The sequence below is a fragment of the Bradyrhizobium sp. USDA 4538 genome (assembly GCF_024171045.1).
Taxonomy (GTDB): domain Bacteria; phylum Pseudomonadota; class Alphaproteobacteria; order Rhizobiales; family Xanthobacteraceae; genus Bradyrhizobium; species Bradyrhizobium australafricanum.
Genome location: NZ_JALJZE010000001.1, coordinates 5,979,510 through 6,036,513, shown reverse-complemented (window position 1 = coordinate 6,036,513; position 57,004 = coordinate 5,979,510). Strand labels below are relative to the sequence as shown.

Sequence of the window (57,004 nt, the reverse complement as noted above, 5' to 3'; positions counted from 1 at the left end):
TGGTGTTGCCCCAGGTCACGCGGTCATGCAGCCGCGAGATGTGCAGATCGGTGCGGTCGTTGAGCACCTCGTTGATGACGGCGAGCCCCACCGCGCCGCCGAGGTTGCGCATCAGGTTGAACAGGCCGGAAGCGTTCTTGACGCGATCCTGCGGCAATGTCGCGAGCGCGATGTTGTTGGTCGGCACCATGGCGCACATCATGCCGATGCCGCGCAGGATCTGCGGCAGCAGCAGCTCGTAGAAATCATAGTCGCGGGTGATCCAGGTCATCTGCCAGGAGCCGAGCGCGAAGGTCACGAGGCCGAAGGCGATGATGTAGCGCAAATCGACCTTCTGCATCAGCCGCCCGACCACCGGGGCCATCAAGAACATGGTGACGCCGGAGACGAACATGGTCTCGCCGATCATCAGCGCGCTGTAGCCGCGAACCTCCGCGAGATAGCGCGGATAGACGTAAGTCAGGCCATAGAGCCCGATGCCGATGCAGAACTGCAGCACGCAGCCGACCGCGAAGTTGCGGTTACTGAAGGCGTAGAGATCGACGATCGGCTCCTCCGCGGTCAAGACGCGCCAGAAGAACGCGACCGCCGAGACGAAGCCGATCGCGGCGCAGACCGCGACCGAGGTGTCCTGCAGCCACTCGTACTGCGGACCCTCTTCCAGCACATATTCGAGCGAGCCGAGGAAGCCGCCCATGAAGATCAGGCCCCACCAGTCGAAGCGCTCGAGCAGCGCGAAGTTTGGTTGGTCGAAATCAACCAGCGCCAGCACGCCTGCCGTGATGATGACGCCAGGCACGATGTTGATGAAAAACAGCCAGTGCCAGGACATCAGATCGGTGATGTAGCCGCCGACGGTCGGGCCAACGGTCGGCGCCAGCGTCGCGACGAGGCCGATGATCGGCGCCACGATGTGGAACTTGGTGCGCGGGAAGATCGTGTAGGCCGAGGCGAACACCGTCGGGATCATGCCGGCGCCGAGAAAGCCCTGCAGCGCGCGCCACAGGATCATCTGCTCGATCGAGGAGGCGAAGCCGCACAGCAGGCTCGAGGCGGTGAAGCCGAACGCCGAGATCGCGAACAACAGCCGCGTGCCGAGCGCGCGCGACAGGAATCCGGACAAGGGAATCGCGATCACTTCGGCGATCAGATAGGCGGTCTGCACCCACGACACTTCGGTCGAGGATGCCGACAGGCCGGCCTGGATCTCGGACAGCGAGGCCGAGACGATCTGGATGTCGAGGATCGACATGAACATGCCGAACACCATGATGATGAAGGCAACCAGCCGCTTCGGCTGGATGCGCTCGGACTCCGGGGCGCCGGTCATCATCGAGGGTGAAGCAGTGGTCGTATCAGCCATGGGCTCATCGGCTCCGAGCCTCGGACTCTGTCCGAAGCTTCAAGACATCACTGCGGATGGATCATCATCGGCGCGTCGAGATCGGTTTCGGCGTCGGCATCGGCCGCGCCCTCGCGGGTGTCGACGGTGGTGTAGACCGACATGCCGGCGCGCAAGAGGCCCTGCTTGGCGACGCTGGCAGGCACGCGGATGCGGACCGGCAGGCGCTGCACGATCTTGGTGAAGTTGCCGGTGGCGTTGTCGGGCGGCAGCAAGGTGAACACCGAGCCTGCCGCCGGCGAAATGCTGTCGACGAGGCCGGTGAACTTGCGGAAGCCGTAGGCGTCGACCTTGATCGTCACGCGCTGCCCGGTGCGGATGCGCTTGAGCTGGGTCTCTTTATAGTTGGCGTCGATGTAGACGCCGTCGAGCGGCACCACATTGCCGAGCCGCTGACCGACATTGATGTAGTCGCCGGTGTTGACCAGGCGGTTGGAGAAGGTGCCGTCGACCGGCGCGCGGACGTTGGTGAATTCGAGATCGCGCTCGGCCTTGGCGAGCTGGGTCTGCAATTCGGCGAGCTGGGCGCGGGCCTCGGCCTGCTGCGCCTTGGTCACCTCGACATTGTCCTTGGCGGCATCATAGGCCGCCTGCGCGGATCGCACGCTGGCCGCGCCCTGATCGCGGCCGGCCTCCGAGACTTCAAAGGTGGCACGCGAGGCAAAACCCTTGGTGCTGAGCGCCTGCTGACGATCGAAATCGAGATCGGCGCGCTTCAGGCCGGCCTGCGCGGACACGAGCTGGGCCTGCGCCTGCTCGACCGAACTCGCCGCCGCCGCAACCTGGCGGCCGATGCGCTCGATCGTCGCCTGCTGGGTCGCGATCCTGGTGCGCGCGGCGTCGGCCGCGATACGGTAGTCGCCATCATCGATCCGGAAGATCACGTCGCCTGCGCGCACCAGCGCGTTGTCGCCGGGCAGGATCGCCGCGATATGGCCCGCGACGCGCGCGCCGAGCATGGAGTTGTTGGCGCGGACATAGGCATCGTCGGTCGAAACGTAGAAGCGCCCGACCATCAGGTAATAGGCGGCATAGCTTGCGGCAGCGAGCGCGAGCAGGCCGACCACGCCCATCATCACGAATTTGCGCTTGCCGGATTTCGGCGCCGGCGCCGCAGTGGACGAAGCCGCCGGCTGCTCGTGCGCAGACGCGGGCGGCGCCTCCGCGGGACGCTTGGCTTCGTCAGCACGGCCCTGCTCGCCGAGATCGGCGGATGCATCGCGCGCGATCGCGTCCTCGGCCATCTCAGGCTCGGAACGAACAATGCGTGCAGCCTGATCCCGTGCTGCGGCCATGGCCGAGGCTCCCCACAAAAATCTTGACACGCGCGATGGCGGAATAAGGGCCGTGCGGCGCATCGTCACTCCCAAGATACCATTGACCGAACGGTTCGGTCAATATACATTCCCGCCCGCTAGATTATAAAGCTTCGATTCTTCCCTTTCCTACTTTGGGTTGAGTTCTTTCCCGAGAAGCTAAATCAATGGTTGCAGCGCCCCGAACCTCCCTCCAGTCCGTCGGCGAGGAGGAATCGTCGAAACGCCGCCAGATCCTGGACGGCGCCCGCAAGGTATTCCTGGAGCTCGGCTTTGACGGCGCGAGCATGGGCGAGATCGCGCGCGCTGCCGGCGTCTCCAAGGGCACGCTCTACGTCTATTTCCCCGACAAGGCCGGGCTGTTCGCGGCGATCGTCGAGGAGGAAAAGCTCGAGCAGGGCAAGGTCGCCTTCAATTTCGATCCGGCGCGCGACGTCGACACCACCCTCCCCGAATTCGGCCGCGCCTATGTCGCGGTGTTGTGCCGGCCCGGCGGCGGCTCGGCGATCCGCACCGTGATGGCGATCGCCGAGCGGATGCCCGAGCTCGGCAGCCGGTTCTACACCCACGTCATCGCCCACACCGTCGACCGCTTCGCCGCCTATCTCGAGGCGCGCGCCGCGCTCGGCGAGCTCGTGATCGACGACTACCAGCTCGCGGCCTGGCAATTCATGCAGATGTGCCAGGCGACGCTGTTCCAGGCGTTCATCTTCCAGGCCAAGCCGTCGCCCTCGCCGGAGCGGATCGCAACCGTCGTCGACAGCGCGACGCGCGTGTTCTTCGCGGCGTACCGGCCGAAGGCCGGGTGAGATCGACGTCTTATCGCGGACCAGCGCGCTCTTCGTCCCGTCATGCTGAGGTGCTCGCGTAGCGAGCCTCGAAGCATGCGCGGCCCGGCTGGTGGCCGTCGTGCTTGAGACGGCCGCGGAGTTTATCATCGGGCCGCGCTTTGTGCGGACTCGTTGGCAGCCTCATCAACATGACGGACGTACGTTCTTTAGATCGTCACGGGGGGTATTGTTCTCCAGCCGTCGATGTGCACGATCAATAACTCCAGCACGACGAGGCGATCGACCATGAACGACCTCACCATCCGACAGATGCAGCCGGACGAGATCGCGCTCGCGGTGGACTGGGCCGCGGCGGAGGGATGGAATCCTGGTCTCGCAGATGCGCCCTGCTTTGCCGCCGAGGACCCGCAGGGCTTCTTCATCGGCCAGCTCGATGGCGAGCCGGCCGCGGTGATCTCCTGCGTCAATTACGGCGCGCAATTTGCCTTCCTCGGCTTCTACATCGTGCGTCCGGATCTGCGCGGCCGCGGCCATGGCCTGAAGATCTGGAATGCGGCCATCGCGCATGCGCGCCCGCGCGTGATCGGGCTCGATGGCGTGGTGGCGCAGCAGGCGAACTACCAGAAGTCCGGCTTCGCGCTCGCTTACGCCAATGTGCGCTACGGCGGCACTGTCGCCGCACCATCCGCGCCGAGCGACGGCACCGTCGCGCTGATCGATCTGCCGATGGCGCTGATCGAGGCCGATGACGCCACTGTGTTTCCCGCACCGCGGCCGGCATTCCTGCGCGCCTGGATCAACACGTCAGGACATGTCGGGCGCGCGCTGATGCGCGACGGCAGGCTGGCCGGCTGGGGCGTGATCCGCCCGTGCCGGACCGGCCGCAAGATCGGTCCGCTGGTTGCCGATGACCGTGCCGGCGCCGAGGCCGTTGTCGCGGCATTGCTCGCGAGCGCGGGCAGCGGCGAGGTCTTCCTCGATGTCCCCGCGGTCAACCGCGACGCCGTCGCGCTGGCGCAAGGCCTCGGGCTGTCGCCGGTGTTCGAGACCGCGCGGATGTATACCGGCGCGATCCCGCCACTCCGGATCGATCGCGTGTTCGGCGTCACGACGTTCGAGCTCGGTTAGAGCGAGAGATTTCGGAATATTAGAAATATATCCGTGAGTTGCCCGACGTGTCAAGTGGCTAGGTCGAACGCCTGCCACCGCCGGCTCCTTTGCATGGGGTTGTTTTCGATATTTTCGCAACGCGCCTCCCCCGCAAGTGCCCGCAAGCGGGAGAGGGAGCGCGGCTGCAATTCAAACCCGAGCTAGTTCGCCGCCGCGTTGACCTCCGGCGTAGCGACGTTGTCCTGCTCGACCTCCTCGGGCAGGCCGGCGAAGCGCCGCAGCGCCTTCGCCATCTTCACGCGGCCGGCAACGCCGGTGATGATGACGTCGACCATCACGAACGACGAGTGGAAGTGGCCCTGCGCCTTGAGCTGCTCGACCTTGACGCCGGCCTTGGCGAGCGCGTCGCCATAGGCGATGCCCTCGTCGCGCAACGGATCGAACTCGCTGGTCGCGATGAACGTCGGCGGCAGGCCTTCGAGCTTGCCGCGCAGCGGCGCGACGCGCGGGTCGGTGCGGTCGGCCGGCGAGCAGTACAGGTCCCAGAACCAGTACATCAGCCCGCGGGTCAGGAAATAGCCGGTCGCGTTGTCGACATAGGACGGCCGGTCGAATGTGGAATCGGTGACCGGACAGATCAGGAGCTGGCCCGCGATCTCGGGCCCGCCGCGATCGCGCGCGAGCTGGCAGGTGACGGCCGCAAGGTTGCCGCCGGCGCTCCAGCCCGCGACCAGCAGCGGCCCTGCCCTGCCGCCGAGCTCGGCGCTATGGGCCGCGATCCAGCGCATCGCCGCAAAACCGTCCTCGGCCGCGGCCGGGAAGCGATGCTCGGGCGCATGGCGATAGCCGACGCTGACGACGATCATGCCGGTGCGCCGGCACAGGTCGCGGCAGAACGGATCATCCGACATCTCGTCGCCGAGCACCCAGCCGCCGCCGTGGAAATACACCACGATCGGATGCGGCCCAGACGTCGTCGGCCGGTAGAGCTTGTACGGCAACGGACCGTCCGCGCCCTGCAGCATGCCGCCGCCTACCTCGCCGACCGGGCGGCCAAAGGGGCGGCCCTTGTTGAACTCGGTGAGGAAGTCGCGCGCGCCCTGCGCCCCCATCGTCTCGAGCGGCGGCAGGTTCATCTCGCCGAGCAGGTTCAGCACCAGCCGCACATCCGGCTGCAAGCGCACGATCTCGCCGTCATTGCATTGCTCGGCAACGCCGGGACCCGAGAGCTTGAAGCCGAGCATGCCGCGGCCGACCACCTCGTTGCAGATGCTGCGATACGGACCGACGCCGCCCGTATAGGGCATCACGCCCTGCGGCTTGCCGGGCACGTTGGCGCCCGTGTACCAGGTGTTGGCGAGCCGGTGCAGCGTCAGCGTCGCGCAATCGGCCATGTGCCGTTCCCAGCCGGCCTGCGCGGTCTCGGTCGCTTCCATCGTGGTGAAGCCGGCGTCGCGCAGCGCGGCGATCCGCTCGACCACCCAATCGACATGCTGCTCGATCGAGACAGCCATGTTCGACAGCACCGACGGGCTGCCGGGGCCGGTGATCATGAACAGATTGGGGAAGCCCGCGACGGTGACGCCGAGATAGGTCTGCGGTCCGTGCGCCCAGACATCCGACAGCGACTTGCCGCCGCGGCCGGAGATCGGATGCACCGCCATGATCGCGCCGGTCATCGCGTCGAAGCCGGTGGCGAACACGATGACGTCGACGTCGAACTTGCGTCCGTTGGTGAAGATGCCGCTGGTGGTGATCCCCTTGATCGGCTCCTGCCGCAGATTCACCAGCGTCACGTTCGGACGGTTGTAGGTCGCGTAGTAGTTGGTATCGAGGCAGGGACGCTTGGCGCCGAACGGATGATCGTGCGGGGCGAGCGCCGCCGCCGTCTCCGGATCCTTGACCACGGCGCCGATCTTCTCGCGGATCAGGTCGGCGACCAGTCTGTTGCCGTCGACATCGACCGCCTGGTCGGCCCAGAGCTGGGTCAGGATGTGGACGAGGTCGCCCGCCGCCCACGCCTTCTCGAACCGCTCGCGGCGCTCGGCGTCGCTCAATTGCCAGCTCACCACGGTCTGCTGCGGATAGGGCACGCCGGCCATCGACCAGCGCGCCTGGTCGCGATAGGCAGCACGGTCGCTCTCGAAATAGGTCTTGCGATCCTCGGGCGCCGGGCCGTTGCCCGCGGGCAGCGCGAAGTTCGGGGTGCGCTGGAACACGGTGAGCTGCGCGGCCTGCTCGGCGATCAAAGGAATCGACTGAATGCCCGACGATCCGGTGCCGATCACGGCAACGCGCTTGCCCTTGAGATCGACGCCCTGATGCGGCCAGCGGCCGGTGAAATAGATCTCGCCCTTGAAGTCCTTGACGCCGTCGATCTCCGGCGGCTTTGGCGACGACAGGCAGCCGGTCGCCATGATGTAGTAGCGGCACGAGACGTTGGCGCCGTTGTTGGTCGAGATCTGCCAGCGCGAGGTCGCATCATTCCAGGTCGCCTGCGTAACCTTGGTGCCGAACCTGATGTCGCGACGCAGATCGTAACGGTCGGCGACGAAACCGAGATAGCGCAGGATTTCCGGCTGGGTCGCGTATTTCTCCGACCAGGTCCAGGCCTGATCGAGCTCGGGATCGAAAGTGTAACTGTAGTCGATGGTCTGGATGTCGCAGCGCGCGCCGGGATAACGATTCCAGTACCAGGTGCCGCCGACGTCGGCACCCTCTTCGAGCGCGATCGCCGAGAAGCCCGCCTTGCGCAACCGATGCAGCAGGTAAAGTCCGGCGAAGCCGGCGCCGACCACCGCAACGTCGACCTGCTGCGTGGTTCCGCTCTGCGTGGAGTCTGAAGCGCGTGCTGCAACTGCTGCGTCTGGCATGCCATTCCTCCGGTATGTTTTGATTTGACGGAAGGCTAGCCCTGCGCCTTCAGTTTGTCATCACGACAAACGCAATCAGAGGTCGCCGCAATTGTGACGCCCGCGGCCTGGAGCGCGCCGCGCAGCGCGTAGACGCAACTGGTGACGTAAGTTGTGGCGACGCAACGGGTACGAACGGCGCCGCACACTTTGATGTCGTCCCGGCGAAAGCCGGGACCCATACTCCGCGGCGGATGTTGTGGACGGGACTCGTCATTTCACCGATCCGCAACGATAACCGTCGGTGGTTATGGGTCCCGGCTTTCGCCGGGACGACGGCGAACATTTGGAGCCGCTTGTGAAGCTCGAGCTCACTTGCTCCTCAGAGTCTGACTATGAGTCAGACCCTGAGGATGACGGGTTAGCAGTTGCCTCAAATCGACCGCATCAGGCCGCCGTCGACGCGGATGCTCTGGCCGGTGATGTAGCCCGCGCCGTCGGAGACGAGGAAGCTGATGGTTGCGGCGATCTCCTCCGCCTTGCCGTAGCGCTTCATCGGCACGCTGTCGCGGCGCTCGTCGGTTGCCGGGAGGCTGTCGATCCAGCCCGGCAGCACGTTGTTCATGCGCACATTGCTGGCGGCGTAACTGTCGGTGAACAGTTTGGTGAACGCGGCGAGCCCGGCGCGGAACACCGCCGAGGTCGGAAACATCGCGCTCGGCTCGAACGCCCAGGCGGTGGAGATGTTGACGATCGCGCCCGACTTCTGCGCCTGCATGCGAGGCGCGACGAGACGCGTCGGGCGGATCACGTTCATCAGGTAGACGTCGAGACCGGTGTGCCACTGCTCGTCGGTCAGTTCGAGCACACCCGCGCGCGGGCCGTGGCCGGCGCTGTTGACCAGCGCATCGATGCGGCCCCAACGCTCCACCACGCCGTCGACGGCGCGTTTCAGATCATCGTTGGAACGGTTCGAGCCGGTGAAGCCGAGGCCGCCGAGCTCCTTTGCCAGCGCCTCGCCCTTGCCCGACGACGACAGGATCGCAACGCGGAAACCATCGGCCGCGAGGCGCCGCGCCGCCGCCGCTCCCATGCCGCTGCCGCCTGCGGTAACGAGCGCGACCTTCTCCAAAGCCATGACCTGATATCCCTTCTTATTGCTTCGTTCGAGGCGACCCTATCACCGCCGATCGCAGCGCGCGACATCGCTCCTGCTTTGCGTCACCGGACGAAATGCGGCATGGTGACCGACATCGTTCTCCGGTACGCAGTATTCACATGACATCCCTCCTTCGACACCTTGTCATCGCCGCCGCACTGCTGTTCGCCGGTCCCGCACTCGCGCAGACCCGGTCCATCACCGTCGCCTCGACGACATCGACCGAACAGTCCGGCCTGTTCGGCTATCTGCTGCCGCGGTTCTCGGAGACCTCGGGCATTGCCGTGAAGGTGGTCGCGGTCGGCACCGGACAGGCGCTCGACATCGGACGGCGCGGCGATGCCGATGTGGTGTTCGTGCATGATCGCGTGGCCGAAGAGAAATTCCTGGCCGAGGGCTTTGCGACCAGGCGATATGACGTGATGTACAACGATTTCGTCATCGTCGGCCCGAAGGCCGATCCGGCGCATATCGCCGGCGAAAAGGATGTCGCGGATGCCCTGCGCAAGATCGCTGCGACCAGTTCGGCCTTCATCTCGCGCGGCGACCACTCCGGCACGCACGAGGCCGAGCTGCGGCTCTGGAAAGCGGCCGGCGTCGATCTCGGCTCAGCGAAGGGCCAGTGGTATCGCGAGATCGGCCAGGGCATGGGTCCGGCGCTCAACATGGCATCCGCGTCGAATGCCTATGTGCTGTCCGACCGCGGCACCTGGCTGTCGTTCAAGAACCGCGGCGAGCTCGCCGTGCTGACCGAAGGCGACCGGCGGCTGTTCAACCAGTACGGCGTGATGCTGGTCAATCCGGCCAAGCACCCGACGGTGAAGGCCGCGGACGGCGAGGCCTTCATCGACTGGCTGGTCTCGCAGGCCGGGCAGTCGGCCATTGCCGGCTACAAGGTCGGCGGCGAGCAGCTATTTTTCCCCAACGCCGCGCACTAGCAGAAACGCGATCGTGCTGACGCTGACGCTCAGCGCAAGCAGGATGACGCCGAGCCCGAGGCCGAGCGCCAGCTCGCCCTTGCTGGTCTCGAGCGCAATCGCGGTCGTCATCGTTCGCGTATAGCCGCTGATATTGCCGCCCACGATGATGATGGCGCCGACCTCCGCGATGGCGCGGCCGAAGGCGGCGAGGAACGCGGTGAGCAGCGAGGCGCGGCCGAGCGAGAACACCAGCGCAAGGCTGCGCAGGCGGGACAGGCCGTCGGTGCGGATCAAATCGGCATATTCCGCCCACAGCAGCGCGACCGGACGATGCACCAGCGCAACCACGATCGGCGTCGCCAGGATGACCTGCGCCACCACCATCGCCGTCGGCGTGAACAGCAGCCCGGCGAAGCCCAGCGGTCCGGATCGCGACAGCAGCAGATAAAGCCCGAGGCCGACCACGACCGGCGGCAGGCCGAGACAGGCATTGGCGAGCACGATCACCACCTGCCGTCCGCGAAACCTCGATATCGCAAGCCAGCCGCCGATCGGCGCGCCGATCAGAAGCGCGAGCAGGCTCGCCAGCAGGCTGACGCGCAACGACAATGCGACGATCCCAAGCAGGACCGGATCGCGACCGGCTATCAGCGATGCCGCCGCCGTGATCGACTGTGCGAAATCATTCATGCCGGCACGTTTTGCCCGCACAACGTGCGCATCGTCAAATCGCAGGAACGATCAGTCGCTCAGGCCGGCGCGCCGTTCTTGAGCAGCTTGGCCACGGCCGCGACCAGTTCGTCGGGCGAGAACGGCTTGTTCAGCAGCACGCTGTCCGGCACGCCCCGGGTCGGCCACTCGTCGCCGCCGCCGCCGGTGATGTAGAGCACCGGGAATGACGGGTCGATCTCGCGGGCGCCGCGCGCCACGCGCCAGCCGTCGAGCCGGCCGAGCAGGCGGATGTCGGTGACCAGTGCTGAGTATTTGGTGCGGAACGCCTTCAGCAGCGTCAACGCTTCCTCGCCCGAGCCCGCGATCGCCGGCTCATAGCCGCCGTCCCTCAGGGCGTCCTCTACCATCATCTGAAGATCACGATCGTCTTCGATGACGAGAATGATCGGCGCGTCTTGCAAAGCTATCCCCCAGAAATCAGCCGGGTGCGCCCGGCTCCGAAGCATATGCAGCATAAAAGTGGCTACCGTTTGCACGGTGTCACCCAGTAAAAATACGGGTATCAGACGCGTCCCTATTCGTCGGCGAATTCGTCTTCTTCGTTGACCCCCGCCTTACCCCGCGGGGCCGGCTTTCTGCCGCCGAGCGATCCTGTGACATAAGGTTCGCGCGTTGCATAGGGGTTACGGCCGCCGGCACGCGCCGCGACCTCCTCGCCCGAGACGGCGGCGGGCTGGCAGATCAGACGCCGGCTGGCCCGGCGCATCAGATCCACATGGATGTGGTCGTAGTGATAGACGTTGGACCCCGGCGCCAGCACCGTGGTGAATTGCTGGCAGGCGGCGGCCTGGACATCGCGCAGAAAGCCCTGCTCCTCCGGCAGGCCCCTCCAGCCATCCTTCACGGTGATGCGGCGACCGTCAGCCAGCGTGAAGGCTGCGATGTCGAGCGCATTGCCGAAGGCGTGCTCGGAAATATGCGCGTGCGAATTGCCGTTCATGCCGCGGCAGGAATAGGCCGAAATCTGCTTGATCTCGACGACGCGCGCGCCGAACCAGCGCTGCGCCGCCGGCTGTACGGAATCGGCGAGCCAGCGCTCGAGCACCGAGACGATCGGGCACGCCAGCGTTGCCGCCGGCTTCACTGCGACCGGGCCGACCGTCACCACCGGATTGCCGCTCGAGGGACCGAGCCGCGGCGGCGGTGGCGCGCCGGGCGGCTGCTGGGAATACGGTGCCGGTGAATAGGGCGCGGCCGCGCTGTCGCGCTGCGGATTGGATGGCAGGCCGGGATAATAAGGTCGCTCGCCCCTGGCGTCGGGCGAGCCTTCCGGCGGCAAATCGATCTCGTCCTGCTGCGGCGGAACGCCGGGCGCCGACAGCGAGACCGGCCCATTCTGACGGCTGCCATAGCCCGGCTCGTTGCCATAGCTCGGCTGGCCGACGGCCTGATTGGAATACGGCGCCTGCGCGGGCGGCGGAGGCAGCTGGCGGTTGATCGGCCAGCGCGGCTGGTTGCCGACTGATGCCGGCGGGCGCAGGCTGTCGTCGGCAAATCCGTAAGCCGAACTGGCTTCACCGAGCGCGGCGACCTTGAGCGGGAACTCGGCGCCGCAGACGCCGGGACCGGAGATCGGATCGATGCGGACGAGGTCGGCGCTCTCCTTGACCGCGCCCGACTTCAGGCATGCGGCCTCGGCCTCGGCCCGCCACGGTTCGCGCTCGGCGGTCTGAAACAGACCGCGACCGCAACCAGCAAGCGACACAAGGACAAGGGAGCCGACGAGATACAAACGAACTCCACGCGTCATGGCGCGGAGGTTCTGCGAATTTGATTAAAGACTCTTCAACGCATTTCGATGCGTTGTTTTCAGCTGTCCTTAACCATGCAGCGGAACCCGGCAGGGCAACACGCGCCCTGCCGAGAATGATCTCCATCACCACGTGTAGCGAACGACACCCTTGCCGCCATAGGACAACGTGACGTCGGAGAACTCGCCTTCGAAGGTGAGCGCCGCCGACCAGCCGCTGGTCCAGTTCATCGCCGCGCTCGCGGTGGTGAGCACCGCGTCGCTCGCAGGCGCCGCACCGTTGACCACGAAGGACGCGCCCGGCAGCGTCTGGAATGTCGCGGCAACGCTGCGATCGGTGTTGTAGTCGTGCGCCCAGGCGAGCCGGCCGCGCAGGCTAAGAATGCCATCCTGCAACGCGATCGAGCGATCGCTGCGGAGGCCGAGTTCGCTGCGCGTGGCGGTGACGGTCTTGGCGCCATAGGCCACCGCGAACGCGCTCGATCCCGACAGCACCTGCTCGGCATAGGACGGCAGATCGTAGGTCGTGAACTGTCCGGCGGCATAGGGCGTCAGCGCCAGCGACCACGGCGTGATGAAGCGATAGCCGCCTTCGATCCGGCCCGACAGCGCATTGGCGTTGAATTGCGCGCGCAGCCGGTCGATGCCGGCGATCGTCACCGTGCGATCAGTGGTGACGTCCTGCCAGCCATAGGCCAGCGCGCCCAGCAGATAGGCCGGCCCGAATCCATGACGGATGAAGGCGCCGGCCTGGAACAGGTCGGAGCGTCCGCCGCCGAGTGCGTTGGCCACGGTGAAATTGGTGCCGCCGCCGGCGAGCGCAAAGCCGGCAATCGTGTCGGGCGAGATCCGGTAGTCGGCGCCGACGGCGACACCGAAAATGCGGCTCGTCGTCGAATTCGATCCGGCGGCAGTGCCGCCATCGGTGCTCTGCCCGCCGCCGAAGCCCGCCGCCCAGACGCTCCAGCGCTGCTCGAACGTCTGCGGCGGGGGCGGCGGCGCCTTGCGATAGATCGCGGCATAGGCATCGCGCGCGCCATTCGCTCGCGACATGCCGGTCGACGCGTAGCTCATGGTGTCATCAGCGAATTGCGACGCGCCGCTATTTGCAGGCACGCCGCCGCGCCCTTCGGTGAAAGGATCCGTCATGACGCCGAGGAACATGTTCATGGCGTCGAACGTGGTCTGCTGCGAGCCGGTGCCGAGTTCGCCCGACGCCTGCGTCAGCCCCGCCGGCGTCAGCGCGCCGAACGCGGCGGAAATGCTGCCCGTGCTGTTGAAGGCGTTGCTGATCGCATGGCCGACCGCGGCCTGATTGCCGTTGAGCTTCGAGGCTGCGGCAAAATTCAGCGCCAGATTGAGATAGACGCTGTTGGCGTCATAGCTCAGGCTGGAGATGAAGTTCGATGGCAAATTGCTGCTGACCGGCCCGGCAAAGCTGCCGCTGACACCGCCGGACGCGTTGAGGATGGTGTACTGCTTCTGGAACGTGGTGCCGGTGAAGGACGCGTTGACCATGGCGCCGCCGAGCGTCGCCGCACCAGTCACGTTGGTGCGATCGGACGCTGCGGCCGTCACTTCGACCAGATAGGTCGATGCGGCGGTGAAGGTCAGGCTGCCCTGCACCGTGAGCGTGCCGATCGAATTGCCCGGCGACAGCGTGCCGCCATTGACCAGGACATTGCCGACGCTGCCATTGCCGCCGAGCGTGCCGCCCGCATTGACGGTCACGGCATTGCCAAGCGAGCCATTGACCAGCAGCGTCGCACCGGCGCCGATGGTGGCGCCGGCCTGGTAGCTCTGCGCGTCGGTCACGGTCCAGACGCCGCCCTGCACGTTGAGCACCTCGAAATTGATCACGTTCGAGAGCGTGCCCGAGCCTGGCCCGAACAGGTTGAGCGTGTCGGTGCCGACGCCGCCATCGATCCGGCCGGTGATGGTCGAGCCGCCATAGAGATTGAGCGTGTCGTCGCCGCCTTCCATGCTGATCGCGCGGCCGGTATTGCCGATGATGGTGCCATAGTTCGACAGCACGTCGGCGCCCTCGCCGGTCTGGATCGCTGCGCCGTCGCCGCGGATGAAGCGGGTCGAGCCGGTACCGGTATAGGTCACGCCGTTCAGCGTACCGACCGAGCCGGTATCGGGCGTGCCGCTCTGCAGCAGCGTAACGCCGTTGGGATCGGGAATCGTGCCGTTGCCGATGATGGTGCCGTAGTTGACGATCCTGTCGTTGTCGACGGCAGCATTGCCGGTCTTGTTCTCGGAGCGGATCGCATAGCTGTTGTTGCCGACGATGGTGGCGCCGGCATAGTTGATCAGGTCGAGCGCCGCCGATCCGCTGCGCGAATGGTCCGGATTTGAATCGTTGTTGACGACGATGCCCGCCGCGCCACCGCTGATGGTGCCGTAGTTGCGGATGGTGCCGCCGCCGATCGCAAGGCCTTCGCTGTTGTTGAAGCGGCCGCCGTCGTCGGCGCCGGTTGCGCCGGTGCCCTGGACGATGCCGTAATTGGTCAGCGTCAGGACATTGTCGATATCGATGCCGTCGCCATCGCTGCGCGTCGAGACGCCATCGATCGCCCCGGTGATGGTGCCGTAGTTGGTGACGATGGCGTTGCCGCCGCCGACGCCCGCACCGTTGCGGCCGATGATGGTTGCGCCGGCAAAATTGTTGACCGTGATGGTGCCGGCGTCGCCCGCGGTACCGTTCTTGGCACCCGAGATCAGGCCGCCGGCATAGTTGTTGACGGTGCCGTTGTGGCGGCCCTGAAGATCGATCGCATCGGCGCTGGGCCGGCCGGTTGCGGGATCGATCGTGCCATTGGCGATGATCTGGCCGTAATTGTCGATCGTGAAGTTTTCGCCCGGACGGATCGCGTCCGCATTGGCTGCGGTGATCAGGCCGATCGCGCGGTTGGTGATGTGAACGCTCGCGGCGGTCGAGGTGAGATTGTCGAAGTCGATCGCCTGCCCGGTCGCCGATTTGATGGTGCCGGCATTGTCGACCGAGAACCTGGCCGCGGTCGTGCTGTTGCTGCCCGACGCGCCGTTGATCTGGATGGCGTCGTCCGCCGACTGGATCGTCGCGCCCGCATTGTTGACGACCGACAGCGAGATCACGTTGTTGAGATTGGTGGTGGCGCGGATCGCGCGAGACCCTGCCGTATTGGTCGCGTCGATCAGGCCGGAATTTGTGATCGTGGTGGTTCCGCCGCCGATCCGCATCACGTCGCTGCCTGATGACTTGATGGTGCCGCCGCTCTGGTTGGTGATCGCGAACACGGTGGTGTTCGACGTCGCGTTGACGAAGTCGAAGACGCGGCCGTTGCCCGTCGACTGGATGGTGCCGGCATTGTCGACGGTGACCGACCCGCTGCTCAGGCCGCCGTTGATCCGGAATGCATCGTTGGACGCCGTGAAGAGCGCGCCGGCATTGTTGATCAGCGTGAGATTGCCGCTGATGGCGCTGCTCGAGGTGTCGATGCCGCGCGACGTCGCCGAGATGGTGCCGTTGTTGGTGATGACGACGCCGGGCGACGACAGGCCGGTGATCCAGGTGATCGCGGTGCCCGTCACCGACAGGCTGCTGCCGGCGGCGACCGAGCCGGTATCATTGTTGGAGACGGTCTGCGCCGTCGTGCTGTTGGGAGGAGTGCTGAAGCTTGCGGCCAGTGCCGGACAGGAGAACCCCAACGAAGTCGCAGAAATAGCCAGCGCAAGCCGGCTTGCGCGGCTCAGAAACTCAGATTTCACGTAACGCCCCCAAGTACTTATTACCGGGGTAGAGCCCCGGTCATTGCGGGCGGCAATCTGGGTATGGTTTGTGACAGGCGCACAACAAATGACGATGCTGCCTTGCGGCGCAACGACACAGGGGCGAGAGCAACCGACGGACATCCAAGCGGGTACTGCTATCGGCGCCTGGAACCGGCGCCGCCGCTGAATATATTTGCGGCGCGTCAACGCCTTGATTCGGCGGCTATTTGAGCCGTGCATCGCAATGCGGCATTGCCGCGAATTGCGAGCCTGACAACAAGACTGCCTTTTTCGGCCTGGAACCCCTTGCTAGCTTTGACGTTAATGCGGGCAGCGTTGTGTGAACCGAGGGAGTTTCCCCAATGGATTTCGCGAGTCCTCTGCTGAGCAAGCTGAGCATTGTGGCCGCGTACATCGCGTTAGCCTTCGTCGGCGCCATTATTCTCGGCGTGTTCTAGGACATTCGACAGGCATGAGTTCAGCGCCCGGCGGCCGCCCCCGCCGGCGCTTTGCTGTTTTGCGTTCACTCCCCCACAACTACAGCTCGATGATCGCGATGAGGGGCTCGAATGCGATGCGCGTGCAGCGCTGCGCCGTGCAACGGCGGGGCGAGTCTTGCGAGTCGCCCTTCAGGTAACGGCTTGTATCTGCCCGGCGGTCGCTTCATGTGCGTCGCCGGACCCGCTATAAGAGCCGCATTGTCGAAAATGAATTGAACCTGCGGGCGACCGGCGACCAATGAAGCATTTCCTCACCGCGGCCAGGCTGTTGGCCCTCGATCTCGCCTCGACGCTTGTCTTTCTTGTTCTGTTCCTGCTGACGCACAACACCGCGCTCGCGGTCGGCCTCGGCATCGCGTTCGGCGTCGTGCAGATCGGCGTCCAGATGGTGCGCGGCAAGCGGATCGACACCATGGAATGGCTCAGCCTGTTCCTGGTCGTCGCCGCCGGCTCCGCCACGCTGCTGACCCACGACCCGCGCTTCGTGCTGTTCAAGCCGAGCGTGATCTACGCCATCGTCGGCGTCGTGATGCTGAAGCCCGGCTGGCTCAACCGCTACCTGCCCGAGATCGCACAGAAGGTCGTGCCCGATGTCGCCGTCAAGGTCGGCTATGCCTGGGCCGCCCTGATGTTCATCTCCGCCGCGGTGAACGCCGTCGTCGCGCTGACCTGCGAGATCACGACATGGGCCGTCGTGATGCCGATCTTCGGCATCGTGAGCAAGATCGTGGTGTTCCTCGGCGGCTTTGCCGCGCTCCGCCTCACCGCGAGGCGCCGCATCCGCGCCATGCCGGAGGCCCAGCGCGAGGCCGTGCTCGCGCTCGAAGGAGCACCGGCGCCCGCGGCGCCGTAACCCCCGACCGGGGTGTTGTTGACGAAACAAACGGCCCGCGCGACGAAACCATTTTGCCATGACGACGAAGAATTGCTGAAACCAAGCCTGCCTAGTGATCGGTTCGATAACGCGCTGCTTCGGCGCGATCACAAGGGGGACATGATGGCTTTCACCGCTTCCGCGCTTCGTCACGGCAAACTGCTGGCGGCAACCGCGTTCACGCTCGGTCTGCTGACCTCGGCGTCCTATGCCTACACCGACGAGCAGCAGCAGATGTGCACCAGCGACGCCATGCGGCTGTGCAGCTCGGAAATTCCCGACGTCGATCGCGTCACCGCCTGCATGATCCGTCAGCGCGCGCTGCTCAGCGACGGCTGCAAGGCGGTGTTCCACTACGTGCCGCCGGCGGTTGCGCAACCCGCGAATTATGCGCCCGCGGCCAAGCCGGCGAAACCGCTCAATATCACTCCTCACAAGCGCGGCTAAGCAAAACCCCAACAGCGACCAAGCACCGCGCTTCCGGCAACGGAGCGCGGTGCTTGATCGTTTCGGTCCGCCATGACAACAAGGCACGACCGTTCATCCGGCATTCAGCCTGACGCGGCTCAATTGCCGTCCCCACTGCCTCCCCCGGGAATCGATGGCGATGCGCCGCAGCTTTCTCTTTGCGCTTCTGCTTGGCGCCGGCGTCACGATCGGTTGGCAATCGGCCAATGCCGCGCCGGACTTGACGCGGCTTGCACAGGCGCAGCCTGCACAGGCACCCGCCCCGGCGCCGAGTGCGACGCCGGCTACGCCCGCTCCTGCAACACCCGCGCCTGCAACGCCGGCGCCGGCCGCGAGCGCGCAGCCCGCGGCGCCCGAGCCGATCGGCAATGTGGCAACACTGACAGGAACCGCGACCGTCACGCGCAACAGCACCGCGACGCCGCTGCAGATCCGCGACGACATCTTTGCCAATGACGAGGTCGCGACATCAGGGACCTCCTCGCTCGGCATCACCTTCATCGACGGCACCACCTTCAACCTGCGCGCCAATGCCAGGATCACGATCGACAATTACGTTTATGAGGACGGCGGCCAACAGAACAGCGCGCTGTTCAACGTCACCAAGGGAACGGCGGCCTTCGTCGCCGCCGCGGTCGCCAAAACCGGCGACATGAAGATCTCGACCCCGACCGCGACGCTCGGCATCCGCGGCACCACCGGTCTCGTCGAGGTGCCCGAAGGCGCCACCGCGACCAGCAGGAATGTCGGCATCAAGCTCTATCCCGACGCCGACGGACATGTCGGCCGCATCGAGGTCAACGACCGCAGCGGTGCCTCGCTCGGCGTGCTGACGCGCGGCGCCAGCGGCTTTGCGATTCGTCCGGGCACCGGCGGTGCCCGCTTCGCCGCGGTGCCGCTGACGATCTCGCCGCAACAGATCACGCGCGACCAGGGCTTTGTGCGCCAGGTCCATAGCGCGCAGACGCTGGGCCGCCAGGTCGTGACCGAGCAGCGCGACTTCCGCCGCGCCAATCCCGATTTCCGCAGGGCCAATCCGGCCGCGCCCTATCCGAACCGCGGCCAGCCCGTGCAGCCGAACCCGCAGCGGCAGAACGGCCTGCCGGGCCAGAACCGCAACACGCCGCAGCAGCCGGGTCAGCAAAACCGTCCGGGCCAGATGCAGCAGCCCGGTCAGCCGAACCGTCCCGGCCAGCAACCGGGCACGCCTGGCCGGCAAGGTTCGCAGCAGCGGCCCGGCACGCAGCAGCAAGGCGGCGCACAGCATGCGCTGCCCGGCCAACCCGGCGGCGCGACGCTGCCGCACGCGCCCGGCGTCCAGACGCCAGCCGGACAACAGCCGGCGGGACAACAGCCAACGCGCCAAGCCCCCACGCAAGAGCCCGCGCGCCAAGGCGGCACGACGCAACCCGGCGGACAACAATCGCCGGCACGTCAAGGCGGTCTGCAGCCCGGCCGCACCCAGGCACCGGGCGGCGTGCGCCAGCCAGGACCACCAGCGGCCCAGCCGGGTCAATCGGGCGCGCCGCGACAAGGCACAGCGCAGCCCGTGCCGCAGGCGCCCGGCCAGATCCGACCCGGCATCCAGCAAGCCGCACCGGGCGTACGTCCGGGCATACAACGGCCCGCGGTGCAGGCGCGGCCAGGCTTCCAGCAACGGCGCGCGCCGCCTCCGCCGCGCGGCGCGAAGCCTCCACCCAGGGACAAGCGCCAGTAACTGAGATCACAGCAATGTCGATCAAACGAGCGAATGGCGCCGGCGAGTTACGCCGGCGCCATGCACAGATCGACCAATGCCGAGCGGCAGGTCAGCCGCGCCTGGTGATCACGGCCTCCAGATATTCGCTCGGGATCACCAGCGTGCCGTCCCTGGCGATATTGAACTGGTCCATCAGGCTGAACATGTCGGCGGCGAGCAATTGCTGCTTGACCGGATCGATCGCCCCGAACGCCTTCAGCACGGGCCCGTAATAGGTGCGGAAGATCTCGAGGAAATGCTCGCGCGACCTGTAACGGAAATTGAAGTGCCTGCGCCTGGCATCGAGCGTCGCCTGCGGGCCGAACAAGGCGCCGAGATGCGCCTCGGTGCCCCACAGCGCGGGAGACTTCACGCCCGGCGCCGGCGGCACATACTTCCCGATGGTCTTGAACAGCTGGCCGATGAAACCTTCCGGCGTCCAGCTTGCGAGGCCGATCTTGCCGCCGATGCGGCAGACGCGGCGCAGTTCATTCGCCGCCTGCTGCTGGTCGGCGGTGAACATGACCCCGAAGGTCGACAGCACGACATCGAAGCTGGCATCGGCAAACGGCAGCTTCTCCGCGTCCGCTTCCTGGAACGTGATGGGCAGACGCTCCGCCGCCGCCCGCTCGCGGCCGCGCTCGAGCAACGCCGCGACGTAGTCGGTCGAGACCACGTCGGCAAAGCGCCGCGCCGCAGCCAGCGTCGCATTGCCGTTGCCGGCGGCGACGTCGAGCACCATCTGATTGCTGCGCAGGTCGACTGCCTCGCAGAGCATATCGCCGACGATCTGGAGCGTGGTGCCGACGATCGCGTAGTCGCCCGAGCTCCAGGTGGCTTGCTGGCGCGCCTTGACGGCGGCGAGATCGACAGTCGGCATTTCGGTCTGAACGTTCATGTGCATCTCCTTTGAAAATGTGGTGCGGCTCGCGGCGAGGCCGCCGGCTTCGCCGAAAGTCCGCGGGTTGCGCCAAAAAACGGCGTCGAGCAGTGCAATGACTTCAAATGTGCTGCGCGCTATGTGCGGCGGTCGAGCAGGACCGGGATGGTCGATGCGGCAACTATGCTCCAGTCCGAGCGATGCCTGCAGCCGTGGCTGCTACGCTGCGTCGAGGCGGCCTGCTGCGCCGGAGCTGCACGATGCTCCAGAACGACAGGTTCCTCCGCTCGGGTGAACACGGGCGAGGACAAACCCGCGATCACCAGCCCGAGCAGCGCGCTTCGCCCGATCGGCCGTGAGCAGCGGTTCCCGGCGCCCTTCGACTGGCCGCAGGCCTCGCGCGGCATCAGGCGACTGGCCTGCCGCTCGCGATGGGCGAGCATGCCTGCGACCGATTGATTGACGATCCGGCGGATCCGCAAAAGCAGGAAGGAAAAATGCCTTCGTACCGAACTTGAAATGGATTCCATGAATGAAATCGACATAATTGTTTCCTTGATCGAAGTGTGATGGCGCTCCGGATCAGGTTTGGTCGGGATACGCCATGCGACGCCGCGCAGGCGTCATTCGGCTGCAATGGGCGGTTGGACCGGATCACCACGCACCACCACGGTTGCCGCGACCTTGTAGAATTCCTCGCCCGGCATGCCGACGCAGCGCGCATGCTCCCGGATCGAGTCACCGTCACGCGCCTCGTATATGCAGAATGTGCCGATGCGACCATCCGCCTCGTGCACCACATAGCTGCGGATCCAGCGGACACGGTCCGGCATCTGCTCGTCGCCGACCCTTGCGGACGTTGCGCCGGCGAGTTCCAGCTCGCTCATGTTCGCCCAGGCGCTCGGACGGCGAATGACATAGAGTTCCATCGAAATCTCCTCGGTTGCAATTATTGAACGGCAGGCGCTCATGGCGAGCCATGATCAGCTATAGGCGCTGTCGATGCCGACTGTCCTTACCGCGGACTGATCATTGCCTGATCTTTGTCTGATCCTTGCCTGAACCTTTTCCGCCGAGCCCGCACTCACACACATGGCATTCTCATTTGGACTGTTCGAGCTTGATGAAGCTGGACGCGTGTTGCTGTGCGCGCGCCAAGAGGTCCCATTGCAGCCACGTGTGTTCGATCTGCTGATTTATCTGGTTCGACACCGCGACCGGGTCATCCCCAAGGAAGAACTCCTCGAAGCCGTCTGGCCGGATGTGACGGTCACAGACAACTCGCTGCAGCGGGCGGTGAGTGCGTTGCGCGCCGCGCTGCGCAACGGCGGCATGGACGGCGCGATCCGAAATCTGCCGGGCAAAGGCTATCGCTTCTTCCTCGAGTCAGAGATCCGGCAGCCGGAACGGATCGACCCCAAGCAAGTCGATGGCACCGTCGGTGCAATCGGTCTCGCCCGACGCGCAGCGGCCGGACAATTGTGGTTGCAGGCAGCGACCCTGTTCGCGAGCGCGGATGAAAGCGGCCAGCTCAACGCTGAAGATCTGCACGATTGGGCGCTCGCCCTGCAGTGCCTCGGCAGGGCCACGGCAGCGATTCCGATTCTGGTTCGCGCGGTCGGCGCCCGCAGCCAGGCCGGTGACGCCGCAGGCGCCACGGTCGACGCGATAGCACTCTCGGCCTTGCATTTCGAAAGCGGCCAGGCCGCGATCGGAAAGGGCTGGCTCGCTCGGGCGGAAGATTGGGCTTCAACGCTCGACGATCCTCCGACGACGGCCCTGGTGTTATGGATGAAGTCGAAACTGGCTGCTTTCGATGGCGAACCGGAACAGGCACTCGCGTTGGCCGATGCTGCCTACACCGCCGTCCGATACAAGGATGCGATCAATATCGAAGCGCTGAGCCTGGCCTATCGCGGCTTCTATCGGCTGTGCCTCGGCGACACACACGGAGGACTGTCCGATCAAGACCATGCCGCCGCAGTTGCCCTGTCCAGCAACAATCTGGACCCGATCATGGGCGGCAACCTCTATTGCAACATCCTCTGGGCGGCCCGGATGTTCGGAGATTGGGCACGCGCCGACCAGTGGACGCGGAGCTACCAGAACTTTTGCTCGGGCAGCGGCATGGAATTGACGGGCTCGTGCCAGCTGCACCGCTCCGAGGTGCTCGGCATCCGAGGCTCGCTCGACGAAGCGCTGGCGCGCATTCAGGACGCGCTCGCGCGCCTCACCAGCGATGCGCCCTGGTCGCTTGGCGATGCCAACCGGGTGCTGGGCGATATTCAGGCGGCGATCGGCAATGACGACGCAGCGCTCGAAGCCTATGACAGGGCTTACACGCTGGGCTGGTGCCCGGAACCGGGCCGCGCCATGCTGCTGCTCGCAAGAGGGGAAGCGGAAGCCGCCTATGCAAGCCTCGAGCGAAGCCTGATCGGCAAGACCTGGTGGACGCTGCAGCGGCGCGGAATCCTGCTCGCGCATCTGGCGCTGGTTGCCGCGCACACGCATCGGACCGTTCGAGCGAAGGCATTGATCTGCGAACTGTCGGGAAGTCCGGATCGCTGGCCGATGCCCTCGATCCGCGCACTCACCAACGAAGCACAGGCGATCCTCGCGCTTTCCCGGCAGGACCATGAAACAGCCATGCGGCATCTCCATCTCGCCCGCCAGCTGTGGTCCAGCATCGAAGGGCGGGTCCAGATCGTGCGGCTGCGGCTTCAGATCTCCAGCCTCCAGTTGGAGCATGGAGATGTTCGCGGCGCCATGGCCGAAGTTCATGCGGCACAGCTTCTGGCCCGTGACCTGGGCTCGCCCAAGCGTCTTGCCGAGTGTCTTGCCTTGCAGCGTGACATTGACGCCTGGCAGCCAACGGCACGACGTCAGATGTGCGGGTGATCACGCCGCGCGGCGCAGCCAGTCGCGCACGCGTTCGATCAGATTCTTGCGCGGCGTGGCCTGAGGTGCCGCGCCGGCCGGCACGACCTCGTGCACGAATGGCGGCGCTTGTTCAGGGACGACCGTCTCGGCGCCCCGCTCGGTCTCGGCAGCTGCATCGGGTGCGTCCGCCGGAACGTCCTGCGGCGCCATGATCAGCGGATCGGGTTTGCTTTGCACCAGCGGCGGCTGATCGATGGCCGGCGTCTCCGCCGGCGTAGCCGCATCGGCAACATCAGGCGCGTCGGCGACCTCCTGCTCGTCGATGACCTGTGGCACAGCGACTTCGCGAATCCGCCGGCGCTCTGCGGCCACGGCTCTCGCCCGCGCGCGCCGCTCGCGCTCGGCGAGCGCCGCGGCCTGCAACGCGATCGGTCCGACATTTTCCAGGAACGCGCGCTCATAGCCGCGTGACAGACGCTCGAGTGCCGCATCGAGCGGCAGCCAGTCCACCTCGCGGATGTCGCTCATCAGCGCCCGCACCGGCTTGCCGCCGGCATCCATGCGCCAGTAATGCACCACCTTGGATCGGCCGCCTGAATCATAGACCAGCGTGCCGAGGAATTCGTGCACGTCGACGTCGTGGCCGGTTTCCTCGAGCACCTCGCGTTCGGCAGCGGCGCGCGGCGTCTCGCCGTCGTCGAGCTTGCCTTTCGGCAACACCCATTCATTGCGCTTGCGCAGCCGCACTACGGCGAAGCGCTGCGGTGCGTCCCGCCGCAGCACAATGCCTCCCGCCGCCAGAACAGGCGTCCGCGCCATCTCGTGTCCATCAGGTTTGCGATTTAGGATCGTCGCACGACGATCCCGACCATTCTATGCATGATCGCGAAAAGTGGAAGCCGGTTTTCATGCTCAAACGATGAGCGCGATGGAAACAAGGCTATAAAGGCCTCCGCAGCAGCGGCTCGCCGCATTTGATCCGCGTTCCCTCCGCGACGTTGTCAGGGAATTCGAAATTGCCGGGCGCCAGCACGATGATCGTCGAGCCGTGTTCGAACCAGCCGAGTTCATCGCCCTTCTTCACATGCGCGTTACAGGAAAAATCCACCGGACCCCGCGACTGCGCGTTCAGCGTAATGTCGAGGAAATGCAGGCGGAGGCTCGCGACAAGGATCGCCGCGACCGGAACCAGCGTCAGTGCCTCGCCGGTTGGAAGCTTGGCGCGCAGCACCGCGCGCTCGTTCTTGCAGAACAGCCGCTCGATCCGCTTCAGCGCGATCGGATTGACGTTCCAGACGTCGCCATGAATGAACGTCACCTTGTCGATGGCAAGATCATAGGGCGCGTGGAAGCGGTGATACATGCTCGAGGTCAGCCGCAGTGTGACGAAGCGGCCGTTCCGGTGCTGCTCCACCAACGCGGGATCGCCGACCAGATCGAGCAGCGAATAGGGCGCGCCCTTGACCTGGAACAATTGCCCGTCCTCGATCCGCCCATGCGCGCCGATGATCGCGTCCGACGGGCTCGCGATAATGGCGGGATCGGCCGCTGCCGGACGCAGGCCGGGCTTGAGCTCGCGGGTGAAGCAGTCATGCAGGCTCCTGAACTCGGTCTTCTTGGCCTCCGACAGATCGAGGTCGGAGAACAGCTTCCAGCAGGCGATCGAGGCGTCGCGCACCAGGGGGTTCTCGACCTTGGAGAACCAGCCCATGAATCGGGTCAGCGCGGCCCGCGGAATCCGGTTGGTGAGCAGGAAATTGAGGTCTTCCTGCTGGGTGAATGCCGAGATCAGGCCCTTGACTGTCATGAATCTGTTAGGTGCTGAGGCTAGCGCTTCTGTCATGGAAACATCCCTTCCGATTCTCTCGCTGTCCGCCGCCGCGCTTGCCGGCGCCGCCGCAGCTTTCCCCAAAATTCAGGCCCGCATCGCGCTCTCGCGTGCTAAGCACCGCTCGCTGACCGGACATTCCAAGATGTCCAAGATGGTCGCGCGGATGGTCCCGCACTACGAATTCGACATCGACGATTTCTTCCGCTCCGACGGCGCGCCGAAGGACGTCGCGATGCAGCGCCAGGACGGCTTCTTCCGCCTCGCCGGCCTCTACGGGGATCGCTACCCCAAGGGCCGCGCGCTGACCGCCGAGGTCACGGAGCGCATCTCCGACCTGCAGTTCACCGAAACCTACCGCGTGCCGTTCCAGTACAGCCGCCTGGTGCGCGAGCATCTCGGCACCTCGGCCTTCGTCGAGGCCTCCAGCGGCGTCACCGTCACCGACGTCGACGGCAATGTCTTCTACGACCTGACCGGCTCCTACGGCGTCAACATCTTCGGCAACGACTTCTACAAGGAGTGCATCGCCGAAGGTGAGAAGCGCGCCCACGCGCTCGGCCCCGTGCTGGGCCCCTATCACCCGGTCATTGCCGACAACGTCAAGCGGCTCTGCGAGCTGTCCGGCCTCGACGAGGTCTCGTTCCATATGTCCGGCACCGAGGCCGTGATGCAGGCGGTGCGGCTCGCGCGCTACCACACCAAGCGGAAGCGCCTCGTGCGCTTCGCCGGCGCCTATCACGGCTGGTGGGGCGACGTGCAGCCCGGCGTCGGCAACCCGGTGTCGCCGCACGAGACCTTCACGCTCGCCGACATGTCGGAGAAGACACTGCACGTGCTGCGGACGCGCAGCGACATCGCCTGTGTGCTGGTCAACCCGCTGCAGGCGCTGCATCCCAATTCCAACGCGCCCGGCGATTCCGCGCTGGTCGACTCCTCGCGTTCCTCCAAATACGACCGCGCCGCCTACACCGAATGGCTGAAGAAGCTGCGCGAGGTGTGCACCGAACGCGGCATCGTCCTGATCTTCGACGAGGTGTTCGTCGGCTTCCGCCTCGCCGCCGGCGGCGCCCAGGAATATTTCGGCGTCAAGGCCGACATGGCGACCTACGGCAAGAGCCTGGCCGGCGGGCTTCCGGTCGGCATGGTGTGCGGCCGCAAGGATTTGATGCGGCGCTTCCGCGACGACCGCCCGGCCGACATCTGCTTCGCCCGCGGTACCTTCAACTCGCATCCCTATGTGATGACGGCGATGGACGAGTTCCTGAGCCGGCTCGCCAGCCCGAACTTCCGCTCGATCTACAACGGGCTGGACGAGACCTGGAACGGCCGTGCCAAGGCGCTCAACGACCGCCTCGCCGCGCAAGGCCTTCCAGTTCGGGTCGGCAACATCTCGTCGATCTGGACCGTCTATTACACCGAGCCGTCCCGCTACAACTGGATGCTGCAATACTATCTGCGGGCCGAGGGACTGGCGCTGAGCTGGGTCGGCACCGGCCGTCTGATCTTCACCCTGAACTACACCGACGCCGACTTCGCCGAGGTCAGCGACCGCTTCGTTGCGGCAGCCGAGAAGATGAAGCGCGACGGCTGGTGGTGGCACAAGGCCGGCCTTACCAACAAGAACATCAAGCGGCAGATCCTGAAGGAGATGGTCGCCGTGAGGTTCGGCCGCTGAGCACACCGTCATTCCGGGGCGATGCACAGCATCGAACCCGGAATCTCGAGATTCCGGGTTCGCTCGCTGGCGCGATCGCCCCGGAATGACGGCGTTTGGGTCGTCACCGTGAAGTTCAGGCGCTGAGGCAACGCGCGGCCCGCCTACTCCCTCGCCCCGCTCTTGCGGGGAGAGGGCTGGGGTGAGGGGCTGCATCCACAAAATCGGTGACAGACGGACTCGTGGTGAGCCCCCCTCACCCGGATCGCTGACGCGATCCGACCTCTCCCCGCAAGCGGGGCGAGGTGACGTGTGCGCGCGGTCGAAGGCGCTCAAGTGATGATCCGCCGTAATCCTAAGACGTAGATGCCCGGGACAAGCCCGGGCATGACGCAGTTTGAAGACGCTGGGAGCAACGATCAGGCGTGCTTGACGTGCTTCTCGAGACCCGGATCGATCAGTTCGCCCTTCATCAGGAACAGCGGCGCCTTGTGATAGAGCTTCAGATCGTTGAACGGGTCGGTGACGATCTTGGTCATCCAGACGAGGCCGGTTTCGACGTCGCGGATGAAGAACAAATGGATGGTGCGGAACAGCAGGCCGCCGACGCCGACCACGAGCCAGATCTTGGCCACCTGGCGGGTGAAGTCGCCCATCGTGACCCAGGGCTTGAACAGGCCGAACAGCGTCGGATCGAAGTACAGCACCATCGGCGACAGCGCCCAGATCGCCATCAGCACGACCTTGCGCTGCAGATTGTAGCCGACCTTGATGTCTTCCTTGTGCTCGTGGGTCGCCTGGTTGACGTGGTCGTAGCCCTTCGGCTCGAAGAAGAAGTGACCGGCCTGGCGCGAGGTCATCGAGACCAGCCAGCCGACCAGCGCCGACACGACCGGATCGAAAAACAGCATCACATAGGCGAACAGGAAGCTCAGCGCGCTGACGAAGTGCAGGCTCTGGTTGATCCGGCTGTGATGGTAGAAGCGATGGTCATCCCAACGCTGGGTACGCAGCTCTTGCAGGAAATTCTTGATCATTGGTTCCCCCAACATCTTTCGGGACAGGATTTACAGGGATTCGATGTATCGCGTGTGACATCATCATAATGACATATGACAATGCGGAGCGACGCCTTGACGCAACCGGAGCAGGGTCTCGCCTCATCCCGACAAAATCTGCGGGGATCAGGCGAAGGAGATCGTAGCCTCCCGGCTTGGGGGGGCGCTGTGCGCTACCTCACCCGGGAGGAGCGGCGGGCTGGGCCGCCTGGCCGGGCCGTCTCAGGCGGCTTTGGCGACATCCGCCTTGCGGAAGCGGACCAGCGAGAAGTGGCCGAGCGGCGGAATCAGGCGGCGCTCAGCGAGTTCCATGCCGCGCGCGCCCGCGAGCCATTTGGTGTAGCGCGACCAGGCGAATTCGGCGGTCCGGAACCCGAGCGGGCGCACCACCGGCTGCAGCTTCTGCTCGATGAAGCGGCGCACGCCGGCATCGGCGCTGACGCGGGTCAGGATGATCAGTTCACCGCCCGGACGCACCACGCGGGCGAACTCGTCGAGCGCGGCTTCCGGGTTCGGCACCGCCGACAGCACATACTGCGCCATCACCACGTCGAACGAATTGTCGGGGAATTCGAGCTTCTCGGCGTCCATCACCGCGAGGCCCTCGACATTCTTCAGGCCCCGCTCCGCGACCCGCTTCTTGGCCTTCTCCAGCATCGCTTCCGAGATGTCGGTGCCGAAGATGCGGACGTTCTGGCTGTAGAGCGGCAGCGAGATGCCGGTGCCGACGCCGACCTCGAGCACCCGGCCGCCGATCTTGTTGGTGGCCTGGATCGCGGCCTGCCGGCCCTTGCTGAACACACCGCCAAACACGAGGTCGTAGATCGGCGCCCAGCGGTCATAGGCCTGCTCGACCGTCTCGCGGTCGAAGTCCATGGAACGGTCGGCACCCAGCTTGATGATTTCAGCCATAGATCGTCTCTCGTCTCTCGTTCGATTGAGCTGCTAATTCGGAACCGCGCTGCGGCCGGCAACGCGGCGGGCGGGCCGCGGCGCGCGGCTCGGCTGCAGCGTGGCCAGATTGCCGATGAACTGACGCGCACTGTTTTCCCAGGAACGCTCCAACGCAAAATTGCGGCAATCCGCGCGCGACATCGTCAGCGCGCGCAGGCAGGCGCTGCGCAGGTCATTGTCGATCGCGCCGATCGGATGGTGGGCGATGACGTCCTTCGGGCCGGTGACCGGGAATGCCGCGACCGGCGTGCCGCAGGCCAGCGCCTCGAGCTGTACGACGCCGAAGGTGTCGGTCAGGCTCGGGAACACGAAGACGTCGGCGGCAGCGAGGTGCGAGGTCAAATCCTGCCCCTTCTTCTCGCCAAGGAAAATCGCGTCGGGATATTTCTGTTCCAATGCCGCCCTTTGCGGGCCGTCGCCGACCACGACCTTGGAGCCCGGCAGGTCCAGTGACAGGAAGGCGTCGAGGTTCTTCTCCACCGCGACGCGGCCCATGGTCATGAAGATCGGCCGCGGCAGATCGAGCACCGCCGGCTGGTCCGGATTGAAGATCCTGGTGTCGACGCCGCGGGTCCAGAAGCCGAGCCTGCGGAAGCCGCGCTCGGCGAGCTCGCTGCGCAGCGAGTCGGTCGCGACCATCGTCATCGACCCGGCGGCGTGGAAGTGGCGCAGCACCGCATAGCCGACGCTGTCGGGAATGCCGGTACGAACCGAAACATATTCCGGGAAGCGCGTTGTATAGGATGTGGTGAAGGCGAGCTTGTTGCGCTGGCAATAGCCGCGCACCGCCCAGCCGATCGGCCCTTCGGTCGCGATGTGGATCGCCTCGGGCGCGGCCTCCTCGATCCGGCGCGCGATCTCGCGGCGGTTCGGCAGCGCCACGCGCAGGCCCGGATAGGTCGGCACGCCGACCGAGCGGAAACCGTCGGGAGTGAGGAATTCGATCTCGGCGCCGAGCCCGGCTGCGCTGCGCGCAAGCGACGTCAGCGTCCGGACCACGCCGTTGACTTGCGGATGCCAGGCATCGGTCGCAACGAGTATGCGCATTGCAGGAGATCCAAATCGTTAATCTTGATTCTGCTCGCACGACGTTCTGACATGGATGTTTCAAACGTATGACGTCATCGAAATGTTAGTTTGTTTTTCACGGCAAACGGCCGGTTTTTCGTGTAACGTGACAGCCAGATGTCAGAGCAGAGTGAAAATCCCGGCACCAAGCGCCGCAGGCTCAGGAGACGAAACTCGTCGCTGCTGATCCTTGCGGCCGGCATGCTTGTGTTCGGCCTCGCCGCCGGCGCGCTGTATTACGCGCTGCGTCCGGTGACGCTCGCGATCGCGGTCGGCCCGACCGGCAGCGAGGACGTCAAGCTGATCCAGGGCTTCACCCAGGTCTTTACGCACGACGGCAGCTCGGTGCGGCTGAAGCCGGTCACGACGCAGGGCTCCGCCGAGAGCATCGCGCTGTTCACGGCGAACAAGGTCGACCTCGCGGTGGTGCGCGGCGACCTCGATCTGCCCGCGAGCGCCGAGTCGGTTGCGATCCTGCGCAAGAATGTCGTCGTGCTGTGGGCGCCCTCGGGCGCCAAAGGCAAGCGGCGGTCCGCGAAGATCAAGAGCATCGACGATCTCGCCGGCCACAAGGTCGGCGTGGTCGGCAGCACCCAGGCCAATGTCACGCTGCTGCGCGTGATCCTGACCGAATCCGGCGTCAACCCCGACAAGGTCGCGGTCAGCCAGTTCGCCGTCAACAAGATCGCCGACCTCGCGCGCGATCCCTCGCTCGATGCCTACATGACCGTCGGCCCGCTCGACAGCAAGATAACGGCGGAAGCGATTACGGCGACGGCGGCCGCGCGCGGCGAGCCGGTCTTCCTCCCGGTCGATGTCTCGGAAGCGATCGCACAGAAGCATCCGCGCTATGAGTCCGAGGAGATCGCCGGCAGCATCTTCTCGTCGTCGCCGGCGCGGCCCGAGGACAAGGTCGAGACCGTCAGCGTCAATCACCTCATCATCGCGCAACATGCGCTGAGCGAGGCGACCGTCGGCGCGCTCGACCGGCAGCTGTTCACGCTGCGCCTCCAGGTCGCGCGCGATCTGCCGGCGGCGGCAAAGATCGAGAAGCCCGACACCGACAAGGACGCCGCGCTGCCGGCACATCAGGGCGCGGCCGCCTATATCGACGGCACCGAGCGCACCTTCCTCGAAAAATACTCCGACTACATCTGGGGCGGCATCCTGCTGCTCTCCGGCCTCGGCTCGGCCGGCGCCTGGCTGCGCCACTACGTGAAGCGCGACGAGCGCGAGCACTACATCACCCATCGCGACAATCTGCTGACCCTGATCTCGCAGGTGCGCGGCGCCGAGACGCCGGAACAGCTCGCCGCCATGCAGGGCGACGCGGATGCCCTGTTGCGCGAGGCGCTCGACTGCTACGACGACGGCGCGATCGAGGAAGGCGATCTCTCGGTGATCGGGCTGACGCTCGAGCAATTCCATCACGCCGTCTCCGACCGCCGCGCCGTGATCAACGGCGACAAGCCGGGCCTGCCGCGGATGCGCGCCGGCTAGGCCGCGTGCACGCCGAATTGCACCGAGAGCAATGTGCACCGAGAGCAATGTGCACCGAGAGCAATGTTTGGATTGCGCATGCAGGCGCGCGTGGCCATGTTGAGTACTGACCACAACGCTTCGCACGACACCATGATCACGTCCATCGTCGCTGACCTGCCCGGGCCTTTCGTGCTCGCGGTTGCCTTCGCCGGCGTCTTCCTGATCGCCTTCATGAAGGGCGCGTTCGGCGGCGGCTTTGCCATCGTCGGCATCCCGCTGCTGTCGCTGGCGATGGACCCGATCGCGGCGGGCGCGCTGCTGGCACCGTTGTTCGTCGTCATGGACGTCACCGCGCTGCGGTTCTGGCGCCCGAGCACGTGGTCGCGCATCGACCTCGCGATGCTGCTGCCGGCGCTCGTCGTCGGCATCGGCCTCGGCTATTTCGTGCTGCGCGATCTCGACCGGCATGCCGTCGAGATCGTGATGGGCGTGGTGACGCTGGTGTTCGCCGCGCTGTGGTTTCTCGGCGGCGGCGAGATCAAGCCGCGTCCGCGCTCGACGTTCAAGGCGACGTTCGCCGGCCTGTCCTCCGGCGTCACCACGATGGTGGCCCATTCGGGCGGGCCGCCGCTTGCGATCTATCTGCTGCCGCTCGGCATGCCGAAGGCGCTCTACGCCGGCACCACCAGCCTGTTCTTCACGGTCGGCAACCTCTTGAAGGCCGGCCCGTGGCTCGTGCTCGCCACGCCGCGCGTAGCCTGTGGATGCTGATGGCGCTTTGCGTGCCGGCGGTGCCGGTCGGCGTCTGGGCCGGATGGCGACTACACGAACGTCTCGACCAGCGCGCGCTGTACCGCGCCTGCTACGCCATTCTGGTCATCACCGCGGCCAAGCTGCTGTGGGACGGATCGGCCGGATATCTCAGCTCCTGAACAGCGAAAGTGCTGGCTCCTCGTCAGGAGGATTGCCTGCTGCGGACGGCGCTCGCGGCAACGGCAAGAGGCGCAATGTCCTGGCGCGGCGCGGCCGCGTCGTCCGGCGCAAGGCGCTCGCGCGCCACGAAGGAGAAGCGGCTGCGCAGCTTCAGGATCGGCTTCTCGATCCAGTGCCAGGAGAACGCGGCGAACAGCGTGATCAGCAGCAGCGCAATCGCGAACTGAACGATCACGGGCGCGTGCGGCAGCCATACCCGCACCACCTGCTGCACCGGAAAGCCGTAGAGATAGATGCCGTAGGAATAGTCGCCGCGCGAAATCAGCGGCAGCCGCGGCAGCTTCGAAACGCCGAGATAGGCGGTGATATAGACCAGCGCCGGGGCGATCAGCAGATTGAGCACCGGCTGGCTCATCCAGTCCGCCGGACCGAGCAGCGCGGCGCCCGCGCAGAGCGCGCAGCACGCGGCGAGAAGCCATCCGTTGTAGGGAATGCGGTCACGATAGAGATAGATCGCGATGCCGAGCATGAACGCGACCGGCAGCTTCGCGCCGCGTCCGAGGAACGGCGCCGTGCTGAAGATCCTGTCATGCAGCGTACCGGCGACCCCGGCGGGCAGTTGCGAGGGTTGCGCGCCATGCCCGGTGAGTACGAGCGCAAGGCCGATGCCGACCAGCACGAGCGCACCGAGCACGATGAGCGGCGGCTTGCGCAACAGGCCGAACAGGATGAACACCGTCATCAGCGCGTAGCAGCCATATTCGAACGGCACCGTCCACAGCGAGCTGTTGACCTCCGGCGCGGGATTGCCGCTGAACACGCCGGGCAGGACGTAGTTCACGAGGCCGATGATGTTGGTGAAGTATTTGTAGGTGCCGAAATTGGTGAAGTAGTCGTGCAGCGGCAGCGCGGTGAAGATCGGCCCGAGGATCAGTGCCGACAGCACGATCTCGACCGCAAGCGCCGGAATGATCCGCATGCCGCGATTGGTGAGAAATTCCTTCAGGGAGAGCCGCAGGCCGCTCGCCGCGATCAGAAAGCCGCTCAGCGCGAAGAACATCACGAGGATGGCGTAGTGCGGAAACCAGGCGATCCACGCCTGCTCGCCGTCGCCACTGCCGCCCGCGACATAGGGCGCGTGGGCGGCGACGACGGAAATCGCAAGTGCAATGCGGAGGAAATCGAACCCCGGGCCAAAGCCCTTCTGCCGATCCAGCATGCTGCCGATCGTGTGCCCCAGCATCATTTCCACTCCATTCCGAAACAATGCGCTGGGACAGCAAGCGCCGTGCCAGGAAGACTGTCTTGCGGCGGGACACCCCCTTCCCGGCAACCCGGCCTTAACCGTGCGACGAAACACGCACGAAACAATTCCCTAACGGCACGAAACCATTTTGGCGATTTCGTGCAAACGTCCTGAAACGCCTCACCTGTACTGCTTTGACCCAACGACGCGCCGGAACTGGCGCGCAGGGCGCAAACAACAGGGGTCGACAATGTTCAATTCCATCAAGCTGAACTCACGTCTCGCTGCCGCCGCCTTCGGTGCGCTGGCGATTGGCACCGTCGCTTTCGCAGATTCCGCCGCGGCCGCTCCGCTGCCGATGTTCCCCTTCATCCTGACGCCGCCGACCGAGGCCGTGCAGCCGCCGGTGCAGTCGATGCCGCAGGCGCAGGAGGAAGACCGTTCGGTCGAGTTGCCCGCCCGCCTGCGCCGCCAGATCGTCGCCTATCCGACGCGCGAGGCGCCCGGCACCATCATCATCGACACCCCGCACACCTATCTCTATCTCGTGCTCGGCAACGGCCAGGCGATGCGCTACGGCATCGGCATCGGCCGCGACGGCTTCACCTGGTCGGGCACCCAGACCATCACCAAGAAGGCGGAGTGGCCGGATTGGACGCCGCCGCCGGAAATGATCGCCCGCCAGCCCTATCTGCCGCGCCACATGGCCGGCGGCCCCGGCAATCCACTCGGCGCCCGCGCCATGTATCTCGGCGGCACCATCTACCGCATCCACGGCACCAACGCGCCGGAGACGATCGGCACCCGCGTGTCCTCCGGTTGTCTGCGCCTGACAAATGCAGATGTCTCCGACCTCTATTCGCGGGTCAGCGTCGGCACCAAGGTGATCGTGCTGCCGATGACCGACCGCCGCGCCGATCTCGGCTCGGCCGTCCGCTAACTCCCGCCCTTCCAAGGCGTCCTTGATAAAGGCGTCCTCGACCACGGCTCCGGCACCTCGTGCCGGGGCCGTTGTCGCGTTCATCAACCTTAACGCCTTCCGCCCCTGAAGCAGCTTGATCCCGCCACACTGGCGCCCTCGTCGGGGGGCCTGTACAAGCCGTCAAGTTGATTTTCATCCGGGGGAATGATGCGTCTACCGATGCATCCAAGGACGATAGCGCTCGGGACCGCGGTGGTGCTGGTCTCGTTCGTGATCAGCCTCAAGGCAATGGACTGGCTCGCGCCGAGCGTCACCGTGCAGAAGCCGAAGCTCGCAGAGCTGCCGCCGCTGCCGCAGGCGCCGCGTTCCTCGACGATCGTGGCGCAGGTCTCGGTCGCGCTGTCGGCGATCCGCGACGCCGCCGAACGCGGCGCGCCGAAGACGTTCGGCGGCAAGGCCGACAACCCGGTCCAGCAAATCCTGCAAAATGCCGACATCGGCTGGACCGCATCGCGCGGGCCGATCGCGGCCACCGGCGCGCAGGACGTGCTGACGCTGACCACCCCGATCAACGGCACGCTCAAGGTCACCGGCGCGTTGTCCGCCAAGGCAACCGGCGCGGTCAACGACGCGCTCGGCAGCCTGCTCGGCGGCAATGTCGCCAAGCAGATCGGCGCCGTGAACATCAAGAACATCAACGCCAACGCCGAGATCAAGGGCAACGTCACCCTCACCGCGCGCCCGAAGCTCGGCGCATCCTGGCGGATCGAGCCGAACCTTCAGGCACAGGTCAATCTCGGCGACACCAGCCTGTCGACGGCCGGCGTCCGCATCAGCGTGCCGGCCCAGGTCAAGCCTGTCATCGACAAGGCGGTCGCCGACCAGATTTCTGTGGTCGAGGCCCGATTGCACAACGACCCGGTGTTCCAGAACAACGCCCGCACGCAATGGGCCAAGGCCTGCCGCTCGATCCCGCTGCAAGGCACCGGCGGCACCACCTCGATGCCGCCGATGTGGCTCGAGCTGCGACCGACCCGCGCGATCGCCGCGCAGCCGAAGGTCGATGTGTCCTCGCTGATCCTGACGATGGGGATCGAGGCCGAAACGCGGATCACGGAGGCGCAGACCACCCCGAACTGCCCGTTCCCCGAAAAACTCTCGATCGTGCCGCCGATGCCGAGCCAGGTCGCGATCGGCCTGCCTGTCGACCTGTCCTTCACCACGCTGAGCCAGCTGGTCGAGGCGCAGCTCAAGGGCAAGACCTTCCCCGAGGACGGCTCCGGTCCGGTCGACGTGACGGTCAAGAGCGCGAGCATCGCCGCCTCCGGCGACCGGCTTCTTATCTCGCTCCTGGTGCACGCCAAGGAGAAGGCCAGCTGGTTCGGGCTGGGCGCCGAGGCGACCGTGCACATCTGGGGCCGGCCGCGGCTCGACCAGCCGTCGCAGACGCTGCGGCTGACCGACGTCGAGCTGGCGGTGGAATCCGAGGCCGCGTTCGGCCTGCTCGGCGCCGCCGCACGCGCGGCGATCCCGCACATGCAGCAGACCCTCAACGACCGGCTGGTGGTCGACCTGAAGCCATTCGCGACCAACGCGCAGCGCAAGGTCGCCGCCGCCATCGCCGACCTGCAGAAGAACGAGGAAGGCATTCGCGTCGACGCCGAGGTCAACAGCATCCGGCTTGCCGGGATCGACTTCGATTCCAAGACGTTGCGGGTGATCGTGGAAACCGACGGCACCATCAAGGCCGCCGTCACCGCGTTACCGGCGCTGTAGGACACTGCCCGAGCGGATTGCTCTCTTACCTCGCCCCGCTTGCGGGGAGAGGTCGGATTGCGAAGCAATCCGGGTGAGGGGGTACAGGTCTCACGACAATCGCCACCCGTGGATAAGGCCCCTCACCCCAACCCTCTCCCCGCGAAGAGCGGGGAGAGGGGGAACACTTGCCGCGCGCATGCTCAAAAAGTCGTCTTTGCGACAGCTTGTCGCAGCGGCTAGAACGCCCCGGTGGAAGCAACCCTCAACGAAAAAGTCAGGGAGAAAAACACGATGAAAACACTCTTGGCCGCAGCGGCGGCCGGCCTCGCGCTCGCGGTCTCAGGGACCGCGGCGAACGCCCAGATCTCCGACGATGTCGTCAAGATCGGCGTGCTCACCGACATGTCGAGCCTCTATGCGGACGCCACCGGCAAGGGCTCGGTCGCCGCCGTCGAGATGGCGGTCGCCGATTACGGCGGCAAGGTGAAAGGCAAGCCGGTGCAGGTGATCGCAGCGGATCACCAGAACAAGCCCGACGTCGGCGTCAACATCGCACGCAACTGGTACGACAACGACAAGGTCGACGCGATCCTCGACGTGCCGACCTCGTCGGTCGCATTGCCGATCTCGGCGCTGACGCGCGAGAAGAACAAGATCCACATCAATTCCGGCGGCGGCTCCTCCGATATCACCGGCACCGCCTGCTCGCCCAACACGGTGCACTGGACCTACGACACCTATGCGCTATCGAACGTCGCCGGCAAGGCGATGGTCAAGCGCGGCGAGGACACCTGGTTCTTCGTCACCGCCGACTACGCCTTCGGCATGGCGCTGGAACGCGATGCCGCCAATGTCGTCAAGGAGAGTGGCGGCAAGGTGCTGGGCGACGTGCGTCATCCGCTCAACTCGTCGGACTTCTCGTCCTTCCTGCTGCAGGCGCAGGCCTCCAAGGCCAAGGTCGTGGCGCTGGCGAATGCCGGCGGCGACACCACCAACGCGCTGAAGCAGGCTTCCGAGTTCGGCCTGACCCAGGGCGGCCAGAAGATGATCGCGCTGCTGCAGGAGATCACCGACACGCATTCGCTCGGCATCAAGGCCACCCAGGGCCTGATCGTCACCGACGCCTTCTATTGGGACATGAACGATGAGACGCGCGCCTTCTCGAAGCGCTTCAACGAGAAGGTCGGCCATATGCCGACCATGATCCAGGCCGGCCTCTATTCGGCAACCATGCATTACCTGAAGGCGATCGAGGCTATCGGCACCGACGAGGCGCCGAAGGTGATGGCCCAGATGCGCGCCACGCCGGTCAACGACTTCTTCGCCAAGAACGGCCATATCCGGATCGACGGCCGCATGGTGCACGACATGTATCTGTTCGAGGTCAAGAAGCCCGAGGAATCCAAGGGCGAGTGGGACCTCTACAAGCTGATCGCCACCGTGCCCGGCGACGAGGCGTTCCGCCCGCTCGACAAGGGCGGCTGTCCGCTGGTGAAGTCGAACTGACGGCCACGCCACACCGGATCGCATCCAGCGATGCGATCCGGCCTCTCGGCGCAAGCCGGGGCGAAAGTCACTGCAATCACTACGCCTGGCAGACCCGCAGCGTTGCGATCTGGAATGGACGCAGCGCCAGGCGGCATCCCCGATCCTCGGTCGGCAGGGTCTCGATGCGGTCTTCCAGGGTGTTGCTGATCCACACCGACGCGATGTCGACGCCGAAATCGAGCGCCGCGGCGGTGCGAATGCCGGCGCTCTCGTAAAGCCGCACCACCCAGCCGTCTCCATCCTCGGCGGGCTTGATCGTATCGACGATCACGTTGGCCGGAGACGCGGTCAGGAGCGATCGTCGCAACAGCGCGCCAGGGCGCCCTTTGGTCCACAGCACCGGACGCTCGAACCGCAAGGCGCGCCCGACCGTGTCCGCGCTGCGCCAGTCGCCGTGGTGGGGATAGATCGCATAGCGCATCCGGTGCCGCCCGATATCGGCCTGCGGATCAGGCAATTCGGAGCCGCGCAGCAGCGTCAGCGCGAGCTGGTTGCCGAACGCCGAATAGCCGTGACGGCAGTCGCTGAACAGCGACACGCCGAAATCCGGCTCGGCGAGATCGGCCCAGCGATGCCCGGGCACCTCGTACTTGGCCGCATCGGCATCCGCGTTGGCATGGGTCGGCCGCTCGGTTGCGCCGAACATGGTTTCATAGGTTGCGTTCGATGCACGGCAGGCGACGGGGAACATGACCTTCAGCGCCGTCTTGCGCTCCTGCCAATCGACCGTGGTTTCGAATTCGAGATGATCGGCGCCGGCATCGAGGCGGATCACCTGCGCGAGCCGGCTCGCGCGTCCGAGCCCGCGCTCGAAACGGACTTCGCCGCGCAGTCCGCCATCCGACAGCACGGCGCAGCTCACATCCCCTGTCACCTCGCGCGCGGTCTCCAGCGCGAACGGATCGATATCCCATGCCTCGAAATCGAGCGGCCGGTCATCGAGCAGCAGCAGCCGGGCTGCCGGCGATGCGAAGGTCTCGCGGCCGGTTGCAACATGCAGCAGCGACCGAACGAGCCCGCTGCGATCAATGCGCGCTTCGAGCCGCGCGTTCGACAGCACGAAGCCGTCCAGATCGGCGGCGACCACAACGCGATCGTCGGTCGTCGTCGTTTCACCCGCCGCAAACGGCGCGGCGACAATGTGACGAAGCTCGCCGTCGGGGTCGGACGCGACCTCGGCGCGCGCGCAGCCCAGCGTGTTGACGGGTGTCCAATTGCCGTCTTCGGGATCGCACAGTGTCGCCAGCACGGCTTGCGTGCGACGCCCGGCCTCCTCCGCCACGCCGGCGAGTTCGACCTCCGCACGTTCATAGACCTCGCGGATGCTGCTGCCGGGAATGATGTCGTGGAACTGGTTGACCAGCAGCGTGCGCCACAGCGCTTCGATCTCCTGTGCTGACGGTGCCGGTTGCCGGCAGGCGGCCGCGACCGTGGTCACGAATTCGAGGGCCTGAAGACCGGCCTCGCAAGCGCGGTTGAGGCGCTTGGTCTCGGCCTGCGTGGTGTAGGTGCCACGATGATATTCGAGATAGAGCTCGCCTTCGATCGTTGCCAGATCTGGCGCTGATATCGCCAGGCGGTCGAAGAACTCGTCGACGGAGCGAATCTGGATTCGCGGCAGCCCCTGCAAGTCCCTTGCGCGCTGCAACGTCTCGAGCATCGTCTCGTCGGCACCGCCGCCGCCGTCGCCATAGCCGAACAGATAGAGTGCGTCGGACGAACGGTCGGCGTCCTTGTAATTGGCGGCGTGATAGCGGAGCTCCGCGACCTGCGCCGATCCATTGTAGGTGTCCGCCGGGGGGAAATGTGCCAGCACCGTGCTGCCGTCCAGTCCGCGCCAATGGAAGCTGTGATGCGGCGGTGAGGTGAACTTGTTCCACGACAGCTTCTGGGTCAGGAAGCGCGACATCCCCGCGGACTGCATCAGCTGCGGCAGCTGGGCGTCGTAGCCGAAAACGTCGGGATTCCAGAACACGCTGGAGCGCGCGCCGAACGTTTGCTCGAAATAGCGCTGACCATAGAGGAACTGACGGCAGATCGACTCGCCCCACGGCAGATTGCAGTCCGGCTCGATCCAGCTGCCGCCGACCGGAATCCATTGGCCGGCGGCGGCCTTGGCGCGAATTCGGGCGAACAGGTCAGGGTCATTCTGCTCGATGACGGCGTACTGATAGGCCTGCGAGCAGGCGAACTTGAAATCGGGATAGCGCTCCATCAGCGCCACCGCCGTGGAGAAGCTGCGTTGCGCCTTGCGCCGGGTTTCCGCCAGCGGCCACAGCCATGCCGTGTCGAGATGGGCGTGGCCGATCGCCGACATCTCGTGGGTGATGCTGCCGTTTCGTGCCGCGAGCAGGCCGTCGAGGATCGCCCGCGCCGCCGGCCATGTCGCGCGATCGTCGGGATCGGTGATGTTGCAGATACGGTTGAGATCGTGCAGCAGGCGCCCCGCCCAGGTCCGATCCAGCGCCGGCTGCGCCGTCTCTCCGACAGCTCCGTATGACCTCGACTTTGTCGTGGGATCGCGGTCACCTTCAAGCTGGCGCAGCACCTCGTAGTCGAAATAGAATGCCGAGGCCTCGGGATCGAAGCGGCGCAGCTCGCAGGCGACCAGCGCGTAGGCCTGCGGATCGCTCCAGAACGCGCCGAACAAGCCGTTGCAGGCCACCTCCACATGGAAGCTGACGGTCTCCCCGCCGCGGGCCGACTGAACGAGCGGCGCGGTGTGGCGGCCGGGATTGAGACCCTGCGAGGAACGTCCGTTGAGCCAAAGCAGCGCTTCCGAGCGGCTGTCCCAATACAAATCCGCGCGCGAGCCGGCCCAGGCCTGCGGCACCTCGGCCACGACGTGCACCCAATAGGTCGCCCATAGCGGTCCCAGCGCCTCGCCCAACGGGACCGGCCGATAATCGAGATTGAGCGCGTCCTCGAGGCTGATCCGCTCGGTGGGACCGGCAAGCGCGAGCGAAGTGACCGGCACGCGGTCGGCATGAATCTTCTGTTGCAGCCGCTCCGCAAAGCCTTGCAACCGGCGCCGCGTGTATTGCGGGTAGCGGCCGCGAATCCGGGCTACCGCTGGATCGCCGCTATCGCGGTCCCTGTCATTCATCAGGTTCTTCAGCCATTTGACGAATGATCACGTGAGGGTTGATGATGATTGCAACGCGCTGTCCGAATTGGATCGCCTGACCTACTCCCTACACTCTTCCCAAATTTTATCCATCCGGCCAGCAAAAAAGCGCGCCCGGCAGCAACCGGACGCGCTCTTCTCTTGCAGGTGACGCGATGCGTTAGTCGATCGAATACTTGAATTCCGGCATCGCCTTCAGCTCATCCTTGCTCGCATTGAACACGGCATGATCCGGATACCAGGGATTCGGCTTCGACGTCGCCGCCGCAGGCGCCGCGCCCGTGGTGGTGGTCGTCGACTTGCTTGTGCTGCCGGTGTTCGAGGCGCCGGTATAGGCGATCGGCTCGTTCACGAACTTCACCTTGTCGATCGGTACCGCGACCAGGTGCTCGCCGACGCCAAGGAAGCCGCCGACGCCGATCACGACCGCCTTCATGGCGCCGCCCTTCTCCATCAGCAGATCATTGATCGAGCCGACGCTTTCATTGGCGTCGTTGTATACGCTAAGGCCGACGACCTTCGACGCGCGCCAGTTGCCCTTGAACGAATCCGGCGACGTGGCTGACGTGGATGACGTCGACGCCGCAGGAGACATCTTGTCGCCCTTATCGGTTGGCGTCTGCGCAACGGCGACGGTTGCAAGCAGCGCGGTGCCGGCGAGGCCGGCGATGATGGATTTGACCAACATTGATGGCTCTCCTCTCGCAAAATCGATGCTGGGAAAACCCGTCATCTTCGCAACCGTTCCTAACGGACCTGCGCTCAAAAGCCGCTTAAATGCCGAGGAACAGGGTGAGGACCTTTCAGCGCACGGAAACGCTGCGCCGGTTGACGAAAGGTATCGTGATCTCTCAACCAAGCTTGCGGTTGAGCCTCACGACTGCGCCGGACGCGCAGTCCATGATGTGACGATGTTTGGCTCACTAAGTCGTCCCGGCGAACCGCGCTGCACAAGCCGCGCGCTCGTCCCGGCAACCGCATCATCGATCGGCGAGCGTCGTCATGCGCGCATGTTGCCGCGCGATCAGAAGCCGCCCCAATAGGGCGGCACGCCGTAGAAGCGATGCAGCTCGACTTCCTGCGAGCGATCGCCCCAATCGAAATCCTTGTCGGCACGGAACGACGGCGCGCGCTTCAGCTCCTCGTCCTCGATGTCGAGCTCATAGGCCTCGAACTTCGGGTTGTAGTGCAGCCGGCCCCAGGGCAGCGGGATCAAATTGGTTCCAATGCCCAGGAAGCCACCGAAGCTCAACACCGCGTACGATACCTTGCCGGAGATCTTGTCGATCATCAGCCGCTCGATATGGCCGATCATGTCGCCATTGGCCCGGCGCACCGCCGTCCCCTCGACCCGGTCGCTTGCAATGAGCTGATGCGGCCTGGTCTCGACCTCGACAGCCATCTCACCCTCCTTGACCCGAAAGAGAAATAACGCGTCGCCGGGGTAACGGGTTCCGCCCCCGGATATGACAGCCGCCCTGCCCTTTCTCCGGCTGCCATGGCGGCCAGGGACAAATGCGCCGTTCGGGAGGGTTCTGCCCGCATTTCAGGGCATCAGGATCGATGACAGAACGATAACTTTTCTCCCTGCGGCCGACCTGTTAACCCGGATAGCCGGGCAAGATTTCAGACACATACTGAAACAAAATTCCTGAGCCGCTTTCCCCGAATCACGGACAAAAGATCGGTATGACCCAGGCTGCGCCCAATATCCTTGTCGTCGAGGACGACCGCGAGACGCGGTCCCTTATCGCAAAATATCTCCGCACCAATTCCTGTCATGTAACGACCGCCTCCGACGGCCGCGAGATGGCCAAGGCGATGACCGACCACCGCGTGGATCTCTTGGTGCTCGACGTCATGCTGCCCGGAGAGGACGGCCTCAGCCTGTGCCGCAAGGTGCGGGCGGAATCGCAGACGCCGATCATCATGCTGACCGCGCGCGGCGAGGACGTCGACCGCATCCTCGGCCTCGAGATGGGCGCCGACGATTACCTGGCAAAGCCGTTCAACCCGCGCGAGCTGCTGGCGCGGATCAACGCGGTGCTGCGCCGGCAGGCCGCCGCGCGCAACGCCAGCGCGATCGAGGGCGCGACCACGCTGACCTTCCTCGGCTGGCGTATCGACATCCGCCTGCGCGAGCTGCGCAACCCCGAAGGCGCGCGCGTCGCCATGACCAGCGCCGAGTTCGACCTGCTGCGCACCTTCTGCGAGCGGCCCGGCCGCGTGCTGTCGCGCGACAGCCTGCTCGACCTGACCCAGGGCCGCAGCGCCGGCTCGTTCGAACGTTCGATCGACGTGCTGGTCAGCCGCATCCGCCGCAAGATCGAGCCCGATCCGCAGGAAGCCACCATGATCAAGACGGTGCGTTCCGGCGGCTATGTGTTCACGCCGAGGGTGGAGGCGGTTGCCGCCACGAACAATTGACCATGAAGCTGCTGCGCGTGCTGAGTCTGCGGGGGATCGGCGCCCAGATGGCGGCGCTGGTCGTCGTTTCGATCGTCGCGCTGCACTTGATCATCACCGCCACCTTCCTGATCCATCGCCCTGATCGGGTGGAGCCGTCGGACCGCTGGCACACCCAGCTCGCCGCCGCCGCGCAGCTGCTCGGGCATGCCCCGGCGTCGGAGCGGCCGCGGCTCCTGGCCGACGTCGCCCGTGCCTTCCCGCAACTTGCGATCGGCGACCTGCCTTCCGATGCCGGCGCGCTCACCGAAACCGACACGCCGAGCCTGCACGCGCTGCGCCGGCTCGGCGCCGGCTATCGCATCTTCCTACTGCCGCGCGAAGCTGGCAGCACGCCACATGACGGCGAAATTCGCCGCGTCGCGATCCGCCTGCCCGACGGCGCCATGTTCGCCGCCAACCTGACGCCGGATCAGCACATGCGGCCGTTCTGGGGTGGACCGTGGATGATGACGGTGCTGTTCGCCGTCATCAGCGTCACCCTGCTCGGCCTGTGGGCGGCATGGGCGCTTACCGCGCCGCTGTCGTCCTTCGTCAAGGCCGCCGAGACCTTCAGCCTGAACGGCGCCGCCGCGCCGCTGCCCGAGCGCGGTCCGGAGGAGATTCGTTCGCTGGCCCGGGCGCTGAACCGGATGCGCGAGCGCATCACCGCATTGATCGACGATCGCACCAAGATGCTGGCCGCGATCAGCCATGACCTGCGCACGCCGATCACGCGGATGCGGCTGCGCGCCGAATTCATCGAGGACGAGACGCACCGCCACCGCATGCTGCGCGACCTCGACCAGATGCGCTCGATGCTGGAATCGGTGCTGTCGTTCCTGCGCAACGACCGCAAGCTCGAGGAGATGACGCTGGTCGACATCGCGAGCACGCTGCACCTCGTCACCGATCAGTTCGCCGACATGGGACACAAGGTCAGTTACACGGGCCCGCAGCACGCGATGGCGACCGCGCGGCCGGCCGACCTGCATCGCTGCATCACCAATCTGGTGGAGAATGCCGTGCGGTTCGGCGGCGAAGTTGCCGTGCGCCTCGACGTCAAGCCCGACCGCCTCGTCGTCGACATCGAGGATGACGGGCCCGGCATCTCGGATGCGCACAAGGCGAGCGTGCTGGAGCCGTTCGTGCGCGGCGACCAGGCACGCAACATGGATGAGGCCGAAGGCTTCGGCCTTGGTCTGTCGATCGCCAACGCCATCGTGCTCGCGCATGCCGGCACGCTGTCGCTGCACGATCGCAAGCCGCACGGGCTCGTGGTCCGGATCGAATTGCCGGCGCGGCAACAGCAATTGCAGCCGCGGCAGAAATCCGCGGCCTGATCAGCTGAAGCTGATGCGATGAGGAGACGTCAAGCGGCGAGCGGCGTAATGAGCTCCGCTTCCTCGTAGATCGCGATGGCCTCGAAGCGGTAATTGCAGGCGCGGCAATTCCACAGGAACGAGGAGCGGCCTTCGCTGTGCTCCACCCAATCAGGGCGGGCGATCGGCTTGCCGCATTGCGCGCAGGGATTTTCGCGAGGCATATAGCCGGTGTCCTGACGGACCATGGCGCATCTCCCGAATGTTGTTTCTTGCGTGCTTGGACAGAGCTGCTGACTGAACGATCGCGCACTCTGCCGTGGATGAAGTCTAGACCTTCATTGATTCGTTTGCACGACAAACTGCTGTGGATAGCGTGCGGCAAAATTAGTCAGGAAAACTAGAAGGAAATTGCAGGCCAAGACAATTTTTGGCTGAGACGATTGAAGCAAACAATTTGAAGCATCCGTCTTGCAATCGCGTCGTCCCTTCACCCCATGACCGGACAATCACGGATGCATAACGTTCGCTGATGCGAAGGTTTTGCCACATTCCTGCCCGCTAGCCGTACCAATGAGACCGCAGAACCGACGCGCATCTGAAAGCCCGAGCGATTGAGATGAAGACCGTACAAGCCCTTGGCTGCCTTGCCGCAATCGCGCTGCTGGCGCCCTGCGCGAGCGCGCAGGCGCAATCGCGCGCGCAATATGAGGCGATGGTGGCGGCCGAGGCCCAGGCCAACCTCGTACCGGAAGAGCTGGTGCATCGCGTCATCGTGCGCGAGAGCAAGTACCATCCGCAGCTGATCGGACGCGGCGGCACCATCGGGCTGATGCAGATCAAGCTCGGCACTGCACGTGGCCTCGGCTACACCGGTACCGCCGAGGGTCTGCGCGATCCCCAGACCAACCTCAAATACGGCATCAAATACCTCGCCGGCGCCTATCGCGCCGCCGATGGCAATCACGATCGAGCCGTGCGTTATTTCGCGGGCGGGTATTACTACGTCGCAAAGCGCCAGCGCGGGGATCACCTGAAGGAAGCGAAGCATGGCGGCGCGGGTGCACCGCCGAAGGAATTCGCCAAGTCGGAGCAAATGACGGCCGATACCGCCGAGCCGAAGCCGGAACAGGCCGAAAAATAGCGCCGATCGTGTCCGCGCAGCCCCACGGCGCGTGCCGGCCATCCTCGACACCGCCTGTCAACGCGTCTGGCATACAAGTTGACACACGAGCCCATCCGCCTACATTAGGGGCGTTCCGAGGGGTGCTCCGAAGGAGGAGCTGAGATACCGCAAGCTTGGGCTAGCCAGTAGGCGAATAGTCCGGGACCGCGGTGACCCTTTGAACCTGATCCGGGTCATGCCGGCGAAGGGACAGGGATGTATCAGACGTCAAGACCGCGGGGGGATTCCCCCGTCTCCATCATCGGCGCAGGCATAGCCGGCGCCTGGCATGCGCTCTTGCTCGCAGAGGCCGGACGTGCCGTCACCCTGCACGAGCGCAGTGACGCCGCGATGACGGAATCCACAAGCCACTGGGCCGGCGGGATGCTGGCGCCCTGGTGCGAGGCGGAGGCCTCCGAGCCGGTGATCTCCCGGCTCGGCATCCGCTCGCTCGCGCTGTGGCGGCAGCACGTTCCGGAAACCCCGTTCAACGGCTCGCTGGTGGTGGCGCATCCGCGCGACCGCGCCGATTTCGAGCGCTTTGCCCGCCTCACCACTGGCCATCGCCGGATCGACGCCGAGGGCGTTCGCGCGCTCGAGCCGTCGCTCGAAGGCCGTTTCCGTGACGCCCTGTTCTATCCCGACGAGGGCCATGTCGAGCCGCGGCGCGTGCTGCCGCGGCTGCATGCCGCGATCGGCAAGGCCGGCGGCGCCATCAAGTTCGGCAGCGACGCCGAGGCAGCCGATCTCGATGGCGTCGTGATCGACTGCCGCGGCCTTGCCGCGCGCGACCGCGAGGCGAGCTTGCGCGGCGTCAAGGGCGAGATGATCATCATCGAGACCTCCGAGGTCGAACTGGCGCGCCCGGTGCGGCTGATCCATCCGCGCTGGCCGCTTTACGTGATCCCGCGCGGCGACGGCCGCTTCATGCTGGGCGCGACCTCGATCGAGGCCGAAGACAACGGCGTCAGCGTGCGCTCGGCACTGGAGCTGCTCGGGGCCGCCTATGTCGTGCATCCGGCATTCGCCGAGGCGCGCATCGTCGAATTCGGCGCCGGGCTGCGTCCGGCATTTCCCGACAATCTGCCGAAAATCAGGATCGATCAGGAACGCATCACGGTGAACGGACTCTACCGTCATGGCTTCCTGCTGGCGCCGGCGCTGGCCGAGCTGACACTCGCCTATCTCGCGCGCGGCGAAATCGACAACGAGGTGATGCAATGCGCGTGATCGTCAACGGCGAGCAGCGGGAGATCGTGGCCTCCAGTGTCGATGCGCTGCTGGCCGAGCTCGACTACGAGGGCACGCATTTCGCGATCGCGCTGAACTACGACGTGGTGCCGAAGAGCCGCTGGGCCGACACCGCGCTGAAAGCCGGCGACGAGATCGAGATCATCACGCCGCGGCAGGGAGGGTGATGTGAGTTTGTTCGCACACTCCCTTCCCATGTCGTCCCTGCGAAAGCAGGGACCCATACTCAGCGGCCCTTCAGTGAAGCACGCGGGGAGACGTCCCATCCGACAATTTCCGGTCGTGGTTATGGGTCCCGGCTTTCGCCGGGACGACGGCATAGTTTGAGGAGACACATGGTCACCTTCTACGGCAAATCCTTCCCGTCCCGCCTGCTGATCGGCACGGCGCTGTATCCCTCGCCTGCGATCATGCAGAATGCCATCCGCGCCTCGGGCGCCAGCATCGTCACGGTGTCGCTGCGGCGCGAGGCGGCGGGTGGCAAGACCGGCGATGCGTTCTGGTCGCTGATCCGCGAGCTCGGCGTCACCGTGCTGCCGAACACCGCGGGCTGCCGCAGCGTCAAGGAAGCGGTGACCACCGCAAAGCTCGCGCGCGAATTGTTCGGCACGCCGTGGATCAAGCTCGAGGTGATCGCCGACAACGACACGCTGCAGCCCGATGTGGTCGGCCTGGTCGAGGCGGCCGGCATCCTGATCAAGGACGGTTTTGAAGTCTTCCCCTATTGCACCGAGGATTTCTCGGTCGCCTCGCGGCTGGTCGACGCCGGCTGCAAGGTGGTGATGCCGTGGGCAGCACCGATCGGCAGCGCCAAGGGCATCACCAACCGCGACGCGCTGAAGCTGTTGCGCGACCGCCTGCCCGACATCACGCTGGTGGTCGACGCCGGCTTGGGGGCGCCATCGCATGCCGCCGAGGCGCTCGAGCTCGGCTATGACGCCGTGCTGCTCAACACGGCGGTCGCCAAAGCTGCCGATCCCGTTGCGATGGCCAATGCCTTCCGCCTCGGCGTCGAGGCCGGCCGCACCGCTTACGAAGCCGGGCTGATGGAAGCCCGCGACTTCGCCTCCCCCTCCACCCCTGTCGTTGGGACCCCGTTCTGGCATGCCGTATCCTGATCCCTTCTATCCCGTCGTCGACAGCATCAAATGGGTCGAGCGACTGACAAAACTCGGCGTCGGCACCATCCAGCTGCGCGCCAAGGAGCTCGACGATGCCGGGGCGCTGCAGATCGTCAGCGATGCGCTCGCAGTGACCAAGGGCACGCCGACCAAGCTCGTGGTCAACGACTATTGGCGCGCGGCGATCGTCGCCGGCGCCGAGCATCTGCATCTCGGGCAGGAAGACCTCGCCGAGGCCGACCTCGGCGAGATCCGCAAAGCGAACTTGACGCTCGGCATCTCCACCCATGACGACGCCGAGCTCGCCACCGCGCTCGCCGCCAAGCCCGACTATGTCGCGCTCGGCCCGATCTTCTTCACCACGCTCAAATCGATGCGGTTCGAGCCGCAGGGCATTCCGAAGATCACCGAGTGGAAGAAGCGGATCGGCGGGATCCCCCTTGTCGCGATCGGCGGCATCAAGTTCGAGCATGCGGCCGAGATCTTCGCCGCCGGCGCCGATTCGATCGCCGTCGTCAGTGACGTCACCCAGAACCCCGACCCAGACGCGCGGGTCAGACAATGGCTCGGCCTCAGCGCGGAGGCCGCGTGATGCACGTAACTCTCACCAGCGTCATTCCGGGGCACGCGAAGCGTGAACCCGGAATCTCGCGCCACCACCTCGAGATTCCGGATCGGTCCTAACGGACCGTCCGGAATGACGACAAGATTAAGGAGGATCCCTCATGAACATCCGCTCCAATCCCGACACCACCCGTCCCGCCGTCACCACCGGCGCGCTGCCCGCCTCACGCAAGATCTTTGCGACGCCGGAGGCCGCGTCCGATCTGCGCGTGCCGCTGCGCGAGATCATGCTGTCGGAGGGCGCCAGCGAGCCGAATTTGCCCGTCTACGACACCTCTGGCCCCTACACCGACCCGAACGTGACGATCGACGTCAATGCCGGCCTGCCGCGCAATCGGCTGGCCTGGGTCAAGGAGCGCGGCGGCGTCGAGGAATATGAGGGGCGCACCATCAAGCCGGAGGACAACGGCAATGTCGGCGCCGCGCACGCCGCCAAGGCGTTCACCGCGCACCACAGGCCGCTGCGCGGCCTCGACGGCCACAAGATCACGCAGCTCGAATTCGCCCGCGCCGGCATCATCACCAAGGAGATGATCTACGTCGCCGAGCGCGAGAATCTCGGCCGCAAGCAACAGCTCGAGCGCGCCGAGGCCGCGCTTGCCGACGGCGAGAGCTTTGGCGCCTCCGTGCCGGCCTTCATCACCCCGGAATTCGTCCGCGACGAGATCGCGCGCGGCCGCGCCATCATTCCCTCCAACATCAACCATGCCGAGCTCGAGCCGATGATCATCGGCCGCAACTTCCTGACCAAGATCAACGCCAATATCGGCAACTCGGCGGTGACCTCGTCGGTCGAGGAAGAGGTCGACAAGATGGTGTGGGCGATCCGCTGGGGCGCCGACACCGTGATGGACCTCTCGACGGGGCGCAACATCCACACCACCCGCGAATGGATTTTGCGCAACTCGCCGGTGCCGATCGGCACCGTGCCGATCTACCAGGCGCTGGAGAAGTGCGACGGTGATCCGGTCAAGCTGACTTGGGAGCTCTACAAGGACACCCTGATCGAGCAGTGCGAACAGGGCGTCGACTATTTCACGATCCACGCCGGCGTGCGGCTGCCCTACATCCACCTCACCGCCAACCGCGTCACCGGCATCGTGTCGCGCGGCGGCTCGATCATGGCGAAGTGGTGCCTTGCGCATCACAAGGAGAGCTTCCTCTACACCCATTTCGACGAGATCTGCGACCTCATGCGCAAGTATGACGTCTCGTTCTCGCTCGGCGACGGTCTGCGCCCGGGCTCGATTGCGGACGCCAACGACCGCGCGCAGTTCGCCGAGCTCGAGACGCTCGGCGAATTGACGAAGATCGCGTGGGACAAGGGCTGCCAGGTCATGATCGAGGGCCCCGGCCACGTGCCGATGCACAAGATCAAGATCAACATGGACAAGCAGCTCAAGGAATGCGGCGAGGCGCCGTTCTACACCCTCGGGCCGCTGACGACCGACATCGCGCCGGGCTATGACCACATCACCTCGGGCATTGGCGCGGCGATGATCGGTTGGTTCGGCTGCGCGATGCTGTGCTACGTCACGCCGAAGGAGCATCTCGGCCTGCCCGACCGCAACGACGTCAAGACCGGCGTCATCACCTACAAGATCGCGGCCCACGCCTCTGATCTGGCCAAGGGCCACCCCGCCGCGCAGCTCCGCGACGATGCGCTCAGCCGTGCCCGGTTCGACTTCCGCTGGGAGGACCAGTTCAACCTCGGCCTCGATCCGGACACCGCGAAGAACTTCCACGACGAGACCCTGCCGAAGGAAGCCCACAAGGTCGCGCATTTCTGCTCGATGTGCGGCCCGAAATTCTGCTCGATGAAGATCACCCAGGACGTCCGCGACTACGCCGCGACGCTCAACGACAAGGAGCAGGGCATGGCGCAGATGAGCGCCAAGTTCAAGGAGATGGGAAGCGACGTGTATCTGGACGCGGACAAGGTGAAGGAGAGCAACAGGGTGTTTTGAGGGCTCGCCCTCACCGCTCGTCGTGCCGGGCAACAGCGCGAAGCGCGTCTTCGCGCGAGATGACCCGCGCATCCATCGAAATACGAAAGGCCGGGTGAAAGCCCGGCCCTTTTTGCATCTGGATCATTCACTTATGATTTAGTGCGTGTGTGCGGCTTGTGGAGGGCCGGTCACGACAGCAACCCGCCCAGGTCCACACCAGGCGCTCCGCAGAACCCTTGACTTGGATCAACGAAAAATCCGCGATCTCATCGCTTGCTATGACGCTCAAAAGCGATGAAGGTCGCGTGGGGAATATTACCCCTGCCCCGCAAGCAGGCGATTGAGCGCCAATTCCGCGTTCGGTCGCAGAGGGTCCAGCAGCCTAATGACAATTTGATTGGAGAGTTTCATGAGAACCTTCAACGCCGTGCTATTCGTACTTCTCGTTGCGCAATCGGCCTCGACACAGGCTGCGGATCTGAGCGGAGCCTGGACGATCGACGCCTCGGCCTGCAACCAGGTCTTCACCAAGGAGAACAACAAGCTCGCGTTCAAGAAAGATGCCGATCTCAACGCGGGAGGCTTGATCGTCCAGGGCAAGCAAATCACCGGCACGTTTCAAAAATGCACCGTCAAATCGCTGCATGATGACGGGCAGAATGTTCGCGTGATTGCGGCGTGCTCGGACGGCGTCGCGGTTTCGGACGTGTCATTCGACATAACACTCTCCGGAGAGAACAAGATCATACTCAGCTCCAAGGCACCGGTGCCCATCGAGACGCCGTATGTTCGCTGCTCGATGTGACATTCGGCGGCGACGGCTTGAGCAAGTAGCCCGGATGAGCGAAGCGATATCCGGGGTTTACCTGTCCCGCATATCGCTACGCTCATGCGGGCTACCGGACTATTCCTGAATCCTACGCCGTCGCCCCGACAGCTGCTTGCACACCGCCCCGCGCCCCCGCACCAAACGCAATCTCCTGATACCCTTTCTCCGCAACCCCGTTGATGATCCCCAAAAACTTCGGCGTGCCGCCGTTGTAGACGAAGTAGCGGACCGTCCCCTCCTCGTGGCCGGCGACGTTGGAGTTGTAGCCGGTGAACCACGACTTGGCTTTGCGCATCAGCATGATCTCGTACATCTTGACGACATGCGCGGTCCAGCGCTGCTGCGCTTCCAGGGTCGCGTCGGCGCGGGTCAGGCCGCGGTCCCACATGTATTGCAGCAGGTTGGTGCACCAGTTGACGCCGTTCTCGATGCCGCGCGGGAAGTTGGTCGACGCGGAAGCGCTTTGCGGGCCGGTCGGCATCAACAGGTTCGGGAAGCCGTGCACGAGCATGCCGAGAAAGGTCGACGGCGCGTGCTTCCACTTGTCGGCGAGGCGCTCGCCGCCGATGCCGCGGATATCGATCAGGTCGTAGGCGCCGGTGATGGCGTCGAAGCCGGTGGCGTAGACGATGATGTCGAAATCGTAGTCGCGCGCCGTGGTGCGGAGGCCTTTTTCGGTGACGCGCACCAGCGGCGTTTCGGAGAGATCGACGAGCTGCACATTGTCGCGATTGTACGCCTCGAAATATCGGGTCTCCAGCGGCAGGCGCTGCACGCCGAAGCCGTGATCCCGCGGGATCAGCTTCTCGGCGACATCAGGATCGTTCACGCGCCGGCGGATGCGGCCCGCGATATATTCGGACAGCTCCGCATTGGCGGCTTCGTCCATGAAGATCTCGCGGAAGTTCGCGAGCCAGATGCCGAAGCCGGGCTCGTCGTAGAGCCTATCCCACAGCTTAAGCCGCTCCTCGCGGCTCACCTCGTAGAAGCCGCGCTTGTCGGGCCCGTGCACAAAGCTGCCCGGCGTCAACGCGCAGGCCGCAAAAATCTCGTCATAGCGGGCGCGGATCTCGGCCATCTCCTGGGCGGAGATCGCAGAGTTGTTGAGCGGCGCGCTCCAGTTCGGCCGGCGCTGAAACACCGTGAGCTCGCCGACCTTGTCGGCGATCTCGCCGATCAGCTGGATGCCGGTCGCGCCGGTGCCGATCACCGCGACCTTCTTGCCCGCGAGATCGACGGGCTCGTGCGGCCAGTAATAGGTGTGGAACGAGTGGCCCTTGAAATCCTCGGTGCCTTCCACCCGCGGCATGGTCGGCGCGGACAGCAGCCCGATCGCGAGCACCACGAAGCGGCAGGTCAGTTCGCGGCCGTCACTAATCCTCAATTGCCAGAGATCGCGCGTCTCGTCGAACTGCATGGTCTCGACCTTGCAATTGAACTGCATGTGCTTGCGCAGGTCGAACTTGTCGGCGACGTAGTTGAGGTAGCGCAAATTCTCGGGCTGGCCGGAGAAGCGCTCCTTCCAGTGCCACTCGTCGAGCAGCTCGCGCGAGAACGAGAACCCGTAGGTATAGCTCTCGGAATCGAAGCGGCAGCCCGGATAGCGGTTCCAGTACCAGGTGCCGCCGAGATCGACCGCGGCTTCGAGCACGGTGGCGTCGATGCCGAGATCCGCCAGCCGCTTGATCTGGTAGATGCCGGCGACGCCGGCGCCGACCACGATCACCTCGTAATGGGTTTTCACCTCTCCTGTCATGTCCGCTCCCGAATTCTTCTTGATCTGTTTGAGCGGATTACAGACCCTTTTGCTCCTGCAAGCAACCGCGCGAGCGGGCACGACTTGCGTTGAGGCGCTGCATGCACCACATCGATCACTGCAATTTCACCGAGCGCAATCCGGGCAAGCGACATGACCGACAATCTCACCGGCGTCTGGGACGGCAGCTATGTTCAGCCGAGCGGCATGGTCACGTTCCTGGCGACGCTGATCGACGCCGGCGGCGCGCTCGGCGGCGGCGTGACCGAACCCTGCGTGATGCCGGGCTGTCCGATCAGCACGCACAATGCATCGCTTGCCGGTCATCGCTCCGGCAGCGCGGTGTCGTTCGTCAAACGTTACGAGCCGCCCGGCTACGGCTACAGCACCGTTCACTATGAAGGTGCCGTCAATGCCGATGCGACCGAGATCGACGGCCGCTGGAGCATTCGCGGCACAAGGTTCTCAGGGACGTTCCTGATGGTGCGTTCGACCGGACCGTCGCAAGCGGTCACGACGGAAGAAGAGATCAAGGAGCCGGTACGCTAGTTGCGTGGGGCTCTCTCCACGATATGACTCGCGGGCGAACCCCCACGCCAGCCCTCTCCCGCAAGCGGGAGAGGGAGCGCAGTGCCGATGCCGCTGATACCCGCGCCGCTCACCTGCCCTGAAGCAGCAGGCCAAGCGGCTTGAGCGGACCGACCGGAATCATCTCGAAGGCGAGAATCCCGCCGGCCGCGAGCGGCAGCGCGTTGATGGTCGTCTTGGCCTGCTCGACCGAATCGACGTTCATCAGAAACACCACGCCGGGCTTGTCGTCGCGAAACCAGAATTGCTCGATCTTGCCGTCGAGGTAGAGCCGCAGCGTGTCGGGGACTTCCTTCGGCATGATCTCCTTCCGCTGCTCGTCGGTGATGGGCTTGGCGGCCGATCCGATCGCGAAGACTTTCATGACTGTTCTCCTGTTTGGTCGAGGGTTGGTGCGAACGAACCGACGCCGCAATCCGCGCCGAGCCAGAGGCGGAAACGACAATTTTGATGCCGTTTACGCCAAGCCAGATGGAAGCCGATCATTGACGGAAATCGCGTTCTGTCAGTAATTTAGGCCGGCTTCTCGGTCACGTGCGGCGTCGTCCAGAGCGTTCGCGGAAAGAGGCTTAGCTCGGCAGCGGCCGGACGACGATTGTCGCAAGCGACAACTTTGAAGGCATTTACGCCAATGAATATCGCGATCCTCGCGCTCGAGGGACTTTGGGACACCGGGCTTACGGCCATGCTCGACGCCCTGTCCCTCGCCGACAAGTTTTCCAGGCTGCAAATGGGCGGCACGGTTCGCTTTGACGTTTCGGTCTACGGCATGCGCAAGAAGGTGCGCTCCGGCCAGGGCCTCGGGATTCCGGTCAAGACCGTCACGGCGGACGTCAAACCGGATTGGGTGGTCGTCCCTGCACTCAACACCGGACTGCCGGAGCAATTGGTGCCCGCGCTCGAGCGGCGCGACGTGAAGCAAGCCACGAAGCAACTCGTGCAGTGGCACGAACTCGGCGCGCGGATCGCCGCCTCCTGCATCGGTTCATTCATCGTGGCGGAGACCGGGCTGCTCGATCATCAGGACGCGACGACGACATGGTGGCTCGCGCCGCTCTTCCGGCAGCGTTACCCGCATGTCCGGCTCGATGAAGCGCGCATGCTCGTTCCTTCCGGCATCGGCGTCACCGCAGGTGCCGCGATGGGCCATCTCGATCTCGCGCTCTGGCTGATCCGGCAGGTGAGCCCCGAATTGGCGTCCGTCGTCTCGCGCTATCTGCTGGCCGACGTGCGCTCGTCGCAATCGGTCTTCATCATCCCGAACCATCTGGCGCAGGCCGATCCGCTGATCCAGCGCTTCGAGCGCTGGGCCCGCGAGCACCTCAGGGCCGGCTTCTCCTTGCAGGACGCGGCCGATGCGCTCGCGACCAGCCCGCGGACCCTGCAGCGCCGCTGCGAAGCGGTGCTCGGCAAATCACCACTGTCCTACTTCCAGGATCTTCGCGTCGAGCGCGCGCAATCGCTGTTGCATGGCAGCGGCCTCGACATCGAAGCGATCGCCGCCGAAGTCGGCTATGAAGACGGAGCCACGCTGCGAACGCTGCTGCGCGAGCGCTTGGGGAGAGGCGTCCGCGAACTTCGCGCCAATTTGCGATGAAGGTTTTGCGGGCGGCATGATGCAATCGTCCAATGCAAGGGCGATGGCCTGTAGCCCGGATGAGCGAAGCGACATCCGGGTTTGTTTCCGTCCGGCATATCGCTACGCTCATGCGGGCTACACCTCCCACTGATGCTCCATCCTGTGCTTTTGAATGCCCGCGAACAATTCCCACCGCCTCCCCGACCAGCTCCGCGCCAATCTGCGCCTGGTGTTCGTCGGCACCGCGGCCAGCACGCGGTCAGCCGCCGTCGGGCATTATTACGCGCATCCCGGCAACCGGTTCTGGCGTGCGCTGCATGAGGCCGGCATCACGCCGCGGCGCTATCGGCCGGACGAGTTCGCGGCGCTGCTCGCGCTCGGCATCGGCTTCACCGATCTCTCCAAGACCGGCGCCGGGATGGATCACGAAATCAACAGGCAGTCGTTCGATGTGGTGGGCTTCCGGACGAAGATCGAGACCTATCGGCCGAGGACCGTCGCCTTCACCAGCAGGAAGGCGGCGAACCTGTTCTACAACAGGCCGACCAGCGCGCTGGTGCTCGGTCGGCAGCCATCAGTGAACGGCTTTCCCGAAGTGTTCGTGCTGCCGTCGCCATCAGGCGCGGCCTCCGGGCATTGGAGTTTGCAGCCGTGGCGTGAGCTCGCCGAGTGGATCACGGAACCGTAGGATGGGTAGAGCCAACGGGTCCGCGCAAAGCGCGGCCCGATGACTCCGCGAAACCCATCATCTCTCCCGGCGCACCGAAGTCGATGGGTTTCGCTTCGCTCTACTCATCCTACGAAATCGCTACGATACCGAACGCTTATTCCTTCAACGTGATCGCAAGCCCGCTGAGGTCGACATTGGCCATCAGCCCGACCTGCTTGCCGCTCAGTTCGAGCACCGCGCCGTTCTGGTTGGTCAAGAGGATGCCGCGCACGCCGGCGCCGAGCGCAACACCCATGCCCGCCGCGGCATAGACGCCGTTGATATCCTGCGGACGGCGGATATTGCGCACCCGCCCCTGCAGCGTGGTCTGCGAGCCGCCGAACACGAGCCCATAGTCCAGCCCGCCGGCCGTGAGCCCATAGGTCTGGCCGTGGAAGGTCATGACGCCCTTGCCGGCGGAGCCGCCGAACACCCAGCCGCCCTTGAAGATCACGAGCGTCACCGCGCCCTCGTCAGCCAGGGCGGCGGACGTTCCGGTGAGCATCGCCAGCGCGAGCAGCGCGGCGCGGGCGACGGATGGCAATTTCATGGGGGATTCTCCGGACGAAGTGAGAGCGAATCGCGGCAATCCAGCCGACCGGCGGCATCGCTGAAATGCCGCGAAACATGCGGGATTGCGCTTGTTCCTGATGGTGCGGAGTCTATCATCGCCTCCGCAGCCGCGCGACCACTGGCGCATGCGCGCCCACCGCTTTGCCGGATCGCTGAGGAGTTTGCGCAACAGGGATCTGCATCGATGCACGATTTCACCCCACTTTCCGGCCTTGCCGGCGGCGCGCTGATCGGGCTTGCCGCGGCGCTCTTGATGCTGCTGACCGGGCGAATCGCCGGGGTCACCGGCATCGTCGGCGGCGCGCTGCAGGCCGATACCGCCGACCGTAGCGCCGATCGCTCCTGGCGCATCGCGTTCATCGCGGGACTGATCGGAGCGCCCCT

General features: G+C 65.3%; 50 protein-coding genes, 1 pseudogene and 1 riboswitch (2 of these 52 only partly in view). Of the genes and pseudogenes, 27 read left to right on the top strand and 24 right to left on the bottom strand.

Annotated features, from left to right (window positions below; translation table 11 throughout):
- Together J2R78_RS27330 and J2R78_RS27325 are read right to left on the bottom strand one after the other, a co-directional pair.
- Positions 1-1,363: the 5' portion of a DHA2 family efflux MFS transporter permease subunit gene (locus J2R78_RS27330; protein WP_076824108.1), read on the bottom strand. The gene continues 227 nt to the left of window position 1, outside the view; 1,363 of the gene's 1,590 nt are visible here — the first part of the coding sequence; its start codon is at positions 1,361-1,363; its stop codon lies beyond the left edge, outside the window.
- Between the two features lie 47 nt (positions 1,364-1,410).
- Complete coding sequence (locus tag J2R78_RS27325) at positions 1,411-2,697, bottom strand: HlyD family secretion protein (protein WP_253607537.1); 1,287 nt, start codon at positions 2,695-2,697, stop codon at positions 1,411-1,413.
- 188 nt (positions 2,698-2,885) lie between these two features.
- On the opposite strand from J2R78_RS27325, the gene J2R78_RS27320 reads away from it, so the two are divergent.
- Positions 2,886-3,527, top strand: a complete 642-nt coding sequence (locus tag J2R78_RS27320) for a TetR/AcrR family transcriptional regulator (RefSeq protein WP_057014977.1) — start codon at positions 2,886-2,888, stop codon at positions 3,525-3,527.
- 267 nt (positions 3,528-3,794) lie between these two features.
- A complete protein-coding gene (locus J2R78_RS27315; RefSeq protein WP_253607536.1) occupies positions 3,795-4,637 on the top strand; it encodes a GNAT family N-acetyltransferase in 843 nt (280 codons plus the stop codon).
- A 182-nt stretch (positions 4,638-4,819) separates the two neighbouring features.
- On the opposite strand, the gene J2R78_RS27310 is transcribed toward J2R78_RS27315, so the two are convergent.
- Both J2R78_RS27310 and J2R78_RS27305 read right to left on the bottom strand, forming a co-directional pair.
- On the bottom strand, positions 4,820-7,492 hold the full coding sequence (locus tag J2R78_RS27310) for an alpha/beta hydrolase fold domain-containing protein (RefSeq protein ID WP_253607535.1): 2,673 nt from the start codon (positions 7,490-7,492) through the stop codon (positions 4,820-4,822).
- A gap of 412 nt (positions 7,493-7,904) precedes the next feature.
- On the bottom strand, positions 7,905-8,609 hold the full coding sequence (locus J2R78_RS27305; RefSeq protein WP_253607534.1) for an SDR family oxidoreductase: 705 nt from the start codon (positions 8,607-8,609) through the stop codon (positions 7,905-7,907).
- Between the two features lie 140 nt (positions 8,610-8,749).
- On the opposite strand from J2R78_RS27305, the gene J2R78_RS27300 reads away from it, so the two are divergent.
- Positions 8,750-9,568 (top strand): substrate-binding domain-containing protein, encoded by an 819-nt coding sequence (locus J2R78_RS27300; RefSeq protein WP_253607533.1) that lies wholly within the window; start codon positions 8,750-8,752, stop codon positions 9,566-9,568.
- Here the strand turns inward: J2R78_RS27300 and J2R78_RS27295 are convergent.
- From J2R78_RS27295 to J2R78_RS45035, 4 genes are all read right to left on the bottom strand, one after another.
- Positions 9,542-10,240, bottom strand: a complete 699-nt coding sequence (locus J2R78_RS27295) for an ABC transporter permease (RefSeq protein ID WP_016845814.1) — start codon at positions 10,238-10,240, stop codon at positions 9,542-9,544. The two genes, J2R78_RS27300 and J2R78_RS27295, sit on opposite strands and share 27 nt — an antisense overlap.
- A 59-nt stretch (positions 10,241-10,299) precedes the next feature.
- Positions 10,300-10,683 (bottom strand): response regulator, encoded by a 384-nt coding sequence (locus J2R78_RS27290; RefSeq protein ID WP_050425581.1) that lies wholly within the window; start codon positions 10,681-10,683, stop codon positions 10,300-10,302.
- A 113-nt stretch (positions 10,684-10,796) separates the two neighbouring features.
- On the bottom strand, positions 10,797-12,032 hold the full coding sequence (locus tag J2R78_RS27285) for an extensin family protein (RefSeq protein ID WP_057014972.1): 1,236 nt from the start codon (positions 12,030-12,032) through the stop codon (positions 10,797-10,799).
- Between the two features lie 126 nt (positions 12,033-12,158).
- Positions 12,159-15,785: an autotransporter domain-containing protein gene (locus tag J2R78_RS45035; RefSeq protein ID WP_253607532.1), complete on the bottom strand. Its 3,627-nt coding sequence runs from the start codon at positions 15,783-15,785 to the stop codon at positions 12,159-12,161.
- A 741-nt stretch (positions 15,786-16,526) separates the two neighbouring features.
- Here J2R78_RS45035 and J2R78_RS27275 point away from each other — a divergent pair.
- The 3 genes from J2R78_RS27275 (at position 16,527) to J2R78_RS27265 (ending at position 19,347) form a co-directional block, all read left to right on the top strand.
- Positions 16,527-17,141, top strand: coding sequence for an inner membrane-spanning protein YciB (locus J2R78_RS27275; protein ID WP_253607531.1), 615 nt, complete (start codon positions 16,527-16,529; stop codon positions 17,139-17,141).
- A 144-nt stretch (positions 17,142-17,285) separates the two neighbouring features.
- Positions 17,286-17,609, top strand: coding sequence for a hypothetical protein (locus J2R78_RS27270; RefSeq protein ID WP_375167065.1), 324 nt, complete (start codon positions 17,286-17,288; stop codon positions 17,607-17,609).
- A 160-nt stretch (positions 17,610-17,769) separates the two neighbouring features.
- A complete protein-coding gene (locus tag J2R78_RS27265; RefSeq protein WP_375167064.1) occupies positions 17,770-19,347 on the top strand; it encodes a FecR domain-containing protein in 1,578 nt (525 codons plus the stop codon).
- A gap of 91 nt (positions 19,348-19,438) precedes the next feature.
- Here the strand turns inward: J2R78_RS27265 and J2R78_RS27260 are convergent, their stop codons facing one another.
- From J2R78_RS27260 to J2R78_RS27250, 3 genes are all read right to left on the bottom strand, one after another.
- The gene (locus J2R78_RS27260) at positions 19,439-20,266 is read right to left on the bottom strand and encodes a class I SAM-dependent methyltransferase (protein ID WP_253607528.1); all 828 of its coding nucleotides are present in this window, start codon (positions 20,264-20,266) and stop codon (positions 19,439-19,441) included.
- A gap of 119 nt (positions 20,267-20,385) precedes the next feature.
- Positions 20,386-20,793 (bottom strand): hypothetical protein, encoded by a 408-nt coding sequence (locus J2R78_RS27255; RefSeq protein WP_253607527.1) that lies wholly within the window; start codon positions 20,791-20,793, stop codon positions 20,386-20,388.
- A gap of 78 nt (positions 20,794-20,871) precedes the next feature.
- Positions 20,872-21,177: a nickel-binding protein gene (locus J2R78_RS27250; RefSeq protein ID WP_057014965.1), complete on the bottom strand. Its 306-nt coding sequence runs from the start codon at positions 21,175-21,177 to the stop codon at positions 20,872-20,874.
- Positions 21,178-21,340: 163 nt separating this feature from the next.
- On the opposite strand from J2R78_RS27250, the gene J2R78_RS27245 reads away from it, so the two are divergent.
- Positions 21,341-23,146 (top strand): winged helix-turn-helix domain-containing protein, encoded by a 1,806-nt coding sequence (locus tag J2R78_RS27245; protein ID WP_253607526.1) that lies wholly within the window; start codon positions 21,341-21,343, stop codon positions 23,144-23,146.
- On the opposite strand, the gene J2R78_RS27240 is transcribed toward J2R78_RS27245, so the two are convergent.
- Together J2R78_RS27240 and asd are read right to left on the bottom strand one after the other, a co-directional pair.
- The gene (locus J2R78_RS27240; protein WP_253607525.1) at positions 23,147-23,947 is read right to left on the bottom strand and encodes an NUDIX hydrolase; all 801 of its coding nucleotides are present in this window, start codon (positions 23,945-23,947) and stop codon (positions 23,147-23,149) included.
- A 121-nt stretch (positions 23,948-24,068) separates the two neighbouring features.
- Positions 24,069-24,935, bottom strand: coding sequence for an archaetidylserine decarboxylase (asd, locus tag J2R78_RS27235; RefSeq protein ID WP_253607524.1), 867 nt, complete (start codon positions 24,933-24,935; stop codon positions 24,069-24,071).
- 34 nt (positions 24,936-24,969) lie between these two features.
- On the opposite strand from asd, the gene J2R78_RS27230 reads away from it, so the two are divergent.
- Positions 24,970-26,634 carry an aminotransferase class III-fold pyridoxal phosphate-dependent enzyme gene (locus tag J2R78_RS27230; RefSeq protein WP_253607523.1) on the top strand — a complete coding sequence of 555 codons (1,665 nt, stop codon included), beginning with the start codon at positions 24,970-24,972 and terminating at the stop codon, positions 26,632-26,634.
- Between the two features lie 398 nt (positions 26,635-27,032).
- On the opposite strand, the gene J2R78_RS27225 is transcribed toward J2R78_RS27230, so the two are convergent.
- From J2R78_RS27225 to J2R78_RS27215, 3 genes are all read right to left on the bottom strand, one after another.
- Positions 27,033-27,650 (bottom strand): hypothetical protein, encoded by a 618-nt coding sequence (locus tag J2R78_RS27225; RefSeq protein ID WP_253607522.1) that lies wholly within the window; start codon positions 27,648-27,650, stop codon positions 27,033-27,035.
- A 243-nt stretch (positions 27,651-27,893) separates the two neighbouring features.
- Entirely contained in the window at positions 27,894-28,583 is a 690-nt protein-coding gene (locus J2R78_RS27220) for a methyltransferase domain-containing protein (RefSeq protein ID WP_028332588.1), read from the bottom strand.
- A gap of 33 nt (positions 28,584-28,616) precedes the next feature.
- Positions 28,617-29,672, bottom strand: coding sequence for a glycosyltransferase family 1 protein (locus tag J2R78_RS27215; RefSeq protein WP_253607521.1), 1,056 nt, complete (start codon positions 29,670-29,672; stop codon positions 28,617-28,619).
- Between the two features lie 138 nt (positions 29,673-29,810).
- Between J2R78_RS27215 and J2R78_RS27210 the strand changes: the two genes are divergently transcribed.
- Together J2R78_RS27210 and J2R78_RS27205 are read left to right on the top strand one after the other, a co-directional pair.
- Positions 29,811-31,193 carry a TAXI family TRAP transporter solute-binding subunit gene (locus J2R78_RS27210; RefSeq protein WP_253607520.1) on the top strand — a complete coding sequence of 461 codons (1,383 nt, stop codon included), beginning with the start codon at positions 29,811-29,813 and terminating at the stop codon, positions 31,191-31,193.
- A 132-nt stretch (positions 31,194-31,325) separates the two neighbouring features.
- Positions 31,326-32,107: pseudogene (locus J2R78_RS27205) on the top strand (sulfite exporter TauE/SafE family protein).
- Positions 32,108-32,130: 23 nt separating this feature from the next.
- Here the strand turns inward: J2R78_RS27205 and J2R78_RS27200 are convergent.
- Entirely contained in the window at positions 32,131-33,351 is a 1,221-nt protein-coding gene (locus J2R78_RS27200; RefSeq protein WP_253636025.1) for an acyltransferase, read from the bottom strand.
- A 253-nt stretch (positions 33,352-33,604) separates the two neighbouring features.
- Here J2R78_RS27200 and J2R78_RS27195 point away from each other — a divergent pair, with 253 nt between their 5' ends.
- The 3 genes from J2R78_RS27195 (at position 33,605) to J2R78_RS27185 (ending at position 37,540) form a co-directional block, all read left to right on the top strand.
- Positions 33,605-34,294, top strand: coding sequence for a L,D-transpeptidase (locus J2R78_RS27195; protein WP_253607518.1), 690 nt, complete (start codon positions 33,605-33,607; stop codon positions 34,292-34,294).
- Between the two features lie 189 nt (positions 34,295-34,483).
- Positions 34,484-36,052: a DUF4403 family protein gene (locus J2R78_RS27190; protein WP_253609922.1), complete on the top strand. Its 1,569-nt coding sequence runs from the start codon at positions 34,484-34,486 to the stop codon at positions 36,050-36,052.
- A gap of 273 nt (positions 36,053-36,325) precedes the next feature.
- On the top strand, positions 36,326-37,540 hold the full coding sequence (locus J2R78_RS27185; protein ID WP_076824067.1) for an ABC transporter substrate-binding protein: 1,215 nt from the start codon (positions 36,326-36,328) through the stop codon (positions 37,538-37,540).
- A gap of 79 nt (positions 37,541-37,619) precedes the next feature.
- On the opposite strand, the gene J2R78_RS27180 is transcribed toward J2R78_RS27185, so the two are convergent.
- Both J2R78_RS27180 and J2R78_RS27175 read right to left on the bottom strand, forming a co-directional pair.
- Entirely contained in the window at positions 37,620-40,688 is a 3,069-nt protein-coding gene (locus J2R78_RS27180; protein ID WP_253607517.1) for a glycoside hydrolase family 38 C-terminal domain-containing protein, read from the bottom strand.
- A 181-nt stretch (positions 40,689-40,869) separates the two neighbouring features.
- On the bottom strand, positions 40,870-41,397 hold the full coding sequence (locus J2R78_RS27175; RefSeq protein ID WP_253607516.1) for a PRC-barrel domain-containing protein: 528 nt from the start codon (positions 41,395-41,397) through the stop codon (positions 40,870-40,872).
- On the opposite strand from J2R78_RS27175, the gene J2R78_RS27170 reads away from it, so the two are divergent.
- Entirely contained in the window at positions 41,378-41,752 is a 375-nt protein-coding gene (locus J2R78_RS27170; RefSeq protein ID WP_253607515.1) for a hypothetical protein, read from the top strand. The genes J2R78_RS27175 and J2R78_RS27170 overlap by 20 nt on opposite strands.
- Here J2R78_RS27170 and J2R78_RS27165 read toward each other — a convergent pair.
- Positions 41,734-42,111 (bottom strand): PRC-barrel domain-containing protein, encoded by a 378-nt coding sequence (locus J2R78_RS27165; RefSeq protein WP_028344225.1) that lies wholly within the window; start codon positions 42,109-42,111, stop codon positions 41,734-41,736. The genes J2R78_RS27170 and J2R78_RS27165 overlap by 19 nt on opposite strands.
- Before the next feature lie 287 nt (positions 42,112-42,398).
- On the opposite strand from J2R78_RS27165, the gene J2R78_RS27160 reads away from it, so the two are divergent.
- Positions 42,399-43,136, top strand: coding sequence for a response regulator (locus J2R78_RS27160; RefSeq protein ID WP_018273044.1), 738 nt, complete (start codon positions 42,399-42,401; stop codon positions 43,134-43,136).
- 2 nt (positions 43,137-43,138) lie between these two features.
- Positions 43,139-44,497, top strand: a complete 1,359-nt coding sequence (locus J2R78_RS27155) for an ATP-binding protein (protein ID WP_253607514.1) — start codon at positions 43,139-43,141, stop codon at positions 44,495-44,497.
- Positions 44,498-44,526: 29 nt separating this feature from the next.
- Here J2R78_RS27155 and J2R78_RS27150 read toward each other — a convergent pair whose 3' ends face one another.
- Positions 44,527-44,724: a hypothetical protein gene (locus J2R78_RS27150; protein WP_028332600.1), complete on the bottom strand. Its 198-nt coding sequence runs from the start codon at positions 44,722-44,724 to the stop codon at positions 44,527-44,529.
- 371 nt (positions 44,725-45,095) lie between these two features.
- Between J2R78_RS27150 and J2R78_RS27145 the strand changes: the two genes are divergently transcribed.
- From J2R78_RS27145 to J2R78_RS27115, 7 genes are all read left to right on the top strand, one after another.
- Positions 45,096-45,620 (top strand): lytic transglycosylase domain-containing protein, encoded by a 525-nt coding sequence (locus tag J2R78_RS27145; RefSeq protein WP_253607513.1) that lies wholly within the window; start codon positions 45,096-45,098, stop codon positions 45,618-45,620.
- 108 nt (positions 45,621-45,728) lie between these two features.
- Positions 45,729-45,870: riboswitch (TPP riboswitch) on the top strand.
- Positions 45,858-46,871, top strand: coding sequence for an FAD-dependent oxidoreductase (locus J2R78_RS27140; protein ID WP_253607512.1), 1,014 nt, complete (start codon positions 45,858-45,860; stop codon positions 46,869-46,871). It overlaps the preceding riboswitch by 13 nt.
- Positions 46,862-47,059, top strand: coding sequence for a sulfur carrier protein ThiS (gene thiS / locus J2R78_RS27135; protein ID WP_076824056.1), 198 nt, complete (start codon positions 46,862-46,864; stop codon positions 47,057-47,059). The genes J2R78_RS27140 and thiS overlap by 10 nt, the downstream gene beginning before the upstream one ends.
- Before the next feature lie 168 nt (positions 47,060-47,227).
- Positions 47,228-48,010: a thiazole synthase gene (locus tag J2R78_RS27130; RefSeq protein ID WP_028332604.1), complete on the top strand. Its 783-nt coding sequence runs from the start codon at positions 47,228-47,230 to the stop codon at positions 48,008-48,010.
- Positions 47,997-48,605, top strand: a complete 609-nt coding sequence (thiE, locus tag J2R78_RS27125) for a thiamine phosphate synthase (RefSeq protein ID WP_057014950.1) — start codon at positions 47,997-47,999, stop codon at positions 48,603-48,605. Before J2R78_RS27130 ends, thiE begins: the two co-directional genes overlap by 14 nt.
- A gap of 133 nt (positions 48,606-48,738) precedes the next feature.
- Positions 48,739-50,604 (top strand): phosphomethylpyrimidine synthase ThiC, encoded by a 1,866-nt coding sequence (thiC, locus tag J2R78_RS27120; protein WP_253607511.1) that lies wholly within the window; start codon positions 48,739-48,741, stop codon positions 50,602-50,604.
- A gap of 391 nt (positions 50,605-50,995) precedes the next feature.
- Positions 50,996-51,391, top strand: coding sequence for a hypothetical protein (locus J2R78_RS27115; RefSeq protein WP_253607510.1), 396 nt, complete (start codon positions 50,996-50,998; stop codon positions 51,389-51,391).
- Between the two features lie 112 nt (positions 51,392-51,503).
- Here the strand turns inward: J2R78_RS27115 and J2R78_RS27110 are convergent, their stop codons facing one another.
- A complete protein-coding gene (locus J2R78_RS27110; RefSeq protein ID WP_253607509.1) occupies positions 51,504-53,171 on the bottom strand; it encodes an NAD(P)/FAD-dependent oxidoreductase in 1,668 nt (555 codons plus the stop codon).
- Between the two features lie 153 nt (positions 53,172-53,324).
- Here J2R78_RS27110 and J2R78_RS27105 point away from each other — a divergent pair, with 153 nt between their 5' ends.
- Positions 53,325-53,720: a hypothetical protein gene (locus tag J2R78_RS27105; RefSeq protein WP_253607508.1), complete on the top strand. Its 396-nt coding sequence runs from the start codon at positions 53,325-53,327 to the stop codon at positions 53,718-53,720.
- 109 nt (positions 53,721-53,829) lie between these two features.
- Here the strand turns inward: J2R78_RS27105 and J2R78_RS27100 are convergent, their stop codons facing one another.
- Positions 53,830-54,123 (bottom strand): hypothetical protein, encoded by a 294-nt coding sequence (locus J2R78_RS27100; protein WP_253607507.1) that lies wholly within the window; start codon positions 54,121-54,123, stop codon positions 53,830-53,832.
- Positions 54,124-54,390: 267 nt separating this feature from the next.
- On the opposite strand from J2R78_RS27100, the gene J2R78_RS27095 reads away from it, so the two are divergent.
- A complete protein-coding gene (locus tag J2R78_RS27095) occupies positions 54,391-55,356 on the top strand; it encodes a GlxA family transcriptional regulator (RefSeq protein ID WP_253607506.1) in 966 nt (321 codons plus the stop codon).
- A gap of 154 nt (positions 55,357-55,510) precedes the next feature.
- Positions 55,511-56,026 carry a mismatch-specific DNA-glycosylase gene (locus J2R78_RS27090; protein ID WP_253607505.1) on the top strand — a complete coding sequence of 172 codons (516 nt, stop codon included), beginning with the start codon at positions 55,511-55,513 and terminating at the stop codon, positions 56,024-56,026.
- Positions 56,027-56,162: 136 nt separating this feature from the next.
- Here the strand turns inward: J2R78_RS27090 and J2R78_RS27085 are convergent, their stop codons facing one another.
- Complete coding sequence (locus J2R78_RS27085) at positions 56,163-56,597, bottom strand: hypothetical protein (protein WP_028332611.1); 435 nt, start codon at positions 56,595-56,597, stop codon at positions 56,163-56,165.
- 207 nt (positions 56,598-56,804) lie between these two features.
- Between J2R78_RS27085 and J2R78_RS27080 the strand changes: the two genes are divergently transcribed.
- Positions 56,805-57,004: the start of a YeeE/YedE family protein gene (locus J2R78_RS27080; RefSeq protein WP_253607504.1), read on the top strand. The gene runs 238 nt beyond the window's last position; the window shows 200 of its 438 coding nt (coding positions 1-200); the start codon lies at positions 56,805-56,807; the stop codon falls past the right edge of the window.

Coding starts and splice junctions, on each gene's coding strand:
- J2R78_RS27325 (WP_253607537.1), bottom strand. CDS start 2,697: ATGGCCGCAGCACGGGATCAGGCTGCACGCATTGTTCGTTCCGAGCCT.
- J2R78_RS27320 (WP_057014977.1), top strand. CDS start 2,886: ATGGTTGCAGCGCCCCGAACCTCCCTCCAGTCCGTCGGCGAGGAGGAA.
- J2R78_RS27315 (WP_253607536.1), top strand. CDS start 3,795: ATGAACGACCTCACCATCCGACAGATGCAGCCGGACGAGATCGCGCTC.
- J2R78_RS27310 (WP_253607535.1), bottom strand. CDS start 7,492: ATGCCAGACGCAGCAGTTGCAGCACGCGCTTCAGACTCCACGCAGAGC.
- J2R78_RS27305 (WP_253607534.1), bottom strand. CDS start 8,609: ATGGCTTTGGAGAAGGTCGCGCTCGTTACCGCAGGCGGCAGCGGCATG.
- J2R78_RS27300 (WP_253607533.1), top strand. CDS start 8,750: ATGACATCCCTCCTTCGACACCTTGTCATCGCCGCCGCACTGCTGTTC.
- J2R78_RS27295 (WP_016845814.1), bottom strand. CDS start 10,240: ATGAATGATTTCGCACAGTCGATCACGGCGGCGGCATCGCTGATAGCC.
- J2R78_RS27285 (WP_057014972.1), bottom strand. CDS start 12,032: ATGACGCGTGGAGTTCGTTTGTATCTCGTCGGCTCCCTTGTCCTTGTG.
- J2R78_RS27275 (WP_253607531.1), top strand. CDS start 16,527: ATGAAGCATTTCCTCACCGCGGCCAGGCTGTTGGCCCTCGATCTCGCC.
- J2R78_RS27270 (WP_375167065.1), top strand. CDS start 17,286: ATGGCTTTCACCGCTTCCGCGCTTCGTCACGGCAAACTGCTGGCGGCA.
- J2R78_RS27265 (WP_375167064.1), top strand. CDS start 17,770: ATGCGCCGCAGCTTTCTCTTTGCGCTTCTGCTTGGCGCCGGCGTCACG.
- J2R78_RS27260 (WP_253607528.1), bottom strand. CDS start 20,266: ATGAACGTTCAGACCGAAATGCCGACTGTCGATCTCGCCGCCGTCAAG.
- J2R78_RS27255 (WP_253607527.1), bottom strand. CDS start 20,793: ATGTCGATTTCATTCATGGAATCCATTTCAAGTTCGGTACGAAGGCAT.
- J2R78_RS27250 (WP_057014965.1), bottom strand. CDS start 21,177: ATGGAACTCTATGTCATTCGCCGTCCGAGCGCCTGGGCGAACATGAGC.
- J2R78_RS27245 (WP_253607526.1), top strand. CDS start 21,341: ATGGCATTCTCATTTGGACTGTTCGAGCTTGATGAAGCTGGACGCGTG.
- J2R78_RS27240 (WP_253607525.1), bottom strand. CDS start 23,947: ATGGCGCGGACGCCTGTTCTGGCGGCGGGAGGCATTGTGCTGCGGCGG.
- asd (WP_253607524.1), bottom strand. CDS start 24,935: ATGACAGTCAAGGGCCTGATCTCGGCATTCACCCAGCAGGAAGACCTC.
- J2R78_RS27230 (WP_253607523.1), top strand. CDS start 24,970: ATGGAAACATCCCTTCCGATTCTCTCGCTGTCCGCCGCCGCGCTTGCC.
- J2R78_RS27225 (WP_253607522.1), bottom strand. CDS start 27,650: ATGATCAAGAATTTCCTGCAAGAGCTGCGTACCCAGCGTTGGGATGAC.
- J2R78_RS27220 (WP_028332588.1), bottom strand. CDS start 28,583: ATGGCTGAAATCATCAAGCTGGGTGCCGACCGTTCCATGGACTTCGAC.
- J2R78_RS27215 (WP_253607521.1), bottom strand. CDS start 29,672: ATGCGCATACTCGTTGCGACCGATGCCTGGCATCCGCAAGTCAACGGC.
- J2R78_RS27210 (WP_253607520.1), top strand. CDS start 29,811: ATGTCAGAGCAGAGTGAAAATCCCGGCACCAAGCGCCGCAGGCTCAGG.
- J2R78_RS27200 (WP_253636025.1), bottom strand. CDS start 33,351: ATGCTGGGGCACACGATCGGCAGCATGCTGGATCGGCAGAAGGGCTTT.
- J2R78_RS27195 (WP_253607518.1), top strand. CDS start 33,605: ATGTTCAATTCCATCAAGCTGAACTCACGTCTCGCTGCCGCCGCCTTC.
- J2R78_RS27190 (WP_253609922.1), top strand. CDS start 34,484: ATGCGTCTACCGATGCATCCAAGGACGATAGCGCTCGGGACCGCGGTG.
- J2R78_RS27185 (WP_076824067.1), top strand. CDS start 36,326: ATGAAAACACTCTTGGCCGCAGCGGCGGCCGGCCTCGCGCTCGCGGTC.
- J2R78_RS27180 (WP_253607517.1), bottom strand. CDS start 40,688: ATGAATGACAGGGACCGCGATAGCGGCGATCCAGCGGTAGCCCGGATT.
- J2R78_RS27170 (WP_253607515.1), top strand. CDS start 41,378: ATGATGGATTTGACCAACATTGATGGCTCTCCTCTCGCAAAATCGATG.
- J2R78_RS27175 (WP_253607516.1), bottom strand. CDS start 41,397: ATGTTGGTCAAATCCATCATCGCCGGCCTCGCCGGCACCGCGCTGCTT.
- J2R78_RS27165 (WP_028344225.1), bottom strand. CDS start 42,111: ATGGCTGTCGAGGTCGAGACCAGGCCGCATCAGCTCATTGCAAGCGAC.
- J2R78_RS27160 (WP_018273044.1), top strand. CDS start 42,399: ATGACCCAGGCTGCGCCCAATATCCTTGTCGTCGAGGACGACCGCGAG.
- J2R78_RS27155 (WP_253607514.1), top strand. CDS start 43,139: ATGAAGCTGCTGCGCGTGCTGAGTCTGCGGGGGATCGGCGCCCAGATG.
- J2R78_RS27150 (WP_028332600.1), bottom strand. CDS start 44,724: ATGGTCCGTCAGGACACCGGCTATATGCCTCGCGAAAATCCCTGCGCG.
- J2R78_RS27145 (WP_253607513.1), top strand. CDS start 45,096: ATGAAGACCGTACAAGCCCTTGGCTGCCTTGCCGCAATCGCGCTGCTG.
- J2R78_RS27140 (WP_253607512.1), top strand. CDS start 45,858: ATGTATCAGACGTCAAGACCGCGGGGGGATTCCCCCGTCTCCATCATC.
- thiS (WP_076824056.1), top strand. CDS start 46,862: ATGCGCGTGATCGTCAACGGCGAGCAGCGGGAGATCGTGGCCTCCAGT.
- J2R78_RS27130 (WP_028332604.1), top strand. CDS start 47,228: ATGGTCACCTTCTACGGCAAATCCTTCCCGTCCCGCCTGCTGATCGGC.
- thiE (WP_057014950.1), top strand. CDS start 47,997: ATGCCGTATCCTGATCCCTTCTATCCCGTCGTCGACAGCATCAAATGG.
- thiC (WP_253607511.1), top strand. CDS start 48,739: ATGAACATCCGCTCCAATCCCGACACCACCCGTCCCGCCGTCACCACC.
- J2R78_RS27115 (WP_253607510.1), top strand. CDS start 50,996: ATGAGAACCTTCAACGCCGTGCTATTCGTACTTCTCGTTGCGCAATCG.
- J2R78_RS27110 (WP_253607509.1), bottom strand. CDS start 53,171: ATGACAGGAGAGGTGAAAACCCATTACGAGGTGATCGTGGTCGGCGCC.
- J2R78_RS27105 (WP_253607508.1), top strand. CDS start 53,325: ATGACCGACAATCTCACCGGCGTCTGGGACGGCAGCTATGTTCAGCCG.
- J2R78_RS27100 (WP_253607507.1), bottom strand. CDS start 54,123: ATGAAAGTCTTCGCGATCGGATCGGCCGCCAAGCCCATCACCGACGAG.
- J2R78_RS27095 (WP_253607506.1), top strand. CDS start 54,391: ATGAATATCGCGATCCTCGCGCTCGAGGGACTTTGGGACACCGGGCTT.
- J2R78_RS27090 (WP_253607505.1), top strand. CDS start 55,511: ATGCCCGCGAACAATTCCCACCGCCTCCCCGACCAGCTCCGCGCCAAT.
- J2R78_RS27085 (WP_028332611.1), bottom strand. CDS start 56,597: ATGAAATTGCCATCCGTCGCCCGCGCCGCGCTGCTCGCGCTGGCGATG.